This is a genomic window from Kitasatospora sp. NPDC004240 (genome assembly GCF_053603215.1).
Genome location: NZ_JBSGFD010000002.1, coordinates 1 through 54,839 on the forward strand (window position 1 = coordinate 1; position 54,839 = coordinate 54,839).

A 54,839-nucleotide genomic window follows, 5' to 3' on the forward strand; every position below is an offset into this window, starting at 1 on the left:
CCGGTGGCGCGTTCGCCCGGGCCGGTGGCGGCGCGCGCGGCCGGTGACGCCTCGCGCGGGGCGGCCGGGACGGCGAGCCGCCGCACCGGCCGCCCGCCGCCGGCGCTCTGCGCGGCGAGCCGGCGGGCCCGCTGCCCGCCACCGTCCGCGACCCCGCCCCCTCCCGCGCCCCCGGCTGGTGGCGCGGGGCTCATCGGACACCGCCGACGGACGGCTGCCCCGCCGCGCGCGGCAGGGTCTGCGGCGCCGGCACCGAGGCGACCAGCCGCGTCACCACGTCGTCCGCCTCGATCTGGCGGACCCACAGCTCCGGCTTGAGCGTGATGCGGTGGGCGAGGGCGGGTACGGCCAGCGCCTTGACGTCCTCGGGCGTCAGGTAGTCGCGGCCCTCGACCATCGCCCGGGCGCGGGCCAGCTGGATCAGGGCGAGGCCGCCGCGGGGCGAGGCGCCGACCTGGATCTGCTGGTCGTTGCGGGTCGCGTCGACCAGCGCGATCACGTAGTCGACCAGGTCGTCGTCCACCTCGACCCGCTCCACCGCGGCCCGCATGGCGAGCAGTTCGGCCGGGCTGCCGACGGTCTCCAGCACGGCCTCGGGGGCGGAGCGGTCCAGCCGGGACCGGAGCATCGAGGCCTCCAGCGCGGTGGACAGGTAGCCCATCCGCACCCGCAGCAGGAACCGGTCGAGCTGGGCCTCCGGCAGGCTGTAGGTGCCCTCGTACTCGATCGGGTTGGCGGTGGCGATCACCACGAACGGCTGCGGCAGCCGGCGGGTGGCCCCGTCCACGGAGACCTGCCCCTCGGCCATCGCCTCCAGCAGCGCGGCCTGGGTCTTCGGCGGGGTGCGGTTGATCTCGTCGGCCAGCAGCAGCTGGGTGAACAGCGGGCCAGGCCGGAACACCATCTCCCCGCTGGCACGGTCGTAGAACGGCGCGCCGGTGACGTCCGAGGGCAGCAGGTCGGGTGTGAACTGGATCCGGCGGAAGTCCAGGCCCAGGGTGGTGGCGAAGGAACGCGCCAGCAGCGTCTTGCCGAGCCCGGGCAGGTCCTCGATCAGCGTGTGGCCGCCCGCCAGCACGCCGAGCATCACCAGCCGGAGCGCCTCGGGCTTGCCCACCACGGCCCGCTCGATCTCCTCCACCACGGCCCGGGCGCGCTTGCCGGCCTCCTGCGGTGTCAGGTCGGGGACCTCCTCGGCCGAGGGGGTGGGGTCGGCTGGGGTCCGGGGGACGGCGGTCATGGCTCTCCGTAAGGTGTCGGACGGCCCGGGAGGACCGGTGTCGGCGGGTCGGGCGTACGGGCGTGGCGCGGCTGCGCGGGTGCTACAGGGTCTCCAGGCGGTCGACCAGGGCGAGCAGGACCGGGGCGGGCACGGTGTCGGCCGGCGCCGGGGCGTCCGGGTCGACCCAGGGCCACAGCGCGGGTCCGACCAGCGCGGCGGCCCGGTCGCGGTCGGCGGGCAGCGAGAGCGCGTGGGCCTCGGACAGCCGGGCCGCGTACAGGCGTTGGAGCCGGGTGCGCAGCGGGGTGCCGTCGCCGTTCGGGTCGAGCCCCTGGCGGACGGTCCAGCGCCAGTCGCCCAGCCCGGGTTCGTGCGCCTCCATCACCCGGGCCCGCCGGCGCAGGCCCCCGTCCGCGTAGCCCGCGCCCGCGACGTACCGGCCGGTGAGCAGGGCGGCGGCGGTCACCAGGACGGCTCCGGCGCCGGCCGCGGGCAGGCCGCCGACCAGGCCGAACACGATCACCGCCAGCACTGCCACCACGCCGAGCTCGATCAGGCTGTGACGGACGGAGCCCGGTGCGATCGCCGGGGTGGCGTCCTCGTCGGTGTCGTGGTCCGGGTTCCGGTCGGCGTTCGCGTCGCTGTTCGTGGCGGTGTTCGGATCGGTGTTCATCGTCCCGCTCCCGTCGGGGCCTGCGGGCCGGCCGGGCCCTGCGAGGTGGCCGGGTCGTCCGCGGTGGCCACCCGGCGCGCCAGGTGGGCCGCGATGGCGTCGAGGGCGGCACGGGCGCGACGGACGTGGCCGTCGTCCATCGGGTGCGAGGAGTACCGCGCCTCCCGGAACAGCGCGGTGAGCTCCCCGGCGTGGACGGGCTCGACCAGATCCTCGGCGACCGCCCGTTCGAGCAGCTCGGTCGGGCTGTCCCAGGCCCGGCGGGCCATCCCGGAGACCGCCAGCGAGTTCTCCATCGCCGCGTAGCAGGCGATCACGGCCGCCCGGGCGTCCCCACCGGCCAGCGCGCGCAGGCCGGTGGCCACGGCCTCGGCGAGGACGTCCTCGGGCCGCGGCGGGGCCGCCGGCAGGACGGTCGCGGGCCGCCGGCCGAGCCGGCGGGGCCGCCAGGCATGGAGCAGGGCCCACACGAACGCGGCCACCAGCGCCACGGCCAGCGCGCCGACCACCCCCGCGACGACGTACCCGAGCAGTCCTGTGCCGTCCGGCGGATCCGGCAGCTTCGGCAGGGGCGGGGGCGACGGCTCGATGGGCGTCGGCCGCAGTTCGGGCACCTCGGTGACGCCGTCCGACTCGGGCGAGGCCCGCTTGTGCAGGACCACCAGCAGCACCGGCACCACCACGGCCGTCCCGCCCAGCAGCAGCACGGCGGCCGACCGCAGCTGCTCGGCCCACGGCGTCGGCCCGGCGAGGTGGCGGACCTCCTCGCGGTAGCGCACGGTGAACCGGCCGACCAGCAGCAGCCAGCCGAGTACGAACAGCACCACGAACCCGACCCCGCCCAGTGGCCCCACGGTGGGGGTCCCCAGCAGCCCGCCGTCCGGGCGCAGCGTCGCCGCGGCGAGCAGCAGCCCGCCGCCCACCAGCAGGAGGCCCGGCAGCCGCCCGTACGCGTCGCGCGCGCGGGTGCCGCGGGCGGCCCCGCCCCTCGGCGCTGGGTCGTTCATGCGGCCACCCCCCGGTCCCTGCGCGGCGCGGATGATCACGCGCGGGGTGCAGCGTCGCACACCGCCTCCCGACCTGTCACCTCCCGGACGGTGCGTGTGCCCCCGAGGCCGCGCGCGGGCCGACGGCACGGCCCGGCGGTACGGTCGGGACATGGCCGACCAGACCCGCGGCGGCTGGCTCCCGCCGGAGGAGTTCGTCCCCACCCTGCCGCACGGCATCGCCTACGCCGGCCTGCTCCTCACCGACGCCGACGACCGGGTGCTGGCCCTGCGCTCCGTCTTCGACCCCCGCGTGCACGAGCTGCCCGGCGGCCTCCTGGAGCCCGGCGAGGACCTCCTCGGCTGCGCCTGCCGCGAGACCGTCGAGGAGCTCGGCTTCCTGCCCGACTGCGTACGGCGGACCGAGTCCCGGCTGCTGGTGCTCACCTTCCTCGGCCCCCGGCCGCCCTGGCCGTGGCGGGTCGGCGCGTTCTTCGACGGCGGCGTGCTGACCGGCGAGGAGATCGGCCGGATCACCCTGGACCCGGCCGAGCACACGGCCTTCGCCCTGCGGACCGTGGACGACTGGGCCACCGTCGCCGACGGCCGCCGGGTCCGCATCCTGCGCGCGGCCACGGACGCCCGCCGCACCGGCCGTACGGTCTACCTCGGGCCCTGACCCACCGGCCGGCCAGCCGCGAAGAAGCCCGCGTTCCAGACGAAGCGCACGCTCTCGGCTCCGTACCGCAACATGAACCCGTCCTCGGTGACCCGCACCTTCTCGCCCACCTCGGGGAGCTCCATCCGCCCGATCGTCTCGCCGCTCCGCAGGTCCCAGATCAGCAGACGCCGGTCAGCACCGGTGGACAGGGCTGCGGGGGTTCCGTCGGGGAGCACGACGGTGTCAACGGCGTTCACCGGGCCGTGGTGACCCGTGAAGGTGAGCAGCCCCCGCCCTTCGGTCATGTGCCAGACACGGACCTCGCCGTCGTAGCCAGCGGTCAGGGCGAGCGGCGTGCCGTCGGGCAGCAACAGTGTCGCGGTGTCCTCGACACCGCTTACGTGCCAATGGATGTCATGCTGCTCCCCGGTCGCGAGGTTCCAGGTGGCGGCCATGTTCCGGTCAGGCGGGAGTTTGTGTTCCCGGGACTTTGTCTCACGGCAACCGATGATCGCCCAGGGTGTCCCATCAGGCATTCGCAGGGCGGCGACCGGTCCCCGCGGGACGACCGACGGGGTGGTCAGGGTGCGCAGGGTGCGGCCGGTGGCGAGCTCCCAGATCAGTCCTTTGCCGTCGTCGGTGGTGACCGCGATGGGTGTGCCGTCGGGGAGGGCGGTGGTGGCGATACTGAGGATCTGCCCCCGCTCGAAGTCGATCCTGCGAGGAGCGGCGTCCCCGTGAACGGCGCAGTCGGCCATTGGTGGGCGGTGCCCGGTGAAGGTGTGACGTGTCTGGCCGCCGGGGTGCTCCAAGACGTCGACGGCGTTGCCGTGGACTGCGACGGCGAAGGGTGTGCCGGGGACCGGGATGGCTCCCTCGCCGACAGCCCTGGTTTGGTGGGCTTCCAAGATGGCCTGGAGGTCCCAGACGATGACGTTCCCGTCATGGTTCGCGGTCAGGGCGAGGGGCCTACTGTCGGACAACGAGGCGGTGGCGAGCGCGGTCAGGTGGCGGGTCCGCCCGTCGAGGAGGCGGAGCTCTGCGCCCGTGGCCAGGGCCCATACGGTGACCACGCGGCCATTGGAGATCACCCCGAGTGGGCTTCCGTCAGAGCGTGCGATGGTGGCGATATCCCTGGGCTGTCCGTCGTACCCATGGAGGGTGTGGAGCTGCTCTCCTGTGGCGAGATTCCAGACGATGGCGGTGTTGTCGAGGCTGATGGTGACCAGGATGGGCGTACGGTCGCTGAGGTGGCTATGGCCAGCAACCCGCGCGACGGAACTGTGGCCGACGAGGGTGCGTATCCGCTTACCGGTCACTGGGTTCCAGACGACGGTGGCGTAGCGCCGTTCCTCCGTTCCAGCGGGCTGCTCGTATGCGCGGAGGAAGGTGAAAGGGGTGCCGTCGGGAAGGAGTCCGGAGGGGGCTCTTAGCGTCATCAGGGTGCCAGCGCGCTGCTGAAGTCGCTGGCCGGTGGCAGGGTTCCAGGTGATGACTGCCCGGTTGTCGATAGTGACGACGACGGCAGTGCCGTCTGCCAGGCGCGCGGATGTGATGGTTTTGACAGGGGAGGTGTGCCCGATGAGAGTGCGAAGCTGTTCTCCCGATTCAAGGTCCCAGACCGTCAGGAGGATGCCGGCGGCCACGATCGCCAGCAGTGTGTCGTCGGAGCGTATGACGGTGATGGCTCCCAACGGGGCGCCACGGTCGGCCAATGTGCGGAGTTTCCGGCCGGTTGCGAGGTTCCAGACCATCGCCGTTCCGTCCCAGCTCCCCGTGACGGCGACCGGTGTGCCGTCGGACAGGTAATTGGTGGCGATCTGATCAACACGACGAGTGTGATCGGTCAGGGTGTGTAGCCGTCGGCCGCTGGTGAGATCCCAGATCATCACCGTACCCCCGTTGTCTCCCGTGACTGCGATCGGGCCACGGTCAGCCGAAACCAAGGTGGCGATCGTGACCACTTGCTCCTGATGGCCTGCGAGGGTGTGCAAGCGGGTCGGGTCGGCTCGGTGGCCGGTGGACGCGACCGGGCTGGCGAAGGACGGCGCGCCGTCCAGGGGTGTGACTGCGATGACACGGGCCAGTTCGTACTGTTGCCAGGTTGCCGCGTCGAGGGCGAGCAGGTCGCGCCGGATAGCGACGAGCGAACGCTGCGGATGATGGCTGATGCTGGTGCGGTGGATGCGTGCGTGCTGTGCGGCCGTCTCGGTCGTCGCGTGGTGGAGGTGGGCGGCGAGCGAGTCGGGTTCGGCGTGGACCAGGAAGCCGGGTTGTTCGAGGAGTCGGTCAATGGCCTGCCCGCCGGCGGCCACCGCGTGCGCGGCGGCGTGGCGAAGCAGGTAAGGGCGGGCGTGAGCCCAGTCCCCCCGGTCGACCGCGCCGATCAGTGTTTCGTGGAGGACCGCCGCGTCGGCGTCCGGCCCAGTACGGTCCGCGAGCGCCTGGTGGAAGTAGCGGTACAGGAGGGAATGATCGGTGTCGGGCGTGGTGCGGAGATAGAAGGCGGCCTTGGCCAGCACGCGGCGGGTGTCGGCGAGTTGCGGGACGGGCCGGTCGGGCCCGGCCGGCCGGTGGGCGAGGGCGGCGGCGTGCACCAGGTCGAGTGGCAGGCCGTTGCCCTGGGCCTGGCCGAGGACGGTCAGGACCGGCTCGATCCAGGGATCGTTGGCGGCCAGGGTGCGGATGTGGAGGTCGAAGACCTGGGTGATGCTGCACGGAGGGTCCGCGACCGCCTCAGGGGCGGTCGTGCGGAGGTGGTCGGCGTACAGCGCGGCGACCAGGAAGGCGCCGCTGTCACTGTACGAGGCGAGCCGTTGGGCGATCCGGTCGATGTCCTTCTGCGGGAAGCGCCGGGGGAGCAGCCGTCGCAGGTATGCGGCGAGGTCCCCGGCGAGGGCGTCGCGGTCCTCATCGGTGGCCGGGTCGAGGTCCAGCACCGCGCCGGGGCGCTCGTCCAGGTAGCGCTTCAGTGGGGCGAGTGTGTCCCACCAGGGCCGGGTACCGAGCAGGACGCGGCAGCCGTACGTGGCTCCGTCGGCGTCCTCCTGTAGCAACGGCAGAAGCAGTTGCTTGCAGACGGCCCATGGGTCCGTGGCCTCGTCCAACGCGTCAAGGATCACTAGTACCTGGCCGGCCCGACGAAGCTCTCGTACGAGTCCGGCCGGGTCGGTGTCCTCCTCGGCCGCGTTGTCCGCAGCACCCTCCTCCGCGCTCGGACGTACGGCCCGGAGTTGCTGGCGCAGTGAGTCGGTGACCTGGCGCACGGTCAGTTGACGGGCATGCACGGCCAGAACGGCGCCAGCTGGCCGTGGATCGAAGCCCTCCACCTCGTTGGCGACGAGTTCGCCGAAGTGCGCGAGCTCCGGGTGGGTCAGGCAGGCGGTGACGCCAAGCAGGGCAGACTTGCCGCTGCCTGGGCCGCCGGTCACGGCCAGTAGCCCGGTGTGGTCGTTCTCGATCCATTCCCGGATGCGGCGCAGCTGGTCCCGTCGGCCCGAGAAGTGGACGTCGATGGCGTTCGGGTTGCCCGCGGCGCGGGTGGCGAAATGAAGGGGGTCGAGACCGGGCGCGCTGCCCAGCGCGAACTCGCGCAGGCGGGGATTGAGGGCGGTCAGCAGGCTGGCCCAGGGATCGTCCGTGTGAGCGGGGTTGCGGAAGAAGGCCGGCGCGTTCGCCGCCTCCGGGCCGTGGGCGGGTCGGGTGTGTACGACGCTCTGACCAGGGCGGCCGAGGGCGCGGTCGGTTCGCGCGAGGTGGCGGTCGATGGCGGCGGCGAGTGTGCCGACCGGTACGTGCGCGAGGGAGGGCGAGATGTCGAGGTCGCCGTCGGCCAGTTGGTGCAGGACCTCGGCGGTCGCGGTGGTGAAACGGGCGCCGTAGGTGATGGCGTCGTGGCCGCAGGCGCCGATGATCCACACCCGCTGCTCCTCGTTCTGCGGGCTGCCTGCGGCGAGGTTGGCGAGTTCCTGTTGGACGACGGCCTGACCCGCGCCGCACATGTCGAGCAGGAACAGTACCGGCCGGGTGCCCTCCTCGGCGGCCGCGAGGAGGGTTTGGAAGCTGACGCAGGTGCTTGCCAACCGGCTGCCGTCGGCACCGGCGGTCACCAGGTAGAGGCGCCTGCGGCCGGACTGGACTCCATGGCCGGCGAAGTGCAGGATGACGGGCTCGTCTCGGCCGTCATCCTCGCAGAGTGCTGTCCACCACCGGGTGAACTCCTCCTTGCCGCACTCCAGGAGGGGCGGGCCGGCGCTGCCGTCGGCGGCCCTGTCCAGTGCGAATGCCACCTCCCGGACCGCCGAGGCGACTGCCGACAGCGCGTTGAACGACGGGGCGCCGTCCGCTCCCTCGTCCTCACTCGTATGGTGATCGGGGAAGTCCCCGATCCCGACGACCAAGGCCCTGGCCACGTCTACTCCTTACCGTGTTTGACCATGCGTCAGACAATGTACGGCGCGATGGACGCCGCCAGCAGCCCGTTGGCCAGATAGGCCCCGAGGCCGTGGAAGCCCCACCCGTTGTCCCAGGTCTCCTCCTGATCCACGGGGAACACCTCGGCCAGCTTCGGCGGTACGGCCACCACGTCACCGACGTCCGCGAGGTTGACCCACCGCCGCACCCCGGCCGGTCGGGCTCCGCGCCCGTCCCGCAGCGCAGGCTCCAGCCGCCTCGCCAGGGACGGCACCCGCAGCGGCGAGCCCGCCGTCACCAGGAGCTCCACGTCCAACTCGGGGAAGGCGTGCAGGGTTTCGTACGTGATGAAGGAGCCGAGTGAGTGTGCCACCACGACCCGGGGCCGTTCCCGGCGGATCACCTCCGCGACTCGCTCGCGCACCAGTCGGCGCCGGTCCGGTCGGGTGCAGTAGGACTCCACCTCGTGCAGGTTGGCCACGACGGCGCGCTCCACCCGCCGTACGGTCTGCTCACGCACTGCCCGGGTGAGGCGTGAGCCGCGGTCGTCAGCCAGCCAGCCGAGCATCTGCCTCAATGGCGCCAGCCCCACGTTCTGCGGATCCGTCGGCACCGGGGCCCCGGCCGTGGCCAGCCAATCGGCGGCGTCCGCCCGTGCTGTGGGCGTCAGCCGGTCGAAGTCGGGCTGGTCCCCGGCGGCCTGTACCTGTTCGGGCAGGTCGGGCCGCAGCAGGTCGGCGAAGTAGGCCATCGTCAGCTCCGGCGGCTCCATGGCCACCCCGGCCCTGGCCAGGCCTTCGGCCAGCTTGGGCCATGCGTCCGCCGCCCGTCGCCGCGCCGCCTCCTCGGGCGTGGCCCCGCGGACATGGTTGAAGATCCCGTGCACCAGTACCACCGACGCCACCGTGACACCCCCGCCCTGAAGCCGGCACCCCACCGGCCGCACGGCTGCCCCCTACCCGCACCGGGCCCGCCTTCACCATCACCATCACTGGCAGTCTGTCGTGCTGGTCCGTCCGGCTCGTCCCGTCGGGCACTCGGCCGGCGGCTTCAGCACGATCCCGGCCATGCTCGGGGACGCCCGGATCAAGGCGGTGGTCAACATGGATGGCAAGCTCTCCTTCGAGAGCGACATCCCGGTCGACCGCTTGCTGCCGATGATCGGCAACGCTGGCCGCGGCCCGGCGCCGACAGCACGTGGGTGGGGACCTAGACCGAACTCACCGGCTGGCAGGCCCCGGCCGGCCGTGCCTCCAGCATCTCGAAGGTGATCGCGCCGACCGGATCACCCGGGTGCACGTCACGGCTTACGCCGGCACCCACCTTCGGGGACGGCCCTCACCCCTGCCGAACGGCCCCGCCCCGTGCTACCCGGAGGTCCGCCTCCACCGGCCGTGTCACGCCACCCGTGATGCCCGTCGCGGGCCCGGCGGCGGTCGGCGGGGCCGCCGCGGCCGGTACCCGGGACAACGGCCCCGTCCCGTAGGAGGATGGCCCCGCCGTGCGGCGACGGCCACGGCGAACGGCGTCGGAGGGGGCCCGGGATGTGGGACTACGTTGCGAGGGACGGTCGTTGGGCGCTGGTGCTGACCATCGCCTGCTACCTGGTGGTGGTCTACGTGACCAGCCGGGGCCTGATCGCCGCACCCCGCTACCGCCACCTCCAGGCGCGCATCCACGACTGCCGCTCCCGGGTCGCGGTCCTCGCGCTCACCCCGGCCGGGGACCCGGACACCTCGCCCGCCCGCGCGGCCGCGCTGGGGGCGGTCACCGAGCGGCTGGAGCGGCTGGAGGTCAACGGCGAAGTGGCCTGGCGACTGCTGCCCCGGCACTGGGTCGTGGCCATACCGCTGTCCAAACTGGCGGCCGCCTGGCGGGTGTTGCACGACGCCGAGACGCAACTCCTACGCCTGGAGCCCGCCGAGGAGATCACCGTACGGACCCACGCGTTGCGTGCCCGTCTCGCCGCCACCCGTCCGGTGCCCGAACTCGCCGACGAGCCAGGAGAGTCCGCCGGGTCCGCCGGGTCCGCCAGGCCCGACGCCCTGGTCCGGCCCGAGGTGGAGCGGCGCGCGCGGCTGATCGCCGCCACCGAGCAGCTGTACCGGCAGGAGGACGACGAGTTCGAGCGCGAGTACGAACTCCAGCGCATCGCCCTCTGGTTGGCGCTCACCGGGCTCGGCATGCTGCTGCTGATCGGCCTGGTGCTCGACCACCGGCTCTCCCTGCTCCTCGGCGGCCTGGGAGGCTTCCTCTCCCCGATCGTCGGCGTGCTGCGCGCACAACGCCCCTCCTCCTGGGGCGTCCTGGTGCTCGCCCCGGTGGGCGGCGCGCTCGCGGCGCCCGGTGGCCTGCTGCTCGTCCGGATGCTCGCCGACCCGGAGCTCAACCTCCTCGGCCAGGTCTTCCTGCACAACTCCTGGGACGCCCCCGACCGTCCGATCGCCCTGGCCATCGCCCTGCTCTTCGGCTTCTCGGGCACCCTCTTCTCCCGGCTGGCCCTCGCCGCCACCGGCCAGCTCGTCCCGGCGCACGCCCGCGCCGCCCGCCCCACCGGCACGCTCCCCGGCCCACGCCTGCCCTGACCGGTCGCGAGGCCGGTGGACCTGGGGTTCGGCGGTTCTCGGCCCCGGTTCGGACTCCGGCCCCCGGTTCGGGCTCCGGCCCCCGATTCAGACTCCGGCGGCGATGACGACGGCGTCGGTGGCGAAGCCGAGCAGCAGTCCGGAGAGGATCATCCACGCGGTCAGCTCCTTGCCGGCCGTGCGCCGGGCGACGGCGAGCAGCTCGATGACCACGTAGAGGATCGAGCCGGCGGCCAGGCCCAGGAAGGCGATGGTGACGGTGTCGTCGACCACCTGCTGCCCGATGAGCGTGCCGACGAAGGTGGGGCCGCCGGCGATCAGGCCGAGGACGGCGAGGCGGCCCCAGGAGGGGCGTTCACCGGCGGCGGCCAGGGGTGCGACGATGCCGAAGCCCTCGGTGGCGTTGTGCAGGCCGAAGCCGATGACCAGCAGCAGGGCGAGCGAGATCTCACCCTGCGCGGCGGAGCTGCCGATGGCCAGTCCCTCGGCGAGGTTGTGCAGGCCGATGCCGACGGCGATGGTCAGGGCGAGGTCCGCGGCCCGGGGGCCGGGGGAGCCCGGCCCGGGTCTACGGCGGTGGGCCGTCCAGCGGTCGTAGCGGACGAGGCCCAGCAGGCCGACGGCCAGCGTCGCGACCAGGACCGTGCCGCCGGTCGCGGCGGTGGCCCAGTGGTGTTCGTCCAGGGCGGCGTCGGTGGGTTCCCAGGCCTCGGCCAGGACGTCCCAGAACAGGAACAGCAGGATGCCGATCGCGACGGCGTTCAGCGCGGCCCGCAGCCGTGGCGCGGGGCGGCGCAGCCGTCCGACGGGCAGACCGAGGAAGACGGTGAACCCCGCGACGGCGCCCAGCAGGGCGATCTGCGGACCGGACATGCGCATCCTCCGGAAAGCGGGGCGATTGGTAAGCCTTACCTAATAAGCCTCGCCCCAGCTTGACCCCGGCCACCCGCCGCCCGCATCTCCGCCCCGCCGCCCGTCACCGGAACGGCCGCACTCGGGCGGCGGCGGGTGCTCCTCGGCGCTTCCTGGACCGCCCACACCCCGTCGCGCATCAGCTGCCGCCCGGGGAGTTCACGCACCCCGCGCCAGGCCTGGACGGCCTGCGGGCGCACCCGGAAGAACCCGTAGGCGCTCCCGTCGCGGCGGGGGTCCCAGCCCCACTTGGCCGTCATGGCCGCCACCGCGGCGGCGGGCACGTCGGGGGTGGTGAACGTCTCCACCGTCCCGTCCATCAGCACCACGTCGTAGGTGTCCCCGAACGCGAGCCGGGTACGGCCGCCCTCGCCCAGGTTGCGGCCCGTCGGGTTGGTGAGGCGGGTGGACAGCCAGACCGCCCCCTCGTGCCAGACGAACCAGAGCGGCACGAGGTACGGCAGCCCCTCCGCGTCGGCGGACGCCACCCAGACGTCCGTCTCCCGGTCCAGCCGCTCCAGCACCTCCCTCTTGCGCTGCTCGGCGGTACGGGGTGCGGGCTCGGCGGTGTCCATGCGGTCACCCTAAGGCTTGTCTGACAATTCCCGCCGGGCGCGCGACGCCGGGGCACGCACCTTGCCGCGTTGTCGTCGGTCGCCGATGCTCCGCATGGACTCCCTCCTCCGCCTTGCGATGCACGCACCCCAACGCCGCGCGCTGATCCGACGCGAATTGTCAGACAAGCCCTAGCCACCCCATCACGGACGGCCGGCGCGGCCGGGGCGCGGACCAGGCCGGACGGCCCGTCAGGCGGCCGGCTCCGGAAGCCGGCCGAGGTGCTCGGTGACGCGCTCGCGCAGCAGCAGGTACTCCTCCCAGCGGCGGGGCAGCGGACCCGGCGGGCGCACCACGACCTGGGCCTCGGTGACCTGCTGGCCGTCCCGGAACTGCTCGTGGGTCAGGTCGAGTTCGACGCCGCTGGGCAGCCGGTTCCACCAGTGGAAGCCGTGCTGCTCGCCGTCGAGGTGGACCTCGCCGACCATCAGCTCGCCGCCGAAGAGGTCGTTGACTATGAGGGACGTGATGTCGCAGTGCCCCCAGGCGGGGTTCTCGGCCCGCCAGTCGGCCTGGTTGTCGGGCGAACAGGTGTCCTCGGCCCAGCTGGTGCGCAGGGCCTGATCGAGTGTGAGGAGGTTCCAGGGTGTCATGTCCCGCATGATCGCACCCGCCTCCGACAACGGGGGCGCCGCGGAACGTACGATCGGTCAATGTCTGACACGACGGAAACCTCGCCGGGCTGGCTGGCCCCCGAGGAACTTGAGACCACCCGGGCCCGGATGCCGATCCTCTACGTCGAGGCCGTGCCGGTGCGCGTCGACGACGCGGGCGAGGTCACCCAGATCGGCCTGCTGCTGAGGATCGGTCCGGACGGGACGGTCAGCCGGACCCTCGTCTCCGGGCGGGTGCTGCACCACGAGCGGATCCGGGACGCGTTGCTGAGGCACCTGGAGAAGGACCTCGGCCCGGTGGCGCTGCCCCGGATCCCGGCCTCGCTCCAGCCGTTCACCGTGGCCGAGTACTTCCCCACCCTCGGCATCACCGAGTTCCACGACCCGCGCCAGCACGCGGTGTCGCTCGCCTACATCATCCCGGTGGCCGGTGACTGCCGGCCACGGCAGGACGCGCTGGACCTGGTCTGGTTCAGCCCGCAGGAGGCCGCCTCGGCGGTGGTGCAGCAGGAGATGCCGGGCGGGCAGGGAGCCCTGCTGAAGCGGGCCCTCGCGCACGTCGGCTGCCTGAGCTGAGGGCCGGCCGTACGCTGGCGCGGTGACCGCATCCACGCCGCCCGGCGGCGAGCCTCCCCCCGCCGCCCCGTGCGTCGCCGTTCGGCACCCCGCCGTCCCGTACGTCGCCGTCGTCGGACCGGGCGACGCCGGGCCGGCGGAGTGGGAGGCGGCCGAGGCGGTCGGCCGGCTGCTCGCCGAACGCGGCGCCGTCGTGGTCTGCGGCGGACTCGGCGGGGTGATGGCCGCCGCGGCCAAGGGCGCCCGGGCGGGCGGCGGGGTCGCGGTCGGCCTGCTCCCGGGGAGCGACCGCGCCGCCGGCAACCCGTACCTGAGCGTCGCGCTCCCCACCGGGATGGCGCAGCTGCGCAACGGCCTGGTGGTGGCCGCGGCGGACGCCGTGATCGCCGTGGGCGGCAGCTGGGGAACGCTCAGCGAGATCGCCCTTGCCCTGCGCTCCGGGCGTCCCGTGGTCGCGCTCGGCGGCTGGCGGATCGACCACCCGGCGCCCGCACCTCCACCCGGATCCGCGCCTCCACCCGGATCCGTGCCCGGCCCGGGCCTCGACGCCGGCCCTGTCGCGGCCGGCAGCCCCGAGGAGGCCGTGGCGGCGGCGCTCGCCGCGACGTCCACCGGTGGCGGCGTAGCCAAGCCCTGACGGCCGGTCGGAAGAAGGCTCCGCGGCACCTCGGGGCGCGCTGCACCGGTTCGTCCGGCCGTGGCACCGCGGCGCCCGAGCGCCTCGCTCGGCGGCGGACGCGCGATACGGCTGTGATCCACTGAGTGGGAGCAGCCACCGCACCGGCCGTCGTCGAGAGGATCCCCATGCACAGGTCGCGAACGTTCGAGTGGGCCGATCCCGCCATCACCGCGCAGGCGGTCGGCACGAGCAGCGGGCTGGAGCTGCTGCGGGGGATCGCCGAGGGGCGGCTCCCGTCCCCGCCGCTCAGCCGCATGATGGGTTTCCGGCTGGCGGAGGTCGAGCGCGGGCGGGCGGTGTTCGTGCTGGTGCCCGGGGAGGAGCACTACAACCCGATCGGCAGCGTGCACGGAGGTGTGTACGCGACGCTGCTGGACTCGGCGGCCGGGTGCGCCGTGCACTCGATGCTGCCGGAGGGGATGGGTTACACCTCGCTGGACCTCACGGTGAAGTTCCTACGCCCGGTCACGGCCGGCACCGGGGAGATCCGTGCGGTCGGCACCGTCCTCAACAGCGGGCGTCGCACGGCGCTGGCCCAGGCGGAGCTGCTCGACGGCAAGGACCGTCTGCTCGGCCACGCGACCAGCAGCTGCTTGCTGTTCCCGATCGCCGGCGAGTGAACCCCGGCGGGCCCGCCCGCGCCCGGAGGACGACGGGCGGGCCGGGAGCCCCGCCGGTTCACGACCGCCACTCCGGGCGGGCGAGTCGTCCGTCATCCGATGCCACGTCAATTCCGCGCGGAATTCCTTGTCATGTCACCTGAAGGATGCCAGGGTGGTCGATCCTGCCTCCGCGGGCCCCTGTCGTGCCCGCACCCCGACGAGGAGAGACCATGCTTCGACGCCCCACGACCGTCGCCGGACTGCTGGCGCTGGCCGTCGCCCTGACGCCGGGTCAGCAGGTGGCCGCCGCCGGGCCGGGTGAGCTGCCGTTCGGCTCCGCCACCACGGTGGGCCTGCACAACACGTACGAGACGGGCGCCTTCCCGTACCTGGCCCGCGCGCTCGACACCGGCACCGGGATGATCGAGCTGGACGCGTGGACCAACACCGTCACCAAGGAGTGGAAGGTCAGCCACTCCAACCCGCTCGGCAACGCCAACAACTGCACCGAGGCGAGCACCCCCGCCCAGCTCTACGCCGGCGGCACCAACAAGAACCTGGAGCACTGCCTCGACGACGTCCGGGTCTGGCTCGGTGCCCACCCGCAGAGCGGCCCACTGGTGATCAAGCTGGAGCTCAAGGGCGGCTTCGCGGCCAACCGCGGCATGGGCCCGGCCCAGCTCGACGCCCTGATCGCCGCCCGCCTCGGCGACCGGGTGTTCCGCCCCGCCGACCTGCTGGCCAAGCCCGGCGGCGGTGCCCACCCGAACCTCGACGAGGCCGCCCGCGCCGGGAACTGGCCGACCAGGGCCGCCCTCGCCGGACGCGTCCTGGTCTACGTGATCCCCGGCAGCTTCGAGGAGCAGAACCCCTTCGACACCCTGCACACCGACGTCGAGTACGGCCGCCACCTGCGCGACCTCGCCGCCGGGGGACGGATGGGCCAGGCCCAGGTGTTCCCCGCCGTCCACGGCGCCGCGACCGGCGACCCGCGCGGCAAGTACGGCGACGCGTCGATCCGGCCCTGGTTCGCGGTGTTCGACGGCGACGCCGCCGCCTACGTCAACGGCGTCGACACGGCCTGGTACGACCAGCGGCACTACCTGCTCGTCATGACCGACGCGCACAACGTCGCCCCGGCCATCAGCGCCACCGAACCGGGCGCCGACCAGGCCCGGCTGCGCACCGAGGACCTCGCCCGCCGGCACGCCTCGATCGTCTCCAGCGACTGGCGCGGCCTGCCCCAGGTGCAGTCCCTGGTACTGCCCCGGGGCTGACGCCCCGTCCCCGCCGGGCATCCCGGCCGCTCAGGGCGCGTTCGACACGGTTCAGGCTGCCGCAGGCGGTTTCGGGCAGAGGTACGGCCCGGCTCCGTCCGCGGCGGCGGTCGGCCGGGTGTTCATCGAGTTGACCACGGCCCAGTGGATCATTGAGCGTGACCGTTCAGGCGGTTCGTCGTAGTCGCCGCCGATGCGCCGGCATGTGGAGCGGACCTTCGGGACAGCGGCCCGGTACCGGCGGCTCCGGCCGCCACGGGATCCTGGAACCGAGTCCGTGTCGCACCGTTCGGAGCCGGACAGTTGGAGGATTCCCCCACCGAACACCCTGGACCGGGCCCCTACAATGTGATCATGAAGGCTAGGGTGGGTGTGCGTGTCATGAAGGCTGTGTCAGTGGTCGGGGTTGCGGTTCTGCTGGTGGGAACCTCGGCAGGCTGCGGAGTCGGGTCGCCGCCTTCCGAGGGCGCTCCGGCGGTAGCCGGTATGTCCGCAGGCGCGGCGCCAGGCTCATTGCGGCTGACCGCTCCGGAGTCCCTTCCTGGCGGTTTCCGGGCCGCGAGCCCCGCCAACGTCCGCGCCTCCCACCCGGGGGGCCCGCAGCCGGCTGGCTACGAGAGCTTTGACGGCAGCCTGGTGGTCACATACACGGCCGACTCCGGAGGGACCATGGCCATCGGCGGGGCCTGGGGCACCATCACCGATCCCGACGCGGTGGCGACGTCCGCGATCGCCGCGATGCAGTCCCCGAGGAGCCGCTGGACGGTGCCGCTGGCCGATGTCGACGCGCGAGACCCGCACGACCCGCAGGGCCGGCTCAAGTGTGGGGTCTCGACCGAGGCGATGCTCGTCATGTTCGTATGCCTCTGGGTCGACCACTACACCGCGGGGTCCGTGACTTTCCCGGCCTGGGCCGAAGGGACCCCGGCCACGCTCGACCAAGCCGACGCGGCCGAGCGTACCCGCCGCATCCGCGATGCGATGACGGTCCCCAAATAGCAGCCGAGTCGGCCGGCGAGGCGAAGTCGGGCCGGGCCGGGTGATACGGCCTGGACTAACAGCGTGGGCTTCGACTTCGATCCATCGGTCATGAACGGGCCGCAGCGCTGGCCGGGATCACCACGTTCATCGCAACGCCTCCGCAGGTCAGCGCGATGTGGCGGGCGATCCCGGTGGGTAGCGCCCTCGGGCTGGACCGCTCGGACTGAGCTGTCAGCGAGCCCCCGCGCCCGAGTAGGGCCGGGGACTGGAAACGGAGCATCAGCCACCGCGCCAGTCCCCGACCCTGCTCAGGGCGCGCAGCCCGAGAGTGGCCGGGTGTCGCCGGCGGCGCGGCCGCAGACCCGCTCGACCAGGGCGGTCCCCTCGGGGCCCCGCCGGACCCGGATGATGTGCAGTCCGTGCCCGGGCTGGGCGGTGGCCGCCAGCGGGCGGGTCTCGCGGAAGTCGACCGTCCCGGTGGCCCGGTTCTTCATCTCCACGGCCCGCAGGGCCGCCATGACCGAACCGACCCCGCCCCGCTGTGAGGCACCGGCCTTGGCCGCGCCGGCCTGCAGCGCGGCGGTGGCGTCGTAGGCCAGTGCGAGCGCGCCGTCCGAGAACACGTCGTCGTCGTACGGGTTGTCGCCGCGCGGCGTGATCCGCAGCTGCGCGGCGGCCACCCCCGCCAGGTCCGAGGCCCGGGCGGTGGTCGCCGGGTCGGCCAGCGCCGTGTAGTACAGCGTGGCCTGCGGCGCCATCCAGGTCTCCCCGGTGCTGAACTGGGCCTTCGTCAGGTCGTCCCCGGCCAGCACCGTGAGCGGGCCCGCGCAGCCGGCGTCCGCCGCCAGCCGCCGCATCAGCTGGTTGACGTCGTCCGCGCGCCCGGCCAGGTAGAGCACCGCCGGAGGGTGCTCGGAGTGGCAGCTGGTGCTCAGCGCCGCCTCGAAGTCCGGGTCGCCGTTGCTGGTCAGCCCGTACTCCAGCGGACGGCCGCCGATCAGCTGGAACCCGGCCTCCCGCAGCATCGCCGAGCCGTACTCGGCCTGCTCGGGGCTGTAGCGGTCGTCGGGCGTGGGGGTGCGGGTGAGTACCGCGGCGTACCGGCCGGCCGGCGGCACGGCGAGACCGTCCACGATCAGCCGCAGCGCCGCCGCCTCCTCCTGGTCGGTGGCGGCCAGGCCGAAGTAGTTGACGTGCGTCCTGGCCAGGTAGGTCGCCGAGTTGGTGGTGCTGACCACCGCCAGCCCGGCCTGCTGGAGCCGGGTCAGCACGGCGTCGCTGTCACTGGTGTCCCGGCCCAGGCCCACCACGCCGACGACCGAGCTGTCGCGCCGGGCGACCTCCACGATCCGTTCGACCATCTCGGCCTGGAAGTACATGTCCTGGCCGCCGTTGGCCACCAGCACCTTGATCTTGAGCGGGTCACCGGCGTTGTTGCGCAGCTGCGCCAGGTGCACCCCGGTCAGCTCCTTCAGGCTGTTGAGCGCCCGCGACCGCTGACCGGCGGCCGTGGTCAGCGACCCCGCGTACACCACCGTCACGAAGCGCACGTCCGGCAGCGCGTCCACCCGCTCGTTCTCCCGGCGGATCGCCTCCTCCAGGGTCTCCAGGCCGACCGCCGCGCCGGTGCGGTCGGTCGGCTCGCCCGGCAGCGTGCCGCTCAGCCGGATGCCGGTGCCCGCCCCCGTCTCCGGGTCCGTCCCCGCGAAGGACACCCCGCCGGTGGCCACCCCGACGCACTCGCGCGTCCCGCCGAGGCCCTGCCGCCAGACCGCGTCCGCGTTGGACCCGTACAGCCGCGCCTCGCAGTACCGGCCGGAGAGCTGCTGCACCCGCAGGACGCCCGCGCAGGACGCCAGCACCAGCACCGCCAGCACCGTCCAGCGCGACCACAGGAACCACCACGAGCGGCGCACCGGCACCGCCGACAGCCGGATCGTCTCACCGGCGCTCAGCTGCGCCCGGGTCAGCCGCACCGGCAGCGTCCACGCGAGCGCCCGCCCCCGGCTCGGCGCCTGACGCACCCGAAGATCGCTCACCCAGCTCTCGTACGGGCCGCGGCGCAGCGAGCCCACCGTGTGCACGGTCACCGGCGTCGTGCCCGGATCCGCCAGCCACGCGGCCACGTCCGCGTGCGCCACCCCCGCCAGCACCAGCAGCGGGTCCTGCTCGCTGCGCCGGCTGCGTACGTCGCTGATCGCGCCCAGCACCTGGAGCGCGCCGTTGCCGGCGGTCGCGCGCGGTACGAACACCACCGGTGGCACGCGCCGCTTGCGCCCGCGCAGGTCGGCCGCCCAGGAGCGGTGCGCCCAGCGCAGGTCCTCCAGCAGTGCCAGGGTGCGCAGTTGCAGGTGGAACTGCTGCGCCCGGTCGCGCTCCTCGCCGGGGGTCGTCGCCAGCTGCGCCTTCAGGACCTCCCCGGCCACCTCGCGGGCCCGGGCCCGGGTCACCTCCCATGACATCCGCGGCCGCCACAGCGACCACGCGGCGGCCTGCCGCCCGGAGGCGGCCAGGAAGGTCGTCGTGGCGAACCAGCGGCTGGCCTGGCCGAACCAGGACAGCGGCGCGGTGTTGCGGCGCACCCATCCGCTCACCCCGAGCACCAGCAGCGCGCCGATCACCACCAGTACGACGGCCAGCCAGTGCGCCTGGGTGAGCAGACTGGTCAGCCCCGCCAGCACGAACGCGCCGATCAGCGTGGTGGAGTTCAGCACCGGCGACAGGGCGCGCTGGAGGTCCCCGGCCGCCGTCCGCGGCTCCGGCCGCCAGTGCAGGTCTCGCAGCCGTACCAGGACGTCCTCGACCAGCTCGTCCAGCGGCCGGCCCGCCCCGGCGGGGTCCGCCAGGACGTGCCGGGCCGCCGACTCGATCGCGGCGACCAGCCGGGAGCGCGGGGAGGCGTACCCGCGGTACCAGGCCGGTCCGCGCCGGGCCCAGGGGCCCTTCGCGAGCGCGTCGAGTATGCCGATCGCCCCGCGGTGCGGATCCCCGCCCCCGGTGTCGGCGACCACCCGGTGGGGCAGCCCGCCGCCCTCCTGCGCCTCCTGGACGGCGCGCACCACGTTCTCGACCTCGCGGTCGAGTTCGGTGTCGTCCTCGTCGGCGCAGAGCACCACGACCGGCATCGGCAGCCGGGCGCCGCTGAACTGGTCGATCAGGTCCTTCACCAGGGCGTCGACCTCGTAACGCGCCGTGCTCCGTACGCCACCCAGCTGCGCGCCGCCGCGCGCCGATCCCTGCGTCACCCGCACCCCCGAAGCCGCCCCCGCCCCGGAGCGCGCGCCGCACCCCGGTCTGACCTGGCGTCAGGACGCGAGTCTAGACCCGGGGTACGACGGCGCACAGCGTCGCGGGAGCGGCTCAGGCCTCGGCGCCGCCCGCCCCGGCCGCGGGTCCGGCGGCCGGCCCCTCGTCCGGTCCGTGGCCAGGCTCCTCGACCGGCCAGACGATCTCCAGGACGTTGTCCGGGTGACCCGGCTCGCCGGACCAGTGCCGGTAGACCTCCCGCACCGGCCCGGCGAACGCGAAGGAGTGCTCCGCGATCCACGTCGCCACGGCGTCGTAGGCCGACAGGACCTCCGGATAGGCCGCCGCCGGCCCCTCCACCACCGTGCTCGCGAACAGGTTCGCCGGCAGGTCGATCACGATCATGCCCTCCGGCAGGTCGGCCGGCTGCGCGGCCGTCGCCGAGAACGGCAGGCACGCCTCGACCTGCGAGGAGTGCTCCTCCGTGACCGGCCCGTGCAGCCGGGCGAAGGCGGGCCCGGCGAACGTCAGCGGGGCCCGCCCGGCCACCGTGTACATCGCCTGGAAACTCTCCCGCATGAACGGGTTGAGCTCCGCCTGGCCGACGGTGCCCCGGCATGCCAGGACCCGCTCGGCGGCCCCCTCGCGGATGGTGACGCGGTGCTTCATGTCCTCTCCCTCGTGTTCGCGGTTCAACAGGCCGCGGACGACGGTCCGCTGGAGCTCCAACCGGCGCTCGGCCGCCGCCAGCCACTCCCGCAGCGCCCCCGTGATCTCCCGCCCGGCCTCCCGCCGCGCCACCAGCTCCCGCACCCGCTCCAGCGGTACGTCCAACTGGCGCAGCGAGCGGATGAGCTGGGCCGTCCGGAGCTGGTCCCGCCGGTAGTAGCGGTAACCGCTGACCGGGTCGACCAGGGCGGGCGCGAGCAGTGCGCCGGCGTCGTAGTGCCGCAGTGCGGTGATCGGCAGGCCACTGGCCTGCGCGAACTGTCCGATCGGCAGCAGATTCGTCCTGTCCACGCAGGAGACTGTGCCGTCTCGTGTTACCCGAGAGTCAAGCGCTCCCGTCCGATGAAGATCCACTGACGGCCCCCGTCGCGGGTGCCCGGTGTGGGATGGTGGTCGGATGATGGTGGAAGACCTGGTCCGGCTGCGCCGGGCCCGTGACCAGATGGACCGCGAGTACGCGAAGCCGCTCGACGTCGCCGCGCTCGCCCGTACCGCGCTGATGTCGGCGGGCCACTTCTCCCGCAGCTTCCGCGCCGCCTACGGGGAGACGCCCTACAGCTACCTCATGACCCGGCGCATCGAGCGGGCCAAGGCCCTGCTGCGCCGGGGCGACCTGAGCGTGACCGAGGTCTGCTTCGAGGTGGGCTGTACGTCGCTGGGCTCGTTCAGCTCGCGGTTCACCGAGCTGGTCGGCGAGTCCCCGAGCGCCTACCGGGCCCGCGACCACGAGGACGGCGCGGCGGTCCCCGCCTGCGTCGCCAAGGTCCACACGCGACCGGTCAGGAACGGAGAAGCGAAACCCACGCCGCACTCGTAGCGTGAGGCGCATGGACATCAAGCTCTCACAGTGCTTCATCGCCGTCGACGACCACGACAAGGCCATCGCCTTCTACCGTGACGTGCTCGGTCTGGAGGTCCGCAACGACGTCGGGTTCGAGGGCATGCGCTGGGTCACCGTCGGGTCACCCTCGCAGCCCGAGGTGGAGATCGTCCTCGAACCCCCGCTGGCCGACCCCAACGCCCCCGAGGCCGACCGGGAGACCATGGCGGAGCTGCTGGCGAAGGGCCTGCTGCGCGGCGTGATCTTCCGCACCGACGACTGCGACGCCACCTTCGAGCGCATCCGCGCGGCCGGCGGTGAGGTCCTCCAGGAGCCGATCGACCAGCCGTACGGCGTGCGCGACTGCGCCTTCCGCGACCCGGCGGGGAACATGCTGCGCTTCACCCAGCCGCGCGAGCGGTGAACCGCTGCCGGTGACCCGCCGACCGGTGGGCCGGACCGATCGGTGGGCCGGGCCTTCCGGCCCACCGGGTGGTGCCGGGTCTGTCCGGTGCCGGGCCCGTGCAGCAGCGAATCGGCCCGCGTGGAGCAGCGGTAATTCGGTGGACAGGGTGGGGGACGGCTGACAGGCTGCGCGCATGACCTACGGAATCGAGTCCCACCCCGCCCGGTGAGTGCCCAGGAGGAGCGCGACGCGCTCGACCTCCCGCCCGCTCCGCCCGCCCTCTACGACCATGCCCGCGCGCTGCTGCGCGAGTGTCCCGACGGACTGCCGCCCCGGCGCGGCCTCTCCGTGCGGCGACGCGACGCGGCCCGCGAGCCCCTGCCCGACGGGTCGCCGCCCGGCGAACCGCTCACCCGCGAGGCGGCGGGCGACGCCCTCCGGCAGGCCCTGGACCCGCTGCCGGACGACTCCGCCGAACTGCACCGGCGCTTCGCCCGGCTCGGCATCGACCTCACGCACCGGCGGTATGTCCGGTCCGCCGTGCTCGCACTGCCGCTACCGGACGGGCAGCGGGCGGCGGCCCTCGCCCTGGCCCGGCAGCTGACCCGCACCGGCACCACCGTGCCCGCCGTCACGGCGGGCCTGGCCCTGCTGATCCGCCTCGGCGAGCCCGAGGACGTTCCGTACCTGCGCGTCCTCGGCCTGGTCCGGGAACTCACCGGTCCGGCGTTGGAGGCGCTCGAACGCCTCGACCGCCAGGGCGCCGCCACCGTGCGGCTGGTGGTCTTCCTCGGCCACGGGGAGCTGCGGCCCCTGGCGCGCGTCCTCTGGACGGACGACCGGTCGGCGGTGCGGACGGCGCTGCTCGCGGTGCCCGCCGACGGTGACTGCCCGGCCGCCTCGGCCGCCCGCTGGATCGCCGAGGCCGTCCGGCTCGACGAGCTGATCGACCGCCACCCGGACGATCTTGGACTGCTCGCCCGGGCCGGTTGGCTGCTGGCGCGGATCGGCCGTTCGCGCTACGACCTGACCGAGCTCCTCGCCTACCCCGCGGCGGTCGAGGTGTACGGCGTCGTCGTCGCTTGGGCCGGACTGCTGCCGCCCACGCTCGACAACGCCGCCATGCTGCTCTCGCTCGCGCTGGACCTCGGCAGCGGCACCGGTGTGCTGCTGGACTGGCCGCCCGGCCGGCGCGAGGAGCTGCTGGCGTCGCTCGGGCGGCTGCTGGCCGAGCCCGGCTGGGCCGACGTGGGAGCCGACGCGACCGACCCGCGGCGGCGCAGACGGGCCGAGTGGTTCCACCGCGTCCGGCGCCGGCCGTTCGAGCGCCCGGCGGGCGGCGTGGGACTGCGCGTGGAGGGGCTGCGCATCGAGGTGGTGGCCGGCGACCCCGCCGACCGGGGGCCCGTCGAGACCCGGCTGCTCGTCGACGGCCGCCCGGTGGTCCCGGCGTACTTCGGCCTCGGTCCGGCCCGCCGACCCGAGGAACTGCTGGACGAGGGCGGGCTGCGGGCCACGGACGAACCGCGCGAGGTGGAGCTCGCCGAGGCCTCCTGCACCGCGGGCTGCTGCGGATCGCTCCACGTCACCATCCGGCGCGACGGCGACCAGGTGGTGTGGGAGAACTGGCGGTGGCCGAACGCCCCGGCCTCCCGGATCCCCGATCCCCTGCCACCCGCCCACCGCTTCGACGCCCGCGCGTACGACGCGGAGGTCGCCCGGGCGGAGGCGGACACGCAGTGGTGCTGGCGGGCCCGGTCGGTCGCCCGGCTGGTCAAGGCCGGACTGATCGAGCGGCCGGAGCTGCTGAGCCGGTGGGACGCCTCCCGGGGCTGGATCTCCAGCGGCCACGACGACCCGGACACCGCCGTGGTGCACTTCTGGTACGTACCGGGACTGGCCTCCGGGCGTCCGGAGCGGCCCGACAGCCCGCTGCAGTTCCGCTGGGACCTCCCGGACGACGGACGCCCTCCCGAGGTCCAGGCCGCCGCCGCCCTGCGCCGCCTGGCCGAGGAGGATCCGAAGGCCTACAGCCGGGTCAGCGCCGGCAGCCGCGAGCGCGCCGAGGAGCTGGGGTACGCCTGGTCGTACGACTCCTGACGCCGGGCGGCCGTTGTCGGTCGGCCCCCATAGGCTGCTTCACGACCGGTCGGGCCCCGCGCCCGCCGGACCGTGGACATCGTGAACAGGCGCTGTGCGGCCGCCGCGACGGCCGCACAGCCGGCGAAGGGGAACGACGATGGGCGAGTACGTGCAGCTCGGGGCCGTGAGGACCTGGTACGGCGTGGACGGTACGGGTGAACCGCTGGTCCTGATGCACGGCGGCCTGGTGGACGCCCGCTTCTTCGAGCCGAACCTGGCCCCGCTGGCCGAACACTTCCGCGTCTACACGCCCGAGCGGCGCGGGCACGGCCACACGCCCGACGTCGAGGGGCCGATCACGTACCAGCTGATGGCGGACGACACGATCGCCTTCCTGGAGACCGTGGTGCGCGAGCCGGCCGATCTGGTCGGGCACAGCGACGGCGCGTTCACCGCGATGCTGGTCGCCATGCAGCGTCCGGACCTGGTGAAGCGGCTGGTCCTGATCAGCGGCGGCTTCAACAAGGCCGGCTCGGCCGAACCGGAGGGCATGGAGTGGGACGTGGACGCGATCGCGGAGTTCCTCGGCCCGGCCTACGGCGAGGTGTCGCCCGACGGTGAGGAGCACTTCAAGGTCGTCGCCGCCAAGATCGGCGAGATGGCCGCCAAGGAGCCCGAGCTCCAGGCCTCCGAACTGAGCGCGGTCACCGCCCGCACCCTGGTGATGTTCGCCGACGACGACCTGGTGACGCTCGCCCACATGACCGAGATGTTCCAGGCCCTGCCCCATGCGGAGCTGGCGATCGTCCCGGGCACCTCCCACTTCCTCACCCAGGAGAAGCCCGAGCTCGTCAACCACCTGGTCGTCGACTTCCTCATCCGCGAGCCAGTCCCCACCGTCGCCCCCATCCGCCGCGCCACCGCGGCCTCCTGACCCCGACTCGGACGGCCGACCGCCGGCACCCGCGCCCCGGGACGCGCGGGGAGGGGCGAACTCCTCGCCCTCGGCCCGCCCGGGTCCTCGAACCGGTCGGCGGTGTCCGGTGGAACCGGAGGCACTCCCTCCGCCGTCGGGGTGATCATGGACAACCGCAGGATCGAGGAGGCCGTCGGCGGGCTGCTGCCGTTCGGGATGTGGGCCGGCGCCGGCTGCTGGGGCCTGATCGGGGCCTGGCGCGCCGCCACGGAGGACAACTACGCGTGGAACCTCTGCGTTCCGATCGCCTACGGCCTGGTCAAGGGCCTGCTCATCGGTGCGCTCGCCGCGGCCCTCGCGGGCCTGGCCTGGCACCGCGCGGGCGCACGCCCCGGGCCGGTGCTCGCGGGCGCCCTGTTCGGCGGCGCCTGGTGCGGCACCGTCGCGGACCTCCGCGGCGCACCGCAGCCGCTCCTCTACTACCTGCCGCCCATGGCCGACGAGCAGTGGTACGGGCGGCCCCTGCTGATCGAGTGGACCACCCGCACCCTGCTCCCCGCCCTCTGCTGTGCGGTGGTGCTGCTGCTCGTCACCTCGGCCGACCGTCCCGGCCGCCCGGTCCGGCTCCGGGACCTCGACACCGTCCTCCTGAGCGCGCTCGGCCCGGCCCTCCTGGCGTTCCCGGGCTTCGCGGGCGACGGCCTCCCCGAGCCCGAGGGCAACGGCGACCACCTGAACGAGGGCGTCGGCCCGATCCTGCTGCTGTGGCTCCTCGGCCTGCCCGTCACCGTCCTGGCGGTCGGGCGCATCCGCCGGCTCCGGCGCGAGGGCGACCGGGCTCCCGGCGGGCGTGCGGATACCCGGCCCCGGAGGAGTACGGGTGCTCAGGACCACGGTCGACGGCCGTCCGTGGCCTGACCTCGACGTCCCGACGACCGAGGGTGTACGGACGGGGGACGACAGGAGCGGCGGGGGCCGCGCGCTGCCGGCGGTGGTGGTTGTCCTGTGCGGTGATCGCCCTGGGAGACGCGCTCGTCCGGACCGTCATCCGGAACGGTCTCGACATCCGACCGGCCGCCACCGGGCCGCCCCTGACATCATGGACGGTCACGCCCACGGGGGAAGAGGAGCCGAACGGATGGACCACCCGACGCGTACGTACCAGGCCGGTGCCGCCCGGCCTCCGGCCGCCCCGCCGGGGCGTCGTCCGATCAAGGTGATGGCCGACTACGACTGCCATCCACTCTGGTTCACCGCCGCGGAGGAGGCCGGCGACGTGTCGCCGGAGGATCCGCGGCTGGGGCTGTCGGCCGGACTGGCGGCGGATCTGACGGCGTGGGCGGGGGAGTTCGACGCGATCCTGGTCCGGGACGATCCGGCGTCGAGCGCGTTCACCTCCGAGGAGGCGGAACGGCGTTTCGACACCCGGGGACGGCGGCTGGCCGGCCGGGTCGCGAGCGAGCTGGGGCCCACCTGGCAGGTGCTCTGGTTCGAGGGCCGGACCGGCACCGTCCGCGAGATCCCGCCGCCCGGCCCGGAGCCCGCCGCGAGACGCTGAGCCGTCGTGCCCGTGCTGCCGGCCGTCCTGGTCGCGCACCTGCTCTCCCGACCCCGACTCCTCTCCCGTCCCCGCCGCGGCGCCCACCGCCCCTGACGGCTCCGCGGCGGACTCCGGGCGCCTACCGGGGCCGGGTCGCGCCGGCCTGCCCGCCCGCTCCGGCCCCGCGTCCGCGAAATCGAACGGCTCGACGCACCCGTCGACTCCACCGCACCCGCCGAACTCCGGGACCGGACGGTGTTCGTGGAGACCATCCTGCTCCCCGCCGGCCGGCTCCCGAGCCGAGCCATCGGGCGGCGCCCGCTGACGAGGTCAACCCCCCTGCTGGACCACGCCCCGGGTGGAGAAGGTGACGGGGTCGCCGCCGGTGAAGTCGCCCGGGGGGATGCCGGGGTGGTGGCCCTCGTCGGTGGCGGGCTGGTCGTCGCGGGCGGCGAGGGCGAGGCGGGAGACGATGCGGTAGCGGTCGCCACGGTAGAGGGAGTGGGCGTACTCGACCGCTCGGCCGCGGGTGTCGGTGGTGAGGCGTTCGAAGAGGAGGGCGGGGGAGAGTTCGGGGACTTCGAGGAGGTCGGCTTCGGCGCGGGTGACGACGGTGGGTTCGATCGACTGGACGGCCTCGTTGACGTGGACGCCGTGCCGGTCGCGCAGGTGCTCGTAGAGGTCGCCCTGCTCCAGTTCGCCACTGGTCAGGCCGGGGGCGAGGTCGGCCCGGACGTGCAGGTGCTCGATCGCCATCGGGATGCCGTCGACGAGGCGCAGCCGGGCGACGTAGAAGATCTCGGCGGCGGGGGAGACCCGGAGCTTGCGGCTGATGCGGGCGCCGGCCGGCTGGGTGCTGAACTCCAGCAGCCGGCTGGTCCACACCCCGCCGGCGCGCGGGAGGCTGAAGGCGTTCCGGTCGGAGACCAGCTCCTGGGTGATCTTCTCCGCGGCCACGAACATGCCCCGCCCGTGCTCGCGGACGAGCATTCCCGCGACGACCAGTTCGTCCACCGCCGCCCGCAGCGTGGGGCGTGAGACCCCGAGCCGGGAGCAGAGGGCGCGCTCGGACGGGATGGCGTCGCCCGGGCGCCGTGCCTCGATGAGTTCCAGGATCGCGTCGCGGACCCGCTCGCGCTTCAGCATCGCGCCGGAGGCAGCCGAGTCGATCTCCATGCAGGGCTCTCGTTCGTCGTCGGTACGTTCGCGTTCGCTGGTCAACTATAACTGGTCAACTGGTCAGGTTGTACCAGGTCCGAGGCCATCCAACCCGTTCACTGCACCCACCGGCGAAAAGAGCGCCGTTGCGGAGGGGGTTGACGGCGTCAGTGGTCTATGCCACCTTCATCCCGCGCCAACTGGTAAACACTCGACGGCCGATTGGTCAGGTCGAGATTTACCTCTCGTTCTCATGCTCCCCAGAGGTGAACCATGAAGCACCGCCCCCTTTCCCTGCTCGGCGCCGTCCTGCTGAGCGCCGGACTCGTCTCCTGTTCCTCGTCCGGCGGTGACTCCGGCCAGAAGGCCGGCGGACCGACCGTCCTCGACGTCTGGCTGATGCGCGACAGCGTCTCGGAGGCCTTCCAGAAGGAGTTCGAGGCGGGCTTCGAGAAGGACCACCCGGAGATCGACCTCAAGATCCAGATCCAGGAGTGGGAGGGCATCGGGGAGAAGGTCACCGCCGCCCTGGCGAGCAACGACGCCCCGGACGTCATCGAGGTGGGCAACACCCAGGTCGCGCAGTACGCCCAGAGCGGCGGGCTGACCGACCTCAGCGGCAAGGTCGCCGACCTCGGCGGCGCGAGCTGGCTCAAGGGCCTCGCGCAGCCCGGTGCGTGGGAGGGCAAGCAGTACGGAATCCCGTACTACGCCGCCAACCGGGTGGTCATCTACCGCACCGACCTGTTCCAGCAGGCCGGCATCGACGCCACCGGGATCAAGACGCGGGAGCAGTGGCTCGCCGCGACCCGGAAGCTCAACAAGGACGGCGTGCAGGGCATCTACCTGCCCGGCCAGAACTGGTTCGCCCTGGCCGGCTTCGTCTGGGACGAGGGCGGCGACCTCGCCGTCCGGGAGGGCGGCAGGTGGAAGGGCGGCCTGGACAGCCCCGAGGCGCTGCGGGCGGTGGAGTTCTACAGGCAGCTCCAGGCCCTCGGCAAGGGCCCCAAGGACTCGGACGAATCCCGGCCGCTGCAGGCCGAGGTGGTGGCCAAGGGGCAGGTCGCCCAGGTCATCGCCACCCCGGGCGGGGCGAGCGTGATCGCGCAGAAGAACCCCGAACTCAAGGGCAGGCTCGGCTTCTTCCCCATCCCGGGCAAGACCGCCGACAGCCCCGGCGCCGTTTTCACCGGCGGCTCCGACCTGATCGTCCCCTCCGTCGCCGCGCACCAGAAGGAGGCGTACACCTTCATCAAGGAGCTCACCGGTGACGCCTGGCAGAAGAAGCTCGCCCTCGCGATGAGCTACGTCCCGAACAAGACCACCCTCGCCGGTGCCGTCGCCTCCGACCCCGGCGCCGCGGCGATGGCGGTCGGCGCCGCCAACGGGCACGCCACGCCCAACACCCCGCAGTGGGCGGCGGTCGAGGCCAAGAACCCGATCAAGGACTACCTGACGGCCGTGCTCATCGGGCAGGACGCGAAGTCCGAGGCGGCCAAGGCGTCCCAGTCCATCACCACCACGCTCAACAGCGGCTCCTGACCCATGACCACCGAGCTCTCCCGGCGCCCGCCCCGCAGGCGTCGCCCCTCCCTCGGCCCCTACCTGCTGATCGCACCGGCGGTCCTGGGCATGCTCTACCTCCTGCTCTACCCCTTCGGCCGGGCCCTGCTGATCTCCTTCCAGGACTTCCGGCTGCGCGAACTGATCAGGGGCGACGCCGAGTTCGTGGGGCTGCGCAACTACCGGACCCTGCTGGCCGACCCGAGGTTCTGGGACGTCGTGCGCCGCACGTTCTTCTTCATGGCCGTCAACGTCGTCCTCATCATGGTCCTCGCCACGCTGGTCGCGCTGATGGTCGAACGGCTGGGCAGGATCGGCAGGGCCGTGGTCCTCAGCTCGCTGGTGCTGGTGTGGGCAGTGCCCGTGGTGGCCGCCACCACCGTCTTCCAGTGGCTGTTCCACTCCGAGTTCGGCATCGTCAACGAGATCCTCACCGACCTCGGCTTCACCTCCTTCGAGGGCTACACCTGGTTCGCCGACGGCCGCGCCGCCTTCACGATCCTGGTCGTCCTCGTCGTCTGGCAGTCGGTGCCGTTCGCCGCCATCACCCTCTACTCGGCCCTCACCACCGTGCCCGAGGAGCTCTACGAGTCCGCCCGCCTCGACGGCGCCGGCGGCCTGCGGATCTTCCGCTCCGTCACCTTCCCCCTGGTACGGCCGATCTTCATGCTCGTGCTCTCGCTGGAGGTGATCTGGACCTTCAAGGCCTTCGTCCAGATCTGGGTGATGACCAGGGGCGGACCGGGCGACGCGACCACGATCCTGCCGGTGTACGCCGTACAGACCGCGCTCGCCAACCAGCGCTACGACCTCGGAGCGGCCGCCTCCATGGTCACGGTCCTGCTGATGAGCGGCGTCCTCGTCCTCTACTTCCGCCAACTGTTCCGCCAGGAAGGGGAACACCTGTGACCCCGCCACCTGCGACCCCGCCACCTGCGACCACGTCCCGCAGGCCCACCTTGCGGCGCGCGCTCCGCCGGCTCCCGCTGAACGCCGCGGCCGCCCTGACGGTGGCGATCTGCCTCTTCCCCGTCTACTGGATGGTCGCGACCGCGTTCAAGCCGTCCCGGGACATCCAGTCCTACGAACCCCGCCTGATCCCGCAGGAGTGGACCTTCGACCACTTCCGCGAGGCGGTCCAGGCCGACAGTTTCGCCTTGTTCTGGCGCAACAGCATCCTGGTCACCCTCGGCGCCGTCCTGCTGGCGCTGGTGGTCGCGCTCGGCGCCGCGTACGCCGTGGCGCGGCTGCGGTGGCGCGGCCGCCGGCAGTTCATGCTGGCGGTGTTCATCGCCCAGATGGCGCCGTGGGAATCGCTGATCATCCCGGTCTACATCATCTCCCGCGACACGAACATGCTGGACCGGCTGCCCACGCTCACCCTGGTCTACTTCATGATCACGCTGCCGTTCACCGTGGTCGTGCTCCGGGGCTTCATCGCCGGCATCCCGCCCGAGCTGGAGGAGGCGGCGCAGGTCGACGGCTGCACCAGGGTGGGGGCCTTCCGCCGGGTCGCGTTCCCGCTGCTGGCCCCCGGCCTGATGGCCACCTCGCTCTTCGGCTTCATCACCGCCTGGAACGAGTTCACCTACGCCAACTTCCTCATCATCAAGCAGCAGGACAGCCGCACCCTGCCGGTCTGGCTCTCCTCCTTCCAGACCACCTTCGGCACGGACTGGGGGGCCACCATGGCGGCCTCCACCCTCTTCGCGCTGCCCGCGCTGCTCGTCTTCCTCGCCCTCCAGCGCCATGTGACCTCCGGCCTCACCGCCGGAGGGGTCAAGGGCTAGGGCGACTGCCTCACACCTTCGCGCCTCACACCTTCGCGCCCCACCGAACACCGGAGACAGACAACCCGTGGATCCGCTGAGTCCCACACCCACGCCCCCACGCCCCGACCTCGCCCTCGTCCCCCGCCCGAGTCGGCTCACCCCGCGCCCCGGCCGGTACCGCCTCGACGGCACCACCCGGCTGCGCGTCGCCCCCGGCACGGAAGGAGCGGCCGACCTCCTGCGCGGCTACCTCGCGCCCGCCACCGGACCGCGCCTGGAGCACGCCGAGGACGGCGCCTTCGTCCTCGCCCTCGACCCCGCCCGCACCGAACTCGGCGAGGAGGGGTACGGGCTGACCATCGGCCCCGACGGCGTCCTGCTGCGCGCCGCCCGTCCGACCGGGTTGTTGCGCGGTGTCCAGACGATCCGCCAACTCCTGCCCTACGAAAGTCTGTCGGAACCGTCCGGGACCGGGGTCGAGCTACCGGGCCTGGAGATCACGGACGTGCCCGCCCACCCCTGGCGCGGCATGCTGCTCGACGTCGCCCGCCACTTCCAGCCGGTGTCCTACCTGCGCCGCTTCGTCGACCTCCTCGCCCTGCACAAGCTGAACGTCTTCCAGCTGCACCTCACCGACGACCAGGGCTGGCGGATGCCGGTGGACGCCTACCCCCGGCTCACCGGGGTCGGCGGCCGGCGCAGCCAGTCGATGGTCGGCCCGGCCGGGAGCGAGCACTTCGACGGCCTCCCGCACGGCGGCTCGTACACCCGCGCCGAACTCGCCGACCTCATCGCCTACGCGGCCGCCCGCGGTGTGACCGTGGTCCCGGAGGTCGGGGTGCCGGGGCACGTCCGGTCCGCGCTCGCCGCCTACCCCGAGCTGGGCAACCACCCGGACGCGCGCCTCGACGTGTGGACGCACTGGGGGGTGTGCCCGAACGTGCTCGGCACCGGCGACCACGTCCTCGACTTCTTCCGCACCGTCCTGGACGAGGTGATGGACCTCTTCCCCTCCAGCTACGTCCACCTCGGGGGCGACGAAGTCCCCACCCAGGAGTGGGAGGCCAGCCCGGCCGCGATCGCCCGGGCCGCGCAGGAGGGGCTGTCCGGCCCGCGGGAACTGCACGGCTGGTTCATGGCCCGGATGGCCGACCACGTCGTACGGGCGGGCCGGCGCCCGATCGCCTGGGCCGAGAACGGCACCACCCTGCCGCTGTCCTGCACGGTGATGAGCTGGCGCACGCCGCAGCACGCCTGGGCGGCCGCCCGGCGGGGGCACGACGTCATCCACACCGACCACCGCTCGACCTACTTCGACTACGCACGCGGCCCGGCCCCCACCGAACCCCCCGGCCAGCCGGGCCACTCCATCGACCTGCGGACCGTGTACGGCGTCGACCTGCTGCCACCGCCCGACGAGCCGCTGCTCGCCGGGAAGGTCCTGGGCACCCAGGGGCAGCTGTGGACCGAGTTCGTCCCGACGCCCGAGCACATCGAGTACCTCACCTACCCCCGCCTGTGCGCACTCGCCGAGCGGGCGTGGGACCCCACCGGCGACTGGCAGGACTTCCGGACCCGGCTGGAGGGGCACCGGGGGCGGCTGACCGCGCTCGGCGTACCCCACGACACCCTCCGGGCCCGGATGGCACCCGTCCCCGCGTGACGTCCTCGCGGCTCCCTCCAGCACACCCCCACAAACCTTCCCGCACACCCCCACGAGCTCTCCCGCGGACGGCGGGAGCGAACGAAAGGCAACTGTCGGATGAGCACCCGAAGCACCGGCCGCAGCACCCGCGCGGCCCTCGCCCTCGCCACCCTGGTGGGTAGCGCGGCCCTGGCCACCATGCCCCTCGGCACCGCGTCCGCCTCCGCGGGCGACGGCCTGGCCGTCCAGTACCGCACCAGCGCCGGCGGCGCCACCGCCGACCAGACCGAACCCTGGCTCAAGCTGCGCAACACCGGCACCACCACCGTCCAGCTGAGCCAGGTCAAGCTCCGCTACTACTTCAAGGCCGACTCCCCGACCGCCTCCTACCGCTTCGCCTGCTCCTGGGCGGTCAAGGGCTGCTCGGTCATCACCGGCACCTTCGGCACGCTCGCCAACCCGACCGCGACGGCCGACCGCTACCTGGAGATCGGCTTCACCTCCGCGGCCGGCTCCCTCGCCCCCGGCGCCGACACCGGCGACATGCAGCTGCGCTTCTACCAGTCCACCTGGCAGACCCTGAACCAGAGCGACGACTACTCCTTCGGCGGGACCCAGACCGGCTACGCGGACTGGACCAAGGTGACCGCGCAGATCGCCGGCGCCACCGTCTGGGGCACGGCCCCCGGTGGGAACGGGCCGACCGACCCGCCGACCCCCACCGACCCGGCGACCCCGACCGACCCGCCGGCCGGCAGCGGCAAGATCCTGTTCGACGACTTCTCCTACACCTCGCACACCGACCCGGCCCTGGCCGGCCACGGCTGGAGCGTGCGCTCCAACGCGGGCGGTCCGGGCGTCCCCGGCGCCACCTGGGACCCGTCGAAGGTCACCTTCGTCAGTCAGAGCGGCAACACGGTGATGAACCTGGAGACCTCCTCCGCCGGCACCGGCGCCACCACCACCCACACCGAGATCCTCACCAAGGCCACGAAGTTCAAGAACGGCACCTACGCCGCCCGCGTGAAGTTCTCCGACGCGCCCAAGTACGGCCCCGACGGCGACCGCATCGTGCAGACCTTCTTCACCATCAACGACCTCAAGGCCCCGATGGCCGACGACTACGCCGAGTACGACTTCGAGTACCTGCCCAACGGCGGCTGGGGCGAGCAGGGCAACATCCTGTACACGACCTCCTGGGAGACCTACAACCCCGACCCGTGGCAGGCGGTCAACCAGCACAGCGAGAGCCGGCAGAGCTTCGCCGGCTGGCACGACCTCGTCGTGACCATCGACAACAGCAGGATCGTCTACTACATCGACGGCGCGGAGTTCGGCACCCACGACGCCGCGTACCTGCCCGAGCGGCCCATGTCGATCAACTTCAACCAGTGGCTGATCGACCTCAACGGCCAGACCTCCACCACCCCGCGCGCCTACGACCAGCAGGTCGACTACGTCCTGCACGTCAAGGACCAGGTGCTCACCCCGGCCCAGGTCGCGGCGAAGCTCGCCGCGCTGCGCAGCGCGGGCACGACCTTCGTCGATGAGGTCCCGGCCTCCTGATCCCGTAGGAGCCGAGCCGAGCCGGAACGGCGGGGCAGGGCGGGATCCTGCCCTGCCCCGCGCGCTGATCGAGTGACGCCGGGCCGAGCCCGTGGGGGCGCCGACGCGGACAGGCCGGGAACACCCCGCATGGTGTGGGAACACCCCCACCCGCGAGGGAGCACCATGCCCATCCTGAGACGGCGCCCGCACCGGAGGACGCCGCGCATCCTCGCCGCCCTGTTGACGGCCCTGCCGGCGTCGCCGTTGCTGCCCGGCGGTCCGGCCGGGACCGCCCACGCCGCCACCCCCGACGAGCGCGTCCTGCGGCCCGGCATCCCCGGCACCCCCCTCACCTGGGGCAGCAACCCGTCGTCGATGCCGCCCGCGCCCACGGCGTCACCGTCAACCCGGGCCGGCACCATTTCCCGGCAGAGCCGCCCGCCGCGCACCTGCGCCTCGCCTTCGCGGCCGCCGCCGAGCCCGGCGACCTCGGCGAGGCCGTTCACCGGCTGGCCCGGTCGACGGCCTGAGCGCGGCGGCGGACGGGGCCCCGTCCTCAGGCCGACCCGGACGCCGCCCCGGCGGCCGGGTGGAGGCCGGCGGCGGTGGCCAGGACGCGGGCAGTGGTCCGCCCGGCCTCGACAGCGTGGGCGGCACGGGCCGGGACGCAGCGGTCGACGGCCGGGTCGTACTCGGTGAGGACGGCCCCGGCGTGGTCGGTGTCCGGCTCGGTCAGGTGGACGGCCGAGCCCTGCCGGGTCATCACCTCGTACAGCTCGCGGCTGCGTGCCGGGTCGACCAGGTCGTCCCGCAGGCCGTGGACCAGGTGGACCGGGACGGGGGAGGGCCCGGCGGACAGCGACTCCAGCGGGGGCGTCCCGGTGGTCACGGACGGGGTGTCGTAGCGGGAGGAGATCCCCACTGCGGCGAGCGGCCGCCAACCGGCCGGCGGGGTCGGGCGGGTGGCCAGCGCGACCGCCTCGCGGCCCGACATCGACCAGCCGGCCAGCACCATCCGCTCCGGGTCCCCGCCGTACGCGGCCGCCTCGCGCCGGGCGTGGTCGAGCGAGGCCAGCAGTTGCGCCGCGCCCTGGTCCGGTGCCGTGGAGTGCCAGTCGGGGGCCAGGACCAGCAGCCCCAGCCCGGCCGCCTCCTGCGCCAGCGGCCGCATGACGTCCCGCTCGCCCGGCCCCCGCCCGTGCCAGAGCAGCACCACCGGCACCGTCCCGCCACCGTCCACCACCGGTCGGTACACGTCCAGCAGCCAGCCCCCGTCCCCGTACGGCACGGACTCGGGCGTGATGGGCCGGGCGGTGGTCATACGGATCTCCTCCGGTTCGGCGCGCGGGGCGCCAGCTGTTCGGACGCGACTTGTTGGCGCCGCGTCAGATGATATTGATCGGTCTATCAGATGACCCCCGCCCGGCTGCACCCCCACCCGGGGCAGCGGCGTTCTCGCGCTCACCGGCTACGGCCGCCGCCTCGGCCCGCCACCCGGCGCTCTGCGGTTCTGGGCCCCGGCCCCGGACCCTGGACGGAACCCGGCCCGGTACCTCGGCTCCGGACCCCGGACCGGTCGTGAACCTTTCCGTCCGCGGTGGCGACTGTTGGGATGACGGCGGGTGGTCCGGCGGGGGTGGGGAGGTGTGATGGGCGAGCGGCGTGGCGAACTGCTGGTGGTGCGCTGTCAGTTGGGGGAGCGGGAGGCGTTCGCCGAGCTGGCGCGCGAGTGGCACGCGCAGGTGTGGCGCTACGTCCGCGCGCTGACCGGCTCCCCGCAGCTCGCGGACGACCTCGCGCAGGAGGTGTGGGTGGCCGTGGTGCGGGGCCTGCCGGGGCTGCGGCAGCCGGAACGTTTCGCCCCCTGGCTGTTCACCATCGCGCGGCGCACCGTGACCGACCAGCTGCGCCGCGCCTACGCGGCTCGGGAGGCGCCGCCGGTCGCCGACGACGGCCCGGCCGAGGACGGCGACCCGCTGACCGCGGTGCTGACGGCCGTGGAGATCGAGGCCGGCCTCGGCGGACTGCCGCCGCCGGAACGCGAGGTGCTGGTCCTCTTCCACCTCCAGGACCTGCCGCTCGCCGAGTGCGCCCAGGTGCTCGGCGTACCGGCCGGCACGGTCAAGAGCCGGCTGCACCGCGCCCGCCGGCTGCTGCGGGACGCACTCGTCGAAAGGGGATACGAGGCATGAGCCGGTACGACGACGGCCCGGAGCGCGATCGCGTCCCCGCCGCCCTCCCGGCGGCGCTGGAACGGGCGCTGGCGGCGGAGACCTCGCTCCCCGCCCGCCTGCGCCACCTCGGCGTCGGTCTGGCCGGCGGCTGCGGCGCCACCCTGCTCGCCGTGCTCTGGGCCACCGAGCCGGAGCCGCTGCCCGCCCGCACCCGGGCCGCCTTCGCCGGCCTGATCGCCGTCGGGCTGGCCTGGGCGGCCTTCGCCGCCTGGGCCCTGACCAGGCGGCGCCCGCTGTACGCCCGGGACCGCGTGCTGGCCGCCGGTCTCGCCCTCGCGGCCGCCACGGCCGGTGGCGCCGCCGCCACCGCACTGGCGGCGGCCCGTGCCGGCGCGGCCGCGGCGGTCACCACCGCGCTGGTCCTCGCCGTCCCCGTCACCGTCGCGGTGCTGCTCCTGGCCCGGGCCCGCGCCCGCCGCCGCGCCCTGCTGCGGCTACGGGAGAGCCTGCGCCGGGAGGCTCTGCACCGGGAGACCCTGCGCGGGGATCCCGGGGGCAGGGTCTCCTCGAACGTCCCCCAGCCGATCCCGCCCACCAAGGAGTCGCCGTGAACGACCGGATCCCGCCCCTCGGCCCCCTCGGCCTCGCCCTGCGCCGCCTCGGCGCGGGCCGCCGGGCCGTCCTCCTGACCGCCGTGCTCGCCGGGACGGCCCTGCTGGCCGGGGTGGCGCTCCTCGTCCTGAGGTGAGCCACCCCGAGGGGGCCGGCCGCCGCTCAGCCAGGCCGTCGCTCAGCCCGCCACCGGTCCGGTGCTCCGGCAGCGGCCGGTGGCGAGCGCCAGGCCCCGGACGGCGCACGCCGTCAGCGCCAGCAGCAGCGAGCCGGTGTACAGCCCGGACTTGAGGCCGTTGACCGCGCTGATCGCGACCGCGAGGCCGTCCAGCCGGGCCGGATGGGCGGTCAGCAGCACGGTCAGGCCAAGGTCCTCGACCAGGTTGGCGGCGGCCGCCGCCAGCGGGACGGCGACCAGCGCCCGCCGCACCCCGGTGCGGGCGCGCGGGGTCGCCCAGCGCAGCGCGCCGACCGTGAACAGCGTGAAGGCGGCGATCAGCGGCAGGTCGAGCAGCAGGATCAGCAGGTGGTCGCGGCGCCCGTCGGCCCCGAAGGCGGTCAGCCAGGCGTACGCGGTGTCGGCGGAGTAGCCCCCGGTCCGGGTCTCGGCGGCGTTGCGGGCCCCGAGCAGGTTGAGGATCCCGCTGTCGTACGTATCGTGGAACCGGGTGGCCGCGGCCGACATCGCGGCCATCAGCACCACGAAGGCGCCGAGCGCGGTGAGCGCCGTGCGGCCCGGGCGGGCGCGGAGCGCGCGGCGGACGCGCTGTGCGGTGGGGGTCATCTGTTCTCGCTCCTCACGGCGGCCAGGGCCGCCCGTTCGATGGTCAGGTCGTGCTGGTCGCCGCCGAGCAGGTCGAGGGCGCCGGGTGCGGAGAGGTCGGCCACCACGACGGGCTGCAGCACGCAGCCCGCCAGGACGGCCGCGAGCAGGTTCGGCGCGCCGTCGCGCACCTCGCCGCTGCGCTGCCCCTCGGCGATCAGCCCCTCGATGACGTGCAGCGGGTACTCGCTGCCGGGTGGCAGGCCCGGCATCAGCGAACCGGTGCGGTGCAGCGCGAAGAGGAAGGCGTGCGGCTGCGCCCGGTAGGCGGCGAGCATGGCGCGGACGACCCCGGCCAGCCGCTCCAGCGGCCCGCCGGGGCCGTCCGCCACCTCCCGCAGCGTCCGGACGTACCCCTCGACGGTCTCCGCGTACAGGGCCCGCGCGATCGCCTCCTTGGACGGGTAGTGGCGGTACAGCGCGGCCTCCGACACCCCGGCGCGCTCGGCGATGTGCCGGGTGCGGGTGGCGTCGTACCCGCGCTCGGCGAAGCAGGCGAGGGCGGCGGCGTGCAGGGCGGGTTTCTGGCTGGGCCGGGGCAATCCCCACCTCCAAAGTGAATGTTTACTTACTTTCGCGGACGGCCGGACACCACGTCAAGTCCTGGTGGCGGGCGAAGGCGGGTGACGGGTGGTGCGTGACCGGCGACGGCGGGTGGGGCACCCGGGGTGGGGCACCCGACCTCGGGCACCCCACCCGCCGGAGGCGTCGGGTCAGTCGGCCAGGACCGCGCGGGCCAGCCGGGTGCGGCGGCCGGCCAGCTCGGCGGCGATCGCGGCTGACTCCGCCGGCGTCATGGTGACCGCGGCCGGGACGGACGGCCGCCGGTCGAGGAGGGCGAGCCGCAGATGGGTCGGCGGGTGCGTGGCGTCCGCGGCCCGGCCCTCGGCCCGGGAGCGGCGCAGCAGCCGCTCGCGCTCCAGCGGCGGGGTCGCGGCGAGGTGCTCGCGCAGCTGCTCCCAGAACGCGTCGGTGTCCGGGGTGGCCGGGGCCTGGTCGCGCCGGTCGGTCCGGGACTGCCGGTTGCTCCGGGGGCGGTGGTTGATCCGGGCGCGCAGCCGCAGGGCCACCGTCGTCACGGCGTCGGCGAACAGGAACGCCGTCAGCATCCCGCGCGCCCCCTCGGTCGAGCCGGCCCGGGCCGCGAGCTCGTCCGCGTGGTACTCGGCCTGCTGGCCGGCCCGCGCGGTGAGCCGGTCGAGCAGCAGCAGGACGCGCAGCAGCAGCCAGGCCAGCACCCTGAGGAACGCCGCGCTGAGGTGGTCGGCGATCAGGAACAGCAGCCGGAAGCCGGTCGGCTCCACCGCCCGCGGCTGCGGGGTGGCCATGTCGTACCAGCGCAGCAGCGCGTGGATCGCCGTGCCCATCCAGAGGCCCCGGCGGTGATCACCGTTGATCCGGTGGGCGACCTCGTGCCCGAGCATCGCCACCCGCGCCCGGTCGTCGAGCACCTCCCAGAGCGGCAGGCCGAGCGTGAGCACCGACGTACGGCGGAGCCCGACCACGCCCATGCTCGCGTTGTAGTCCTCGTCGACCCGGATCACGTCCACCGGCGGCGCGCCGAGCTCACCGGCCACCCGGTCGACCAGCCCGTACAGCGCCGGCGCCTCCTCGCGGCTCAGGACGGCGGAGTCGCGCGGCGCCCGGCCGACCCGGGGACGCAGCAGGAAGGCGAGCGCGAGCACCCCGGCGCCCAGGCAGCGCAGCGGGATGTTGCCGACGACCAGCAGCCAGATCCCCCACCCGGCGAGGGCCGCCGTCACGAGGTGCACCCCGGCGGCGATGGCGGCGGCGCCGAGCCAGTCCCGCCGGGTGATGGCGGCGCGGCCCTCGGCGACCTCCTCGAACAGCCGCCCGGTCCGTTCGGCGGCGGCCCGCTCCCGGGCGACGGTCCGTGCGTCCTTCGTGGCCTCCTCGGCCGCCTCGTGCTCGGGTACGAGGTTCCACTCGCACGCCTGGCACCACACGGTGAACCGTGGGTCGTCGTCGAGCGGTGCCGCGCAGTGGGGGCAGGCCTGCGGGCGGGCGGTGGTCATGGTGGGGTTCGACACGGGGGAGGATCATGCCAGGTCAGGCCGGTGACGCGTCCCGGGGGGTGCCCGGGTGCGGGAGGCCGCCGACGCGTCCCGGCGGTGACCGCCGGGCCCGATGGGCCGGGACCGGCCACGCGCGGGCCCGTCGAACCGGCCGGGGCGGGTGTGCCGGGAGGCCGCGGGGCGGTGGGCGCGGGATCGTGGTGCGCATGGAACGGACGAGATCCGAGATGTGGACGGTCGGCGCGGCCTACGACCGCTACATGGGCCGGTGGAGCCGGCTCGTCGCGCGGGAGTTCGCGCCGTGGCTCGGGTGCGGGGACGAGCTGCGCTGGCTGGACGTGGGCAGCGGGACCGGTGTGCTGGCCGGCGTGGTGGCCGATCGGTGCCGGCCCCGGCTGGTACTGGGCGTCGACCGGTCGGAGGCGTTCGCCCGGGCGGCCGCCGACGGCGCGGCCGCCGGCTGTACGGCGGACGACCGTTCGGCGGCCGACCGTGGCTCGGCCGACCGTGGGTCGGCCGGGTCGGCCTGCCGTTTCGTCGTGGCGGACGCGACGGCGCTCCCGGTTCGGGACGGGTCCTTCGACGTCGCGGTCAGCGCCCTGACGCTGAACTTCCTCCCCGGTCCGGCGGCGGTCGTGGCCGCCATGGTCGGCTCGGTCCGGCCCGGCGGCACGGTCGCGGCGTACGTATGGGACTACGCCGACGGGATGGGGTTCCTGCGCCGCTTCTGGGACGCGGCCGGCAGGGCGGTGCCGTCCGCGGCGGCGCTGGACGAGGGGCGGCGCTTCCCGCTGTGTCGGCCGGAGGCGCTACGGGGGCTGTGGGCCGCCGCCGGGCTCGTCGACGTCGCGACCACGGCGATCGAGGTGCCCACGGTCTTCGCCGACTTCGACGACCTGTGGGCCCCGTTCCTGGCGGGGCAGGGCCCGGCGCCGGCCTTCGTCGCCTCGCTCGCCCCGGTGGAGCGCGACCGGGTCCGTGACGAACTCGGCGCAGCCGTCCCGCGGCGCTCGGACGGGTCGATCGGGTTCACCGCCCGTGCCTGGGCGGTCAGGGGCCGCAGACCGGCCCGCACCCCGCCAGGCACCGCGTTGTCCGTGGCCAGGGGACGACCCGGGTAGGATCCACGCCGCCGCGGAAGCACGACGCGCCGGGCACGTCGGGACGGCACCGGGTGGACTCCGGCCTCGGCGGTGGTCCCGTGGTGACCGGGGTCGGGAACAGGACGAGGGGGAGTGGCCGTGCCGGAGGCGTGGAGTCGCTGAGCAAGGACACGCGGCGCAGCCTGGAGGCACTGCTGCACTGCTGCACTGCTGCACGGCGGCACCGAGGCGCACCGCGCCTGAGGCGGCCCGCCCGCCAGAGGCCACGCCCTCGGGCTCAGGGACGCGGGTGGTAGTCGTCCCAGAACTCCTGCGCAGCCTGCGCGATCTCGTCGATCGACGTGAACCAGTGGGTCTCGAAGGCCTCGGCGAGCGAGTACGGGTGGTGCGGGTCGGTGAGCATCGCGTGGAGGAACTCCGAGGCGGAGCAGTCGAAGCGCTCCCACGGATCGAACTTGTCGTACCGGGCGTGGACCGGCCAGCGGTCCGGGTCGTGCTCCGTCACGAGCCAGCAGAGCGAGTGCTCGGCCGAGGTCGACGCCCACTCGATCAGTACGAACTCAGGCCCGCCGGGCGGCGCGGGGTCGGCGAAGTCCGAGCGGTCGGCGGTGATCCGCGTGAGGTCCAGCAATCCCGCCCCCGGAGCAAGGAGTTCGAGGTCGTGGTCGAAGGAGCCCGCGCCGAAGGCCTCCGCCAGTCGCTTGTAGTCCTGCGGTATCCGCGTACCGAGCCGCCGCTCCACGGAGTCCCAGTCGAACGGGCGGGGCGCGGCCCGCCGGCCCGTCAGCGCGACCAACCGCTCGACCGCGGTGGGGCGGGACCCGACCGCGATGGGGTGAGAGGTGATGTCCATGCCCAGGAGTGAACCGCACGCCACCGACATGGCCCGCCTACTGAGCCACCCTTGACTTCAAGTCGGCTTCAAGGAGCAGGCTTGCGCCATGACCACGCACACGGATCACACGGACATCAGCCTCCTCGTCAGCCGGCACTTCCGCTCCCTCGACGAGCGGACGTTCGACCTGGACCGGGTCAGGCGCTTCACCACGGACGACATCCGCACCGTCACCCCGATCGGGACGACCGACGGCCAGGAGGCCCTGCTGCGGCACACCGAGGAGGCCCTGAACCGGTTCGCCCGCACCCAGCACATCGCCACCGACGTCATCACCGAGGTCGCGCCCGACCGGGCCACGGCCACCGCCTCCTGGAACGCCGTGATGACCCACGTCCACCTCGACACCACCCTCGAGGCCCACGGCGCCGACGCCGACCCGCTCTTCGTCGTCGGCGCCACCTTCCACGCCGACCTCCTCCGCGCGCCCGAGGGCTGGCTCTTCCGGCAGGTCGCCATCCGGCCGGTCTGGACGACGGGCCGGCCGCCGCTGCTCGACGGCGGGCCGGAGTAGGCGGGGGTCAGGCCTTGGAGGCCGCCAGGGCCCGCGCCCGCTCGTCCAGTTCCCGCATCCGCGCGTTGCCGGAGTACGGGCGGACGCGGGCCCGCAGCTCCCGGAAGTGGTCGTCGGCGCGGGCCGAGGACAGGGTCTCGTAGTCGTCCAGGAACGCGTGCCAGGTGGTGGCCGCCCGTTCGACGTGCCCGACCTCCAACTGCCGCTGGGCCAGAACCCCGTTGGCGTGCGCCCGGCCCTGCTTCTCCACCGGCGGACGCAGCCGCTGGGAGCGCTGCATCGCCGTGATCGAGCCGGGCACGTCCCCCAGGGCGTACAGCACGGAGGAGACGTGGAAGTGGTAGGCCGCGGCGTCGTACCCGCCGACGTGGTCGTTGCGGCCGTCGGCCTTCGCCAGCGCGTCCTCGGTCTCCCGCAGCCGGGCGAAGGCCAGCCGGCGGTCGCCGACCAGCGCGGCGCCGTGGGCCTGCTGCCCGGCCAGGAACGCGCGCAGCCGCGGGCCGGACGTCGGCGCGGCCTCGGCGGCCGCGTCGGCCAGGTTGAGCGCCTTGCGCCCGTACTTGAGGTCGGCGGCCTGCAGGGCCATGCCGCGCAGGGTGCGGCAGTAGGTGACGTGATCGCCCGCGGCGGCGGCCAGTTCGAGCGCGCGGTGGTAGTAGCTCTGCCCGAGGCCGTGCTGGATCTCGTACATCGCCATCCAGCCCATCAGGTAGACCAGGTCGGAGGCGGCGGACAGCATGCCGGACCGCACCCCGGGCGCGCAGTCCGCCCGCAGGTAGGTGCCCACGGTGTTGGTGAGGAACGCCGCCGCCATCGGGCGGGCGTGGCCGGCGCCGAGCTCGTCCAGGATGTCCGCGATCCGGACGGTCATCGTCCGCACGGTGTCCACCTCGCCGCCGCCCACCCGGACGGTCCGGGCGGCGGCCGCGGAGGTGGCGTCCACGCGCTCGGCCAGGTCGGCGAACCCGGGCACCCCGAGGGCCGCCGAGTACAGGCCGGTCTTGAGCACGCTGCGCCGCGACGGGTCCATGTCGGCCCTCCCGAGATTGACGACCTCCGCCACGACGTCGCCCGAACCGGGGTGCAGCAGGTCCTCGTCCGGACCGGAGAACCCTGCCTCGGCCGGTGTCACCGTCCGCCCGAGCCGGCGGGTGAGGGCCGCGCAGACGACCGGCCGGACCTGGTCGTTCGGCCGGGTGCCGCGCACCCAGTGCGAGACCGCCGAGTGGTCGTACCGCAGGTCGAGCCCGATCTCCCGGCCCGCGCGGTTCACGGCCTGGGCCAGTTGGGTCCTGGTCCACCGGGCCTCGGTGAGCAGCGCGGCCAGCCCCGCGTTCGGTGTCCTGGCACCCATCGGTCGCTCCCGTCCACGAGCTTTCACGGCGTTCACACTGCGGCGCAGCATGCCCGGTTCCCGCGCGGCACGCCCGGAAGTTGAATACATGTCAGTCCAACGAGGCGCCTGTCGGCCGACGGTGCCTCAACACTTCCCCGTGCGCCGCGCCCGGAACCGTGACGCGGCGCACGGCCCCGTTCACGGAGGTGGGAGCGAGATGCCCGACAACTCCCGTACGGTCCCGTGCTCCACGGCGCCCACCGCGGTGGCGGCGCCACCGGAACGCCCCCTCACCCTCAACCGGAACCTGTGCAACCGTCCGGAGAGCGCGGGCGAGGCGCGCCGCCTGGTGTCCGGGGCGCTGACCGCCCGGGTGGCCGACGGTGTGCGCGAGGACGCGCTGCTCATCACGTCCGAGCTGATCGGCAACGTCCGCCGGCACACCGACTGCCGGTTCGTGGGCCTGAGCCTCCGGTTGGAGCCGGACCGGCTGCGGATCTCGGTGCGGGACTCCTCCCGCACCCCTCCGGTCCTCCGGTCCACCGGCGCCCCCACCGACACCGGCGGCCGCGGCCTGCGGATCGTCGCGGCCCTCGCCGACCGCTGGGGCTGCGACCAGGCCGCCCACGGCAAGACCGTCTGGGCCGAACTCCTCCTCCCCGCCCCGACTTGAGCCCCCCGGCCTTCGTCTCCCCGGCGGCCGGGTCGGCAGGTCCTGGTGGTCGAGGAGCTCGATCACGCGCGGGAGTCTAGTGAGTGCCGGAGGCCGGAGTGCCCGGGGTCTCCAGGTAGCGGCGGAGGGAGGTGGCCATGGCGGCCACGAAGGCGTCCCGGGTGGGGTCGTCGAGCAGGTCGAGGGAGAGGTAGGGGTTGAGGTCCTCCAACTCGACCAGCAGCAGCCCGCCCTCGCGGGTGCGGCAGGCGTCGACGCGCTGGATGCCGTGGTCGAGGGTGTTCCAGGCGATGAAGCGGTCGGCGAAGGCGAGGTCCTCGGCGCTCGGGCGGTACGGCTCCAGCACCCAGCGGCGCTCCGGGTCGGGCGCGTGCAGCGCGTACTGGAAGGCGTCGTCGACGTAGTAGAACGACACCTCGTAGCGGAAGTCGATCCGCGGCTGCACCAGCACCTCCCCGTACGCCAGGTCGCCGAGCCGCTCCTGGCCGAGGAACGCCAGCCCGATCGAGTCCGCGCCCGCCTTCGGCTTGACCACGTACGAGCCGGCGGCGGGCAGCCGGTGCAGGTCCTCGGCGCGGTCCACGGTCGGGATCACCGGATATCCCGCGGTGGTCAGGTCCAGCAGGTACTGCTTGCCGGCCATGTCGCCGCGCCCGGTGAGCGGGTTGTAGACCCGCGTGCCGCGCTCCCGCGCCCGCGCGCGGAAGGCGTCGTACGCCTCCCGGTAGTGCAGGACCGGGCCGCTGTTGCGGACCACGACCACGTCGAAGGAGTCCATCAGCGCGGCGGCGTCCAGGGGGTGGCACACCGCGAGGTCGAAGCCGTCCCGAAGCCGCGAGGTCAGGAAGATGTCCTCGTCGCAGTACCGCCGGCCCTTGGCCTGGTAGCCGAGGTCGGACACGAACAGCACACGGGGGCGAGCGGACATGGCGACTCCTTGTTCGAGTTCACCCAACCTACCTGACCAGCGGGAATCCCGGTCAAGGGGTCTGCGGCACGGCCCGCCGCCCTGACTGCTTGGTAGCGGAGCGTGACCGATTTCGGCCCCGGATTGCCCCGGTCGGGTGAAACCCCGTCACCGACGGGTGAGGCGGGGGTGCTCCGGAGGGCGGGGAGGGGTTGGCTGGGGGCGAACTCCTGGGAAGGTTCCGCATGGGGCGCACGACTCGGCTCGGCTGCTCCGTGGCCCGGTTCGTGGTCACGGTGCTGCTGGGTGCCGCGCTGGCCCTGCTGGGCGGGACCGATGCCACCGCGGCCCTCGGGACGGCGCCCGGCGCGCTGTGCGCCGTCGTCGAGGAACCGGCGGGCGGCGGAACGGGCCCCTCGGCGCCGTCACCGGCCACCCCCGATCCGGACGGCTCCGCCGGACCGTGCGAGCCCGCCGATCCCTCCGACCGCCGCCGCGACCACCGCGGTCACCGCACCGGCCGGCCACGGCCGCTGACGGCCGGTCAGTCCGAAGCGCTCCTGGCCGCGGCGAGCGCCACGGCCGCCGGGCCCGTCCTCCCCGCGCGGCGGTCCGAGGAGCGGGTCGCCCCCGAGGGCGCGGGCGGCCGGAGGACGGTCCTGCGCTGCTGACGGTGCCCGGCCGGACACCCGGACCGCCCGTGTGACGGCGCGCCGTGCGCCGGACGTGCGGAGCCGGGCCCCGGCCCGCCGCGACCACCGTCCGACTCCGGACACCGCGTCCGGACAGCGCCCCCGGTGCACCGCGTCCGCGGACGCAATCGCAGACGCGTCCGGACACCGCATCCGCACACCGCAGGAGATCAGCCATGCCCATCGACGTCTACTCCGCCATGAGCGCCCTGGTGCGCGCCGAGGCCGCCCGCGTGCAGGAACCCGCGCCCCCGGCCCCCGACCCCGCCCGCGGCGCCCACCCCGTCACCACGCCCGAGCCCTCGCCGGCCACCGAACGCCGCGACCGTGCCGGCGGCACCCTGTCGGCCTCGGTCCGCCGCTTCACCGGCCTCTTCGGCTGAGCCCGCACGGACGCCCCGGTGCCGCGGCCCGCGGGACGGCCGCGGCGCCGGGGAGGCGAACCGCCCGGGCCGCCGCGCTCAGAGGGCGAACGGACGGTAGGCGAGGGCCTCCTGGACGATCCGCTCGGCGGAGGCGTTCCGCAGGTGGGCCGGGGGACGGAAGATCAGGCCGCCCACTCCGGGGTGCGGGACGTTCGCCCCGAGCAGCCGGAGGTAGTGGTCGGTCTCCGGGTCGGCGGCCAGGATCCGGTGGACGAGCTCGACCAGCTCCTCCGTGGTCACGTCCGCGACCCGCGGCCGGGCGGGCAGGGCGGCCTCCAGGGCGAACGCGTCCACGCTCCGGCTGCCCTCGTACTCGGCGAAGTCGAGGGTGGTGTAGTCGTGCCCCGTCGCCGCGTTGAACGCCCGGATCTCCCCGTCGGCGGCCTCGGAACCGGCGAGCACCAGATCGGCGATCCGCTCGATGGCGTGGCGGAGTTCGTCCAGCCGCCGAGGGCTCACGGGCGGGGGCAGCAGTTCCGTTCGCAGGTGGCTTCGCATGTCGGCGGGACCCTCTCCGGAGGCCGGGGAGCCGTTTGCCGCGCCGTCCGCGTGTCGAACGACTTGCGGCGGGTATGCGATGACCGGCATGGCCGGAACGATAGCGGGCCGGACCGACAGCGAGCGCCGGGCGGTGCTCGAAAACAACCTGTTCGGGCCGGGTGGCCCGGAACCTCCCGGCTTGAACGACCGGTTCGAACACGGGCAGGATGCGGCCCCATGGATTCCTGGACGGTCATCAACTCCCTTGCCCAGAAGCTCAATTCCCACTCACCGGTGTCCCGCGAGAAGATGGTGCTGGTGCAGGCCCTCAAACTCGCGGAGGAGAGCGGCGAGGTCGCCGAGGCCGCCATCGGAATGCTCGGCCTCAACCCGCGCAAGGGGTTCTCCCACACCCTGGACGACGTCCTGGCCGAGGCCTGCGACGTCGCCGTCACCGCCCTGGTCCTCGTCGCCCGCTCGGGCGCCGACCCCCGCGAGGTGTTCGAGAACCACCTCCGCCACCTCCAGAACCGCCCCCTCACCGGCGAGGCCGGCGCCTGACGTGGCCCTGTACCCGTACGACCTCTGACGGGCGCCCGCGGCCGGTTGTCGTAGGCCCCGGCTAGGGTCCGTGGTGTGAGCGACTACCACGATCTGTTCCTGACCGTCGACCTGCCGGCGGACCTGCCGGAGCCGGCGCTGCGGGAGCTGCGGTGGCTGTTGGGGGAGGGGGAGATGTCGCAGGCGCCGGCGTCGGCGGACTGGGAGCCGTGGGGGGAGCCGTGGCCGATCCTCGCCGGGGGTGCGGCGAGTCTCGCCTTCCCCGGGGTGAACCAGTCGCAGCTGGTCCGGGCCGTGGACCGGCCGGGCCGGGTGGGGCAGGAGCCCTGGGCGCTGACCGTCCGGGCCTGCGTCCACGAGGAGGAGTTCGGAGTGGTGATGGAGGTCGTCGGGTGGATCCTCCGGCAGGCGACCACCCGGGGGTGGGTCGGGTTCCTGCGGTACTCGGCCTCGGAGGGGGTCCAGCACATCGTGCGCCGTGCGGACGGCTTCGACGTCTTCGACGTCCGCACCGCCTGGAAGCAGTTCGGCGAGACCTGGGCGTAGGGCGTAGGGGCACCCCCGTGCGCGGGGTGCGCACGGGGGTGGGAGACGCCGGGCGCCGCGTCGACGGCGGTCGCCTCGCCGTTACGGGCACGCCGGGCCGGGTGCCCCGTTCACCCGATGGAGCGAGGTTGGCCGTTCCGGGCCGCGGGGATGTACCGGGCGAATCGCTTGACCGGGTAAGGGGAGGCGCGTGTGTCCGTGACCACCGACGCGGGCGGGCCGTGCTGCGGCGTGGCCGTGAGGCTGATCTTCCGGGCCGACCAGGATCCCGGCCTCGCCCGGGTGCGGGACGTGCTCCGCGTCTTCCTCGACCCGCTGCCCTTCGGCGAGGCCGAGCGGTCCGAGGTCAACGGCGCGGTGCTGGAGGCGGTCCTCAACGCCGTCCGGCACGGCGCGGTGAGGGAGAAACCCGCGGTGACGATCGACCTCGCGGCCGAGGCGGGGCGGGTCACGGCCACGGTCGCCGACCACGGCCCGGGCTTCGACCCGGAGGCCCGCCACCGGCCGTACGGGCGGGGCGTCCCGCTCATGCGGCGGTTGATGGACGAGGTCGAATTCGCGTTCCCCGCCGCCGGCGGCACCCGCGTGACCCTGCGCCGGACGATGCTCCGGCGCTGATCCGTTCCGGGCGGGCCGGGGCCGGGGAAGTCGCGCCGCAGGGCTCCGGACGGCGGGGCGGGCCCGCTCCGTGGGCAGGACGGACGCGGTCGCGAGGACACCGCCCGGGCCCGTGCGGCCCTCGTCGCCCGGCGCTCCTCACGTCGACCACCCCGCAGCTCACGCGAGGTGTTCTCGCACCATTGACGTGACGCCCGTCACCCCCGATATTCGGGAGGCCGGTTCGGCCACGGCGCCGGACCGCTGTACGTCGAGGTGGGAAGGTGTGCGGGCATGGTCGGATGGATGGTGGCCCTGGTCCTCGTCGCAGCGATCGGGGTGGCGTGGTGGCGCAGACGGTACCCCGGGGCGTGGCGGTTCGCCTTCGCCGGCGCCCACAGCAAGGACCGTCAGGAGCTCGACGACGCCCGCGGCGCCCATCGGACCGGCCACGGCCGGGCCCGTACCGAACTGGCGCGGGCCGAGACCCGGGTGAAGCAGGCCGACCAGGCGCACCACGCCGCGGTCGTCGCCGCCGAGCGCGCGGTCGCCAGACTGCGCCGGCCCGGCCGGGGCGGCCTGGTCGCCGAACTGGGCGAAGTCGCCCTGTACGAGCACGTGCTGGTGTTCAAGGACACGCAGATGCCGCTGGCGGGCCTCGCCGCGCGGTTCGAACTCGCCCGGAACAGCAGCAAGATGTACATCTACCTGACCCGGTCGGACGGCAGGGTGGAACTGCCCGACTACACCGGCGAGGACTTCGAGGAGGAGGACGTGCGCCGGTTCAGCGTCCGGATCCAGAACGCCGTCGCCGACGAGAACGAGTTCCGCCACAACCGGGAGGACGCCATCCGCCAGGCCGAGACCGCCGCGGACAAGGCCCGCGCCGACACCGCGGCCCAGGACAAGGCCCGCGCCCACCTGGAGGCCGTCGCCGCCCGGCACACCGACAGCGCCGAACTGGCCGACCTCGACGCCGATCTGGAGGCGGCCCGCGACCGCTGGGAGGCCCTCACCGGCTGCCGCCCCCGCTGACCCGACCCGGCGACCCGAATCGCCGGCCCCACCCGCCGGCCCGGCCGGCTCGCCCTGGAGGCCGTCCGGCGCCCCGAACCCTGCCGGTTCACATCAGCGGCAGGTCCCCCAGGTCGGCGATCATTCGGCAGACCTCGGCGGTGGGCGGGCCGGCGGGAAGCATGGCCGACGAGCTGTCCGGTGGGTCGGCCGGGGGTGGTGTGCCCGCCCAGAGGCGGACCCGCCAGGTGCGCCGCCGGCCTTCCAGCGCCGCGCCGACCGCGTGCTCGGCCAGCAGGCATTCGGCCTCCCGCGCGAACGGCCGCTCCACCAGGTAGTCCGTACTGCGGATGTCCAGGACCCAGGTGTCACCGTCGTCCTCGCTGAACTCCACGGCGTAGGTGAAGGACCCGACCGCGACGCCCGGCACGTCGCTCTCGCCCCACCAGGGCAGCTCGGGCGTGCCCCGCCCCGCCAGTTCGCGCACCCGGCGCTCGTACTCCTCCTCGGCCGGTCCGCGGTCCGCGGCGTCCAGATACTCGACCCCGTCGTCGGACACGGTGCGGACGGCCCACCTGTGCCCGCCGTCCGGGGCCGGATAGGCGGCGAGCGAGCAGGCGGCGGTCACCACCCGCCCGTCACCCCTGGTGAGGGAGGACCGCTTCGGCCGCTGGAGCGCGACGTCGACGGCCGCGGTCAACGCCCCGATCTGCGCGGCGTCCGCGAGCTCGGACGGCCGGGTAGGGGAGAGGACCACGCGCATCGCCATGGCAGCCGACTGTAGGCCACGGCTCCGACAGGACGGCGGGCCCGGCGGGTCCGGTCAACTAGGACACGATCTGACCCACATGGCTCGTACCGTAGGCCTTGTCGATGGACGAACACCCCACGAAGGCGGAGAACATGAGCGAGAACACCACCGCGACCACCGAGTCCACCACCCCCGCGGCGCCGGCCGTCAGTGGCGAGCGGCGCGACCTGTTGGAGCAGCTCGGCAAGCAGCGGTACTTCCTCCGTCTCACCACCCGCGACCTGACGGACGAGCAGGCCGGGAAGCGGAGCACCGTCAGTGAGCTGTGTGTGGGCGGTCTGATCAAGCACGTCGCGGCGACCGAGCAGACCTGGGTGAACTTCATCCTGGAAGGCCCGTCGGCGTTCCCGGACTTCACCGCGATGACCGAGGCGGACTTCGCGGAACGCGCCGCCCAGTTCTCGATGCTGCCCGGCGAGACGCTGGCCGGCGTGCTGGCCGCGTACGAGGAGGTGGCCCGCCGGACCGACGAACTGGTCGCCGTCCTGCCCGACCTGGACGTCTCGCACCCGCTGCCGCCGGCCCCGTGGTTCGAGCCCGGCGCCCGCTGGTCCGCCCGCCGCGTCCTGCTCCACGTCATCGCCGAGACCGCCCAGCACTCCGGCCACGCCGACATCGTCCGCGAGGGCCTGGACGGCGCGAAGAGCATGGGCTGACCCCGGCCCACCCCCGGTCACCCCGGCGCCGGACGCGGCGCCGGGGTGGCGTTGCGTCAGGGACTCACCGGCCGTCCCGCTCGCGGAACTTCGGCGGATCACCTCGCCGGGAGGGGTGCGGACCTCGGGATTGGTCCAGACCTATTGACGTGCCTTGCCGGCGCTCCTACGATCCGGACCGGTACAGCCCCACATGTCCCCACCTCACCCCGTAGCCGGGCGTCACGCCCCCACGCGATGGTCATGTCCATGGCGCTCGGCGGGAAGGGAGCACAGCATGTTCCGTCGGAGGTCACGCACTCCGCGTTCGTCGGGCGATTTCCGTCCTCGTCCGGAGCCCGGCCGGCTCGAAGGCGACCACGGCGACGGGAGTGAGCCGCTCCGGGCCGCCTGCCCGTGGCGCGCGGGTGTGGAGCGCGCGGCGCAGGTGAACCGGACCACCCATGGGACGCACGGACCGGCCGTCCTGAGGCGCTCCCTCGCCGCGCTGAGCGCCGCCGCCGTCATCGGTGCCGGCATCACCGTGGCCGGCTCCGTCACGGCCGGGGCCGCCACCACCAACCTGGTGGCCAACCCCGGATTCGAGAACGGACTCTCCGGCTGGACCTGCTCCGGCGGCTCCGGCGCGGTCGTCGGCAGCCCGGTCCACGCCGGCACCTCCGCGCTCAAGGCCACGCCGACCGGCCTGGACAACGCCCAGTGTTCCCAGACCGTCAACGTGCAGCCCAACTCCCAGTACACGCTGAGCGCCTACGTCCAGGGCAGCTACGTCTACCTGGGCGCCACCGGCACCGGCATCACCGGCACCACGTCCACCTGGACGGCGAACAGCGCCTCGTACGGCCAGCTCAACGTGAGCTTCAGCACCGGGGCGAACACCACCTCGGTGACCGTCTACCTGCACGGCTGGTACGGGCAGCCCGCGTTCTACGCGGACGACGTGTCGCTCAGCGGCCCCGGCGGCAGCAGCCCCACGCCGACCACCACCCCGCCGACCACGGCCCCGCCCACCACCACGGCTCCGCCGACCACCACCGCGCCGCCCACCACGACGGCCCCGCCCACCACGACGCCGCCGGGTGAGACCTGCCCCACGAAGCCCAAGCCCTCGGGCAAGGTCCTCCAGGGGTACTGGGAGAACTGGGACGGCGCCGCCAACGGCGTCCACCCGGGCATGGGCTGGGTCCCCATCACCGACAGCCGGATCGCCGCGCACGGCTACAACGTCATCAACGCCGCGTTCCCGGTGATCCTCTCCGACGGCACCGTCCTGTGGCAGGACGGCATGGACGCCGGCGTCAAGGTCTCCACCCCCGCCGAGATGTGCCAGGCCAAGGCCGCCGGCGCGACGATCCTGATGTCGATCGGCGGCGCCACCGCGGGCATCGACCTCAGCTCCAGCACCGTGGCCGACAAGTTCGTGGCGACCGTCGTCCCGATCCTCAAGAAGTACAACTTCGACGGGATCGACATCGACATCGAGACCGGCCTGTCCGGAAGCGGCAACATCAACACGCTGTCCGCCTCCCAGTCCAACCTGATCCGCATCATCGACGGCGTGCTGGCCCAGATGCCCGCGGGCTTCGGCCTGACCATGGCCCCCGAGACCGCGTACGTCACCGGCGGGAGCGTCACCTACGGCTCGATCTGGGGCTCCTACCTGCCGATCATCAAGAAGTACGCCGACAACGGCCGCCTGTGGTGGCTCAACATGCAGTACTACAACGGCAGCATGTACGGCTGCTCCGGCGACTCCTACCAGGCCGGCACCGTCCAGGGCTTCACCAAGCAGACCGAATGCCTGAACAACGGTCTGGTCATCCAGGGCACCACCATCAAGGTGCCCTACGACAAGCAGGTCCCCGGCCTGCCGGCCCAGCCGGGCGCGGGCGGCGGCCACATGGCGCCGAGCCTGGTCAGCCAGTCGTGGAACGCCTTCGGCGGTTCGCTGAAGGGGCTCATGACCTGGTCGATCAACTGGGACGGCTCCAGGGGCTGGAGCTTCGGCGACAACGTCAAGTCCCTCCAGGGGCGTTGACGGTTCCGCTGACGTCGTCCTGATCTCCCGTCGGCGTCCCGCGCCCCGAGGCCGAGCCCCGGGGCGCGGGGCGTTGACCGCCGGGCGGTCAGACGGGCGGCTCGGGGTCGTACTGGATACCGCGGCGGACCTGGCGGGCGCGTTCCGGGGAGCTCAGGCGGGCGACGAGGTGGAGGGCCATGTCGATGCCCGCCGAGATGCCGGCCGAGGTGATGAGGTCGCCGTCGTCGACGAACCGGTCCTCCCGGCGGACCTCCGCCGTGGGCTCCAGTTCGGCGAGCAGGTCCAGGGACGCCCAGTGGGTGGTGGCCGGCCGGTCGCGCAGCAACCCCAGCCGGGCCAGCACGAGCGCGCCGGTGCAGACGCTGGTCGTCAGCGTGGCCGCCGAGGTGAGCTCGCGGATCCAGGCGAGGTGCGCCTCGTCCTCCAGTAGAGGACGGGTCCCCCGGCCGCCCGGGTGCAGGACGACGTCGGGCGCGGGCAACTCCTCGCGGGACAGGTGCGGCAGGACGGTGAGGCCCTTCGCGCAGTGCACCGGGGCGCCGTCGGCGGAGACGCAGTCCACCCGCCAGCCGTCCTCGGGGAACGTGCGCGTCCAGTAGGACAGCACCTCCCACGGGCCGAAGGCGTCCAACTCCTCGACGTCCGGGAAGAGCACGATGGCGATCCGGCGGGGCGTGATGTCGCTCATGCCGGCCATCCAAGCAGGGCGGACCGGACCGGCGCCCGCATTTAGCGGCCGGCCGGGTGGCCGGGGCGGCGTCGGCCCGTCGGGTCCGGGCGACGCGGTCAGCGTGTCGCGGCGTTGACCTGGGCCTCGGCGACGGCGCCGGCCTGGACGCCCCACTTGGTCAGGATCTGCTGGTAGGTGCCGTCATCGATGATCGCTTGGACGGCGCCCTGGATGGCCTGGGTGAGCGGGCTGTTCTTGTCGACCAGGATGCCGTACTGGACGACGTCATACCTGCTGCCGATCATCTCCAACTCACCGCCGGACTTTTCGACGGCATAGTCGACTACCTCCGAGTCAGCAACCAGGGCTTGGTCGAGACCATCGAGGACCGCGTTGGTGGCGTCGGCCCAGTCGTTGAACTCGTCGTTCTGGATGGAGGGCTGGTCGGCCTTGGCGCACTCGTCGTCGCGCTCGGGGATGTCCTCGATGGCCTGGAAGCTGCCGGCTGCGACGGCGATCTTCGCACCGCACATGTTGTTCGGATCGATCTGGTCCGGGTTACCCTTCTGCACCGCGACGGAGGTACCGGAGACGAAGTAGTCGACGATGTCGACGGCCTGCTGGCGATCAATTGTGTCGGCCACGCCCATGCCGAGCTGGTACTGCTGCGCAGCGGTGCCATTGATGATTGACGGCAACGAGGTGTCCTCGATCTCGGTAGCGAGTGCCAGCCTGGTCGCGACAGCGTTGACCAGGTCGACGTTCACACCGGTGAGCTCACCGTTCTCGTCGACGAACGCCATGGGCTCGGCCCTGGCATTCACGGCGACCACCAATTTTCCTGTCGCCTTGATGTCGGCCGGGACCAACGAAGCCGGATTCACAGGCACATTGGTGCTCGTTGTCGGCTGCGGGGTGACCTGACTCTGAGTGGTGGTGGGGCTCGGCGTCGGCGTCGTGGTCGGGGAGTCGGACGTGCCGGACGACATCACGACCGCGATGACCGCGGCCACGACCAGGCCCACCACGCCCGCGACGATCGCGCGCGAGCG

53 protein-coding genes and 2 pseudogenes (1 of these 55 running past the window's edge) are annotated in these 54,839 nt (G+C 73.7%); 32 read left to right on the forward strand and 23 right to left on the reverse strand.

All coding sequences use genetic code 11. The annotated features are described in order from the left end of the window. The 4 genes and pseudogenes from ACWEQL_RS00640 to ACWEQL_RS00655 all read right to left on the reverse strand — a co-directional run. Positions 1-194: pseudogene (locus ACWEQL_RS00640) on the reverse strand (hypothetical protein); the annotation flags it as partial. Beyond that, on the reverse strand, positions 191-1,240 hold the full coding sequence (locus ACWEQL_RS00645; RefSeq protein WP_452147924.1) for an AAA family ATPase: 1,050 nt from the start codon (positions 1,238-1,240) through the stop codon (positions 191-193). The pseudogene ACWEQL_RS00640 and the gene ACWEQL_RS00645, both read right to left, overlap by 4 nt. An 82-nt stretch (positions 1,241-1,322) precedes the next feature. Then, positions 1,323-1,895 carry a hypothetical protein gene (locus tag ACWEQL_RS00650; protein WP_452147925.1) on the reverse strand — a complete coding sequence of 191 codons (573 nt, stop codon included), beginning with the start codon at positions 1,893-1,895 and terminating at the stop codon, positions 1,323-1,325. Next, complete coding sequence (locus ACWEQL_RS00655; RefSeq protein ID WP_452147926.1) at positions 1,892-2,902, reverse strand: DUF4129 domain-containing protein; 1,011 nt, start codon at positions 2,900-2,902, stop codon at positions 1,892-1,894. The genes ACWEQL_RS00650 and ACWEQL_RS00655 overlap by 4 nt, the downstream gene beginning before the upstream one ends. A 151-nt stretch (positions 2,903-3,053) precedes the next feature. Here ACWEQL_RS00655 and ACWEQL_RS00660 point away from each other — a divergent pair, with 151 nt between their 5' ends. Next, on the forward strand, positions 3,054-3,560 hold the full coding sequence (locus ACWEQL_RS00660; RefSeq protein ID WP_452147927.1) for an NUDIX domain-containing protein: 507 nt from the start codon (positions 3,054-3,056) through the stop codon (positions 3,558-3,560). Here ACWEQL_RS00660 and ACWEQL_RS00665 read toward each other — a convergent pair. Together ACWEQL_RS00665 and ACWEQL_RS00670 are read right to left on the reverse strand one after the other, a co-directional pair. After that, a complete protein-coding gene (locus ACWEQL_RS00665; RefSeq protein ID WP_452147928.1) occupies positions 3,545-7,954 on the reverse strand; it encodes a hypothetical protein in 4,410 nt (1,469 codons plus the stop codon). The two genes, ACWEQL_RS00660 and ACWEQL_RS00665, sit on opposite strands and share 16 nt — an antisense overlap. A 29-nt stretch (positions 7,955-7,983) precedes the next feature. Next, positions 7,984-8,859, reverse strand: coding sequence for a hypothetical protein (locus ACWEQL_RS00670; RefSeq protein ID WP_452147929.1), 876 nt, complete (start codon positions 8,857-8,859; stop codon positions 7,984-7,986). Positions 8,860-9,499: 640 nt separating this feature from the next. Between ACWEQL_RS00670 and ACWEQL_RS00675 the strand changes: the two genes are divergently transcribed. Next, positions 9,500-10,540, forward strand: coding sequence for a hypothetical protein (locus tag ACWEQL_RS00675; RefSeq protein ID WP_452147930.1), 1,041 nt, complete (start codon positions 9,500-9,502; stop codon positions 10,538-10,540). A gap of 87 nt (positions 10,541-10,627) precedes the next feature. Here ACWEQL_RS00675 and ACWEQL_RS00680 read toward each other — a convergent pair whose 3' ends face one another. From ACWEQL_RS00680 to ACWEQL_RS00690, 3 genes and pseudogenes are all read right to left on the reverse strand, one after another. Next, positions 10,628-11,413 carry a ZIP family metal transporter gene (locus ACWEQL_RS00680; RefSeq protein WP_452147931.1) on the reverse strand — a complete coding sequence of 262 codons (786 nt, stop codon included), beginning with the start codon at positions 11,411-11,413 and terminating at the stop codon, positions 10,628-10,630. A 155-nt stretch (positions 11,414-11,568) separates the two neighbouring features. Further along, positions 11,569-12,027, reverse strand: a pseudogene (locus ACWEQL_RS00685) (pyridoxamine 5'-phosphate oxidase family protein); the annotation flags it as partial. Positions 12,028-12,258: 231 nt separating this feature from the next. After that, positions 12,259-12,660, reverse strand: a complete 402-nt coding sequence (locus ACWEQL_RS00690) for a YunG family protein (protein WP_452147932.1) — start codon at positions 12,658-12,660, stop codon at positions 12,259-12,261. A gap of 60 nt (positions 12,661-12,720) precedes the next feature. Between ACWEQL_RS00690 and ACWEQL_RS00695 the strand changes: the two genes are divergently transcribed. From ACWEQL_RS00695 to ACWEQL_RS00715, 5 genes are all read left to right on the forward strand, one after another. Continuing rightward, complete coding sequence (locus ACWEQL_RS00695) at positions 12,721-13,257, forward strand: NUDIX hydrolase family protein (protein WP_452147933.1); 537 nt, start codon at positions 12,721-12,723, stop codon at positions 13,255-13,257. Positions 13,258-13,279: 22 nt separating this feature from the next. Continuing rightward, on the forward strand, positions 13,280-13,894 hold the full coding sequence (locus tag ACWEQL_RS00700; protein WP_452147934.1) for a TIGR00725 family protein: 615 nt from the start codon (positions 13,280-13,282) through the stop codon (positions 13,892-13,894). A gap of 167 nt (positions 13,895-14,061) precedes the next feature. Continuing rightward, entirely contained in the window at positions 14,062-14,556 is a 495-nt protein-coding gene (locus tag ACWEQL_RS00705) for a PaaI family thioesterase (protein ID WP_452147935.1), read from the forward strand. A 212-nt stretch (positions 14,557-14,768) separates the two neighbouring features. Continuing rightward, positions 14,769-15,815, forward strand: a complete 1,047-nt coding sequence (locus ACWEQL_RS00710) for a phosphatidylinositol-specific phospholipase C domain-containing protein (protein WP_452147936.1) — start codon at positions 14,769-14,771, stop codon at positions 15,813-15,815. 669 nt (positions 15,816-16,484) lie between these two features. After that, entirely contained in the window at positions 16,485-16,814 is a 330-nt protein-coding gene (locus ACWEQL_RS00715; RefSeq protein ID WP_452147937.1) for a hypothetical protein, read from the forward strand. 290 nt (positions 16,815-17,104) lie between these two features. Here ACWEQL_RS00715 and ACWEQL_RS00720 read toward each other — a convergent pair whose 3' ends face one another. Beyond that, positions 17,105-20,041 carry an ABC transporter substrate-binding protein gene (locus ACWEQL_RS00720; RefSeq protein ID WP_452147938.1) on the reverse strand — a complete coding sequence of 979 codons (2,937 nt, stop codon included), beginning with the start codon at positions 20,039-20,041 and terminating at the stop codon, positions 17,105-17,107. A 115-nt stretch (positions 20,042-20,156) separates the two neighbouring features. Further along, on the reverse strand, positions 20,157-21,062 hold the full coding sequence (locus tag ACWEQL_RS00725) for a MerR family transcriptional regulator (RefSeq protein WP_452147939.1): 906 nt from the start codon (positions 21,060-21,062) through the stop codon (positions 20,157-20,159). Positions 21,063-21,168: 106 nt separating this feature from the next. Between ACWEQL_RS00725 and ACWEQL_RS00730 the strand changes: the two genes are divergently transcribed. The 6 genes from ACWEQL_RS00730 to ACWEQL_RS00755 all read left to right on the forward strand — a co-directional run bounded on the left by ACWEQL_RS00730 (position 21,169) and on the right by ACWEQL_RS00755 (position 26,553). Continuing rightward, positions 21,169-21,588 carry a helix-turn-helix transcriptional regulator gene (locus ACWEQL_RS00730; protein WP_452147940.1) on the forward strand — a complete coding sequence of 140 codons (420 nt, stop codon included), beginning with the start codon at positions 21,169-21,171 and terminating at the stop codon, positions 21,586-21,588. A gap of 10 nt (positions 21,589-21,598) precedes the next feature. Further along, on the forward strand, positions 21,599-22,015 hold the full coding sequence (locus tag ACWEQL_RS00735; protein ID WP_452147941.1) for a VOC family protein: 417 nt from the start codon (positions 21,599-21,601) through the stop codon (positions 22,013-22,015). 207 nt (positions 22,016-22,222) lie between these two features. Continuing rightward, positions 22,223-24,097, forward strand: coding sequence for a hypothetical protein (locus ACWEQL_RS00740; protein WP_452147942.1), 1,875 nt, complete (start codon positions 22,223-22,225; stop codon positions 24,095-24,097). Between the two features lie 139 nt (positions 24,098-24,236). After that, entirely contained in the window at positions 24,237-25,013 is a 777-nt protein-coding gene (locus ACWEQL_RS00745) for an alpha/beta fold hydrolase (protein ID WP_452147943.1), read from the forward strand. Between the two features lie 147 nt (positions 25,014-25,160). After that, positions 25,161-25,913, forward strand: coding sequence for a hypothetical protein (locus ACWEQL_RS00750; protein WP_452147944.1), 753 nt, complete (start codon positions 25,161-25,163; stop codon positions 25,911-25,913). Between the two features lie 220 nt (positions 25,914-26,133). Next, the gene (locus ACWEQL_RS00755) at positions 26,134-26,553 is read left to right on the forward strand and encodes a hypothetical protein (protein ID WP_452147945.1); all 420 of its coding nucleotides are present in this window, start codon (positions 26,134-26,136) and stop codon (positions 26,551-26,553) included. 312 nt (positions 26,554-26,865) lie between these two features. Here ACWEQL_RS00755 and ACWEQL_RS00760 read toward each other — a convergent pair whose 3' ends face one another. Beyond that, positions 26,866-27,711 carry a GntR family transcriptional regulator gene (locus tag ACWEQL_RS00760; RefSeq protein ID WP_452147946.1) on the reverse strand — a complete coding sequence of 282 codons (846 nt, stop codon included), beginning with the start codon at positions 27,709-27,711 and terminating at the stop codon, positions 26,866-26,868. A gap of 255 nt (positions 27,712-27,966) precedes the next feature. On the opposite strand from ACWEQL_RS00760, the gene ACWEQL_RS00765 reads away from it, so the two are divergent. The 5 genes from ACWEQL_RS00765 to ACWEQL_RS00785 all read left to right on the forward strand — a co-directional run bounded on the left by ACWEQL_RS00765 (position 27,967) and on the right by ACWEQL_RS00785 (position 34,239). Next, positions 27,967-29,235: an extracellular solute-binding protein gene (locus ACWEQL_RS00765; protein ID WP_452147947.1), complete on the forward strand. Its 1,269-nt coding sequence runs from the start codon at positions 27,967-27,969 to the stop codon at positions 29,233-29,235. Between the two features lie 3 nt (positions 29,236-29,238). Then, entirely contained in the window at positions 29,239-30,165 is a 927-nt protein-coding gene (locus tag ACWEQL_RS00770) for a carbohydrate ABC transporter permease (protein ID WP_452147948.1), read from the forward strand. Between the two features lie 50 nt (positions 30,166-30,215). Beyond that, positions 30,216-31,046, forward strand: coding sequence for a carbohydrate ABC transporter permease (locus ACWEQL_RS00775; RefSeq protein ID WP_452147949.1), 831 nt, complete (start codon positions 30,216-30,218; stop codon positions 31,044-31,046). A gap of 67 nt (positions 31,047-31,113) precedes the next feature. Next, complete coding sequence (locus tag ACWEQL_RS00780; protein ID WP_452147950.1) at positions 31,114-32,691, forward strand: beta-N-acetylhexosaminidase; 1,578 nt, start codon at positions 31,114-31,116, stop codon at positions 32,689-32,691. Positions 32,692-32,790: 99 nt separating this feature from the next. Continuing rightward, positions 32,791-34,239 (forward strand): cellulose binding domain-containing protein, encoded by a 1,449-nt coding sequence (locus ACWEQL_RS00785; RefSeq protein WP_452147951.1) that lies wholly within the window; start codon positions 32,791-32,793, stop codon positions 34,237-34,239. 538 nt (positions 34,240-34,777) lie between these two features. Here the strand turns inward: ACWEQL_RS00785 and ACWEQL_RS00790 are convergent. Further along, complete coding sequence (locus ACWEQL_RS00790; RefSeq protein ID WP_452147952.1) at positions 34,778-35,542, reverse strand: alpha/beta hydrolase; 765 nt, start codon at positions 35,540-35,542, stop codon at positions 34,778-34,780. Between the two features lie 328 nt (positions 35,543-35,870). On the opposite strand from ACWEQL_RS00790, the gene ACWEQL_RS00795 reads away from it, so the two are divergent. From ACWEQL_RS00795 to ACWEQL_RS00805, 3 genes are read left to right on the forward strand one after another with little or no spacing between them, the layout of a single operon-like run. Then, entirely contained in the window at positions 35,871-36,413 is a 543-nt protein-coding gene (locus tag ACWEQL_RS00795; RefSeq protein ID WP_452147953.1) for an RNA polymerase sigma factor, read from the forward strand. Then, positions 36,410-37,006 carry a transmembrane transport protein gene (locus tag ACWEQL_RS00800; protein ID WP_452147954.1) on the forward strand — a complete coding sequence of 199 codons (597 nt, stop codon included), beginning with the start codon at positions 36,410-36,412 and terminating at the stop codon, positions 37,004-37,006. The genes ACWEQL_RS00795 and ACWEQL_RS00800 overlap by 4 nt, the downstream gene beginning before the upstream one ends. Next, complete coding sequence (locus ACWEQL_RS00805; protein ID WP_452147955.1) at positions 37,003-37,143, forward strand: hypothetical protein; 141 nt, start codon at positions 37,003-37,005, stop codon at positions 37,141-37,143. Before ACWEQL_RS00800 ends, ACWEQL_RS00805 begins: the two co-directional genes overlap by 4 nt. Positions 37,144-37,185: 42 nt before the next feature. Here the strand turns inward: ACWEQL_RS00805 and ACWEQL_RS00810 are convergent, their stop codons facing one another. The 3 genes from ACWEQL_RS00810 to ACWEQL_RS00820 form a co-directional block, all read right to left on the reverse strand. Next, positions 37,186-37,791 carry a hypothetical protein gene (locus ACWEQL_RS00810; RefSeq protein ID WP_452147956.1) on the reverse strand — a complete coding sequence of 202 codons (606 nt, stop codon included), beginning with the start codon at positions 37,789-37,791 and terminating at the stop codon, positions 37,186-37,188. Beyond that, on the reverse strand, positions 37,788-38,372 hold the full coding sequence (locus tag ACWEQL_RS00815) for a TetR/AcrR family transcriptional regulator (RefSeq protein ID WP_452147957.1): 585 nt from the start codon (positions 38,370-38,372) through the stop codon (positions 37,788-37,790). The genes ACWEQL_RS00810 and ACWEQL_RS00815 overlap by 4 nt, the downstream gene beginning before the upstream one ends. Positions 38,373-38,543: 171 nt before the next feature. Beyond that, on the reverse strand, positions 38,544-39,881 hold the full coding sequence (locus ACWEQL_RS00820; protein WP_452147958.1) for a M48 family metalloprotease: 1,338 nt from the start codon (positions 39,879-39,881) through the stop codon (positions 38,544-38,546). 191 nt (positions 39,882-40,072) lie between these two features. On the opposite strand from ACWEQL_RS00820, the gene ACWEQL_RS00825 reads away from it, so the two are divergent. Continuing rightward, complete coding sequence (locus ACWEQL_RS00825) at positions 40,073-40,987, forward strand: class I SAM-dependent methyltransferase (protein WP_452147959.1); 915 nt, start codon at positions 40,073-40,075, stop codon at positions 40,985-40,987. Between the two features lie 259 nt (positions 40,988-41,246). Here ACWEQL_RS00825 and ACWEQL_RS00830 read toward each other — a convergent pair whose 3' ends face one another. Continuing rightward, positions 41,247-41,822 (reverse strand): SMI1/KNR4 family protein, encoded by a 576-nt coding sequence (locus ACWEQL_RS00830; protein WP_452147960.1) that lies wholly within the window; start codon positions 41,820-41,822, stop codon positions 41,247-41,249. A gap of 88 nt (positions 41,823-41,910) precedes the next feature. Between ACWEQL_RS00830 and ACWEQL_RS00835 the strand changes: the two genes are divergently transcribed. After that, on the forward strand, positions 41,911-42,378 hold the full coding sequence (locus ACWEQL_RS00835) for a nuclear transport factor 2 family protein (protein ID WP_452147961.1): 468 nt from the start codon (positions 41,911-41,913) through the stop codon (positions 42,376-42,378). Between the two features lie 7 nt (positions 42,379-42,385). Here the strand turns inward: ACWEQL_RS00835 and ACWEQL_RS00840 are convergent, their stop codons facing one another. After that, entirely contained in the window at positions 42,386-43,732 is a 1,347-nt protein-coding gene (locus tag ACWEQL_RS00840) for a hypothetical protein (protein WP_452147962.1), read from the reverse strand. A gap of 199 nt (positions 43,733-43,931) precedes the next feature. On the opposite strand from ACWEQL_RS00840, the gene ACWEQL_RS00845 reads away from it, so the two are divergent. Continuing rightward, entirely contained in the window at positions 43,932-44,387 is a 456-nt protein-coding gene (locus ACWEQL_RS00845; RefSeq protein ID WP_452147963.1) for an ATP-binding protein, read from the forward strand. 76 nt (positions 44,388-44,463) lie between these two features. On the opposite strand, the gene ACWEQL_RS00850 is transcribed toward ACWEQL_RS00845, so the two are convergent. Beyond that, complete coding sequence (locus ACWEQL_RS00850; protein ID WP_452147964.1) at positions 44,464-45,315, reverse strand: hypothetical protein; 852 nt, start codon at positions 45,313-45,315, stop codon at positions 44,464-44,466. Between the two features lie 224 nt (positions 45,316-45,539). On the opposite strand from ACWEQL_RS00850, the gene ACWEQL_RS00855 reads away from it, so the two are divergent. Continuing rightward, entirely contained in the window at positions 45,540-45,965 is a 426-nt protein-coding gene (locus ACWEQL_RS00855; RefSeq protein WP_452147965.1) for a hypothetical protein, read from the forward strand. Between the two features lie 197 nt (positions 45,966-46,162). Then, positions 46,163-46,369: a hypothetical protein gene (locus tag ACWEQL_RS00860; protein ID WP_452147966.1), complete on the forward strand. Its 207-nt coding sequence runs from the start codon at positions 46,163-46,165 to the stop codon at positions 46,367-46,369. Between the two features lie 78 nt (positions 46,370-46,447). On the opposite strand, the gene ACWEQL_RS00865 is transcribed toward ACWEQL_RS00860, so the two are convergent. Beyond that, positions 46,448-46,909 carry a hypothetical protein gene (locus ACWEQL_RS00865; protein WP_452147967.1) on the reverse strand — a complete coding sequence of 154 codons (462 nt, stop codon included), beginning with the start codon at positions 46,907-46,909 and terminating at the stop codon, positions 46,448-46,450. 219 nt (positions 46,910-47,128) lie between these two features. Between ACWEQL_RS00865 and ACWEQL_RS00870 the strand changes: the two genes are divergently transcribed. From ACWEQL_RS00870 to ACWEQL_RS00885, 4 genes are all read left to right on the forward strand, one after another. Next, positions 47,129-47,452 carry a MazG-like family protein gene (locus ACWEQL_RS00870; protein WP_452147968.1) on the forward strand — a complete coding sequence of 108 codons (324 nt, stop codon included), beginning with the start codon at positions 47,129-47,131 and terminating at the stop codon, positions 47,450-47,452. Positions 47,453-47,527: 75 nt separating this feature from the next. After that, positions 47,528-47,998 (forward strand): hypothetical protein, encoded by a 471-nt coding sequence (locus ACWEQL_RS00875; protein ID WP_452147969.1) that lies wholly within the window; start codon positions 47,528-47,530, stop codon positions 47,996-47,998. A 192-nt stretch (positions 47,999-48,190) separates the two neighbouring features. Then, entirely contained in the window at positions 48,191-48,616 is a 426-nt protein-coding gene (locus ACWEQL_RS00880; protein ID WP_452147970.1) for an ATP-binding protein, read from the forward strand. Between the two features lie 273 nt (positions 48,617-48,889). Further along, positions 48,890-49,630 carry a hypothetical protein gene (locus tag ACWEQL_RS00885; protein ID WP_452147971.1) on the forward strand — a complete coding sequence of 247 codons (741 nt, stop codon included), beginning with the start codon at positions 48,890-48,892 and terminating at the stop codon, positions 49,628-49,630. 88 nt (positions 49,631-49,718) lie between these two features. Here ACWEQL_RS00885 and ACWEQL_RS00890 read toward each other — a convergent pair whose 3' ends face one another. Beyond that, positions 49,719-50,378, reverse strand: a complete 660-nt coding sequence (locus ACWEQL_RS00890) for a hypothetical protein (protein ID WP_452147972.1) — start codon at positions 50,376-50,378, stop codon at positions 49,719-49,721. Between the two features lie 134 nt (positions 50,379-50,512). Here ACWEQL_RS00890 and ACWEQL_RS00895 point away from each other — a divergent pair, with 134 nt between their 5' ends. Both ACWEQL_RS00895 and ACWEQL_RS00900 read left to right on the forward strand, forming a co-directional pair. Continuing rightward, on the forward strand, positions 50,513-51,076 hold the full coding sequence (locus ACWEQL_RS00895; RefSeq protein WP_452148055.1) for a DinB family protein: 564 nt from the start codon (positions 50,513-50,515) through the stop codon (positions 51,074-51,076). 427 nt (positions 51,077-51,503) lie between these two features. Beyond that, the gene (locus tag ACWEQL_RS00900; RefSeq protein ID WP_452147973.1) at positions 51,504-53,114 is read left to right on the forward strand and encodes a carbohydrate binding domain-containing protein; all 1,611 of its coding nucleotides are present in this window, start codon (positions 51,504-51,506) and stop codon (positions 53,112-53,114) included. Between the two features lie 88 nt (positions 53,115-53,202). Here the strand turns inward: ACWEQL_RS00900 and ACWEQL_RS00905 are convergent, their stop codons facing one another. Together ACWEQL_RS00905 and ACWEQL_RS00910 are read right to left on the reverse strand one after the other, a co-directional pair. Next, positions 53,203-53,805, reverse strand: coding sequence for a DJ-1/PfpI family protein (locus ACWEQL_RS00905; protein ID WP_452147974.1), 603 nt, complete (start codon positions 53,803-53,805; stop codon positions 53,203-53,205). A gap of 98 nt (positions 53,806-53,903) precedes the next feature. Beyond that, positions 53,904-54,839, reverse strand: the 3' portion of a protein-coding gene (locus tag ACWEQL_RS00910; RefSeq protein WP_452147975.1) for a caspase, EACC1-associated type. Its footprint extends 1,593 nt past the window's final position; the window shows 936 of its 2,529 coding nt (coding positions 1,594-2,529); its start codon lies beyond the right edge, outside the window; its stop codon occupies positions 53,904-53,906.

What these genes read in the sequence shown, in the direction of transcription:
- ACWEQL_RS00710 (WP_452147936.1), top strand. Translation starts at nt 14,769, where the DNA reads ATGCTTCGACGCCCCACGACCGTCGCCGGACTGCTGGCGCTGGCCGTC.
- ACWEQL_RS00800 (WP_452147954.1), top strand. Translation starts at nt 36,410, where the DNA reads ATGAGCCGGTACGACGACGGCCCGGAGCGCGATCGCGTCCCCGCCGCC.
- ACWEQL_RS00795 (WP_452147953.1), top strand. Translation starts at nt 35,871, where the DNA reads ATGGGCGAGCGGCGTGGCGAACTGCTGGTGGTGCGCTGTCAGTTGGGG.
- ACWEQL_RS00765 (WP_452147947.1), top strand. Translation starts at nt 27,967, where the DNA reads ATGAAGCACCGCCCCCTTTCCCTGCTCGGCGCCGTCCTGCTGAGCGCC.
- ACWEQL_RS00810 (WP_452147956.1), bottom strand. Translation starts at nt 37,791, where the DNA reads ATGACCCCCACCGCACAGCGCGTCCGCCGCGCGCTCCGCGCCCGCCCG.
- ACWEQL_RS00695 (WP_452147933.1), top strand. Translation starts at nt 12,721, where the DNA reads ATGTCTGACACGACGGAAACCTCGCCGGGCTGGCTGGCCCCCGAGGAA.
- ACWEQL_RS00790 (WP_452147952.1), bottom strand. Translation starts at nt 35,542, where the DNA reads ATGACCACCGCCCGGCCCATCACGCCCGAGTCCGTGCCGTACGGGGAC.
- ACWEQL_RS00655 (WP_452147926.1), bottom strand. Translation starts at nt 2,902, where the DNA reads ATGAACGACCCAGCGCCGAGGGGCGGGGCCGCCCGCGGCACCCGCGCG.
- ACWEQL_RS00905 (WP_452147974.1), bottom strand. Translation starts at nt 53,805, where the DNA reads ATGAGCGACATCACGCCCCGCCGGATCGCCATCGTGCTCTTCCCGGAC.
- ACWEQL_RS00840 (WP_452147962.1), bottom strand. Translation starts at nt 43,732, where the DNA reads ATGGGTGCCAGGACACCGAACGCGGGGCTGGCCGCGCTGCTCACCGAG.
- ACWEQL_RS00715 (WP_452147937.1), top strand. Translation starts at nt 16,485, where the DNA reads ATGGCCATCGGCGGGGCCTGGGGCACCATCACCGATCCCGACGCGGTG.
- ACWEQL_RS00755 (WP_452147945.1), top strand. Translation starts at nt 26,134, where the DNA reads ATGGACCACCCGACGCGTACGTACCAGGCCGGTGCCGCCCGGCCTCCG.
- ACWEQL_RS00895 (WP_452148055.1), top strand. Translation starts at nt 50,513, where the DNA reads ATGAGCGAGAACACCACCGCGACCACCGAGTCCACCACCCCCGCGGCG.
- ACWEQL_RS00845 (WP_452147963.1), top strand. Translation starts at nt 43,932, where the DNA reads ATGCCCGACAACTCCCGTACGGTCCCGTGCTCCACGGCGCCCACCGCG.
- ACWEQL_RS00650 (WP_452147925.1), bottom strand. Translation starts at nt 1,895, where the DNA reads ATGAACACCGATCCGAACACCGCCACGAACAGCGACGCGAACGCCGAC.
- ACWEQL_RS00760 (WP_452147946.1), bottom strand. Translation starts at nt 27,711, where the DNA reads ATGGAGATCGACTCGGCTGCCTCCGGCGCGATGCTGAAGCGCGAGCGG.
- ACWEQL_RS00830 (WP_452147960.1), bottom strand. Translation starts at nt 41,822, where the DNA reads ATGGACATCACCTCTCACCCCATCGCGGTCGGGTCCCGCCCCACCGCG.
- ACWEQL_RS00850 (WP_452147964.1), bottom strand. Translation starts at nt 45,315, where the DNA reads ATGTCCGCTCGCCCCCGTGTGCTGTTCGTGTCCGACCTCGGCTACCAG.
- ACWEQL_RS00785 (WP_452147951.1), top strand. Translation starts at nt 32,791, where the DNA reads ATGAGCACCCGAAGCACCGGCCGCAGCACCCGCGCGGCCCTCGCCCTC.
- ACWEQL_RS00690 (WP_452147932.1), bottom strand. Translation starts at nt 12,660, where the DNA reads ATGACACCCTGGAACCTCCTCACACTCGATCAGGCCCTGCGCACCAGC.
- ACWEQL_RS00890 (WP_452147972.1), bottom strand. Translation starts at nt 50,378, where the DNA reads ATGGCGATGCGCGTGGTCCTCTCCCCTACCCGGCCGTCCGAGCTCGCG.
- ACWEQL_RS00730 (WP_452147940.1), top strand. Translation starts at nt 21,169, where the DNA reads ATGATGGTGGAAGACCTGGTCCGGCTGCGCCGGGCCCGTGACCAGATG.
- ACWEQL_RS00860 (WP_452147966.1), top strand. Translation starts at nt 46,163, where the DNA reads ATGCCCATCGACGTCTACTCCGCCATGAGCGCCCTGGTGCGCGCCGAG.
- ACWEQL_RS00750 (WP_452147944.1), top strand. Translation starts at nt 25,161, where the DNA reads ATGGACAACCGCAGGATCGAGGAGGCCGTCGGCGGGCTGCTGCCGTTC.
- ACWEQL_RS00680 (WP_452147931.1), bottom strand. Translation starts at nt 11,413, where the DNA reads ATGTCCGGTCCGCAGATCGCCCTGCTGGGCGCCGTCGCGGGGTTCACC.
- ACWEQL_RS00745 (WP_452147943.1), top strand. Translation starts at nt 24,237, where the DNA reads ATGGGCGAGTACGTGCAGCTCGGGGCCGTGAGGACCTGGTACGGCGTG.
- ACWEQL_RS00735 (WP_452147941.1), top strand. Translation starts at nt 21,599, where the DNA reads ATGGACATCAAGCTCTCACAGTGCTTCATCGCCGTCGACGACCACGAC.
- ACWEQL_RS00705 (WP_452147935.1), top strand. Translation starts at nt 14,062, where the DNA reads ATGCACAGGTCGCGAACGTTCGAGTGGGCCGATCCCGCCATCACCGCG.
- ACWEQL_RS00835 (WP_452147961.1), top strand. Translation starts at nt 41,911, where the DNA reads ATGACCACGCACACGGATCACACGGACATCAGCCTCCTCGTCAGCCGG.
- ACWEQL_RS00825 (WP_452147959.1), top strand. Translation starts at nt 40,073, where the DNA reads ATGGAACGGACGAGATCCGAGATGTGGACGGTCGGCGCGGCCTACGAC.
- ACWEQL_RS00870 (WP_452147968.1), top strand. Translation starts at nt 47,129, where the DNA reads ATGGATTCCTGGACGGTCATCAACTCCCTTGCCCAGAAGCTCAATTCC.
- ACWEQL_RS00660 (WP_452147927.1), top strand. Translation starts at nt 3,054, where the DNA reads ATGGCCGACCAGACCCGCGGCGGCTGGCTCCCGCCGGAGGAGTTCGTC.
- ACWEQL_RS00770 (WP_452147948.1), top strand. Translation starts at nt 29,239, where the DNA reads ATGACCACCGAGCTCTCCCGGCGCCCGCCCCGCAGGCGTCGCCCCTCC.
- ACWEQL_RS00675 (WP_452147930.1), top strand. Translation starts at nt 9,500, where the DNA reads ATGTGGGACTACGTTGCGAGGGACGGTCGTTGGGCGCTGGTGCTGACC.
- ACWEQL_RS00645 (WP_452147924.1), bottom strand. Translation starts at nt 1,240, where the DNA reads ATGACCGCCGTCCCCCGGACCCCAGCCGACCCCACCCCCTCGGCCGAG.
- ACWEQL_RS00855 (WP_452147965.1), top strand. Translation starts at nt 45,540, where the DNA reads ATGGGGCGCACGACTCGGCTCGGCTGCTCCGTGGCCCGGTTCGTGGTC.
- ACWEQL_RS00865 (WP_452147967.1), bottom strand. Translation starts at nt 46,909, where the DNA reads ATGCGAAGCCACCTGCGAACGGAACTGCTGCCCCCGCCCGTGAGCCCT.
- ACWEQL_RS00885 (WP_452147971.1), top strand. Translation starts at nt 48,890, where the DNA reads ATGGTCGGATGGATGGTGGCCCTGGTCCTCGTCGCAGCGATCGGGGTG.